This window comes from Streptodolium elevatio (assembly GCF_053592165.1).
The window spans coordinates 846,647-904,317 of record NZ_JBSFVE010000001.1; the positions used below are offsets into that span (position 1 = coordinate 846,647).

Genomic DNA, 57,671 nt, shown 5'->3' on the forward strand with positions numbered 1-57,671 from the left:
GGTTTATCCGCGCCACCGCCGGGGTTGGGCCCTTTATAAAAATTCCGTTCGTGGGGGGGGGGGCCCCCCATCAACACTCGGCGGGGGGGGGCCCCCGGGGGGGCCCCCCCCCCCCCGCCCGTTCCGTGACCCGGCGCACGGGGCGCCGGGTCACCGCACTTCTCTTTGTGCGCGCGGCAGTGTGCGCCGCGCCGTTCACGGCAGGGTTCGCCGTGGCGTCAGTCGCACCAGGCGCACTGCGCCTGGTGCGACTGCTACGCGTGCTTCGTCACCGCGAACGCCCGCCGCCCAAGGGCGGCACCGGCTGGTGCTCCCTGCATTCGCGGCGACCGACTAGCGCACCGCGACGAAGACGTGCGCGGCGATCTCCGGGGACAGTTCGGCGGCCTCGCCACCGCTGCCCGCCATGACCCCACCCGCCGACTCGTGCACGCTCACCACCGCGCCCGGGCGTACGCCCGCGCGCCGCAACGTGTACATGAGTTGGGCATCGGTCTGCAGCGGCTCGCCGATGCGGCGCACCACCACGTTCTTGCCCTCCGGTCCCGCGACGTCCAGCAGGGTGCCCAGGCCCTCCATGAAGTCGTCCGCGTGCAGGTCGCGGTCGAGTTCCTCGAGGCCGGGGATGGGATTGCCGTACGGCGACTCCTTCGGGTGGCGAAGCAGTTCGAGCAGACGGCGCTCGACCTGTTCGCTCATCACGTGCTCCCAGCGGCACGCCTCGGCGTGGACCTGCTCCCAGGGCAGCCCGATGACGTCCACGAGCAGGCACTCGGCGAGCCGGTGCTTGCGCATGACACGCGTGGCCAGGGACCGGCCCTCGTCGGTCAACTCCAGATGACGGTCGCCCTCGACCGTGAGCAGCCCGTCGCGCTCCATGCGCGCGACGGTCTGGCTGACGGTCGGTCCGCTCTGCCCGAGCCGTTCGGCGATGCGGGCGCGCAGCGGGACCACGCCCTCCTCTTCCAGCTCGAAAATGGTCCGGAGGTACATCTCCGTGGTGTCGATGAGTGCACTCACGACCGCCAGCTCCGTTTCTTCGTGGTCCTGCCTCCAATTCTGTCCCACCGACGGGGCGGCCGGGACCGCCCACGCCAACGGGTTCGACGCGTCGGGCGTAACGCTGCCGGATTCACTCCCGGCGCGTACGCCGCCCGCTCCGGCGCGCCGTACAGACACAACGTCCCGACATTGTGTCGTCATCCCAGGTGTTTGTGCGCCGTTCCCCGACGGACGGACCGTCGGCCTCGACGGTAAGCGCGTCGGGAGCGCCGCGTCTGTTGGACGTATCTCCAAGCACGGGCCGGGCACGGTCCTCGCCGGACCCCGACCGGCCCGCCGGTGACGGCCGGCGGACGCGGGTTGACAGGCGGCCCCCCGACCACGCACCGTGCGTGGTCTGTACCAAACGACCCCGCCCGGCGCAGTGTTCCCGCACGGTGCCGACGACCCGAAGGACTGCCCATGGGCGAGCTGGGAGCGCGCTACCTCGACGCCGCGATCGCGCTGCTCGAAAGACTGCGTGACAAGGAGCTTCCGGCCGTCGACGACGCCGCCGAGCGCATCGCGCTGTCGCTGGCCGCCGGCGGGCGCCTCTTCGTCTTCGGCGGCGGGCACTCCGCGCTCAACGCGTACGACGTGGTCTACCGCGCGGGCGGCCTCATCCTCGCCAACCCGCTCATCGCCCCCGGCAACGACCTGGGGGTGCGGCCGATCACCACCAGCAGCGCGGTGGAGAAGCTCCCCGAACTGGCCACCCCCGTCCTCGACGGCGCCGGCGTCCGCACCGGCGACGTCCTCGTCGTGATCTCCCTGTCGGGCCGCAACGGCCTGCCGGTGGAGATGGCCCGCCAGGGACGCGACCGCGGCGCCCTGGTCGTGGGCGTCACCTCGGTGGCCGCCAGCAACGCCGAGGCGCCCCGGCACCCTTCGGGCACGCGCCTCCTCGACAACTGCGACGTCGTGCTGGACGCGGGTGTGCCCGCCGGCGACGCGGCGCTCGACGTGGCGGGCGTCCCGCAGCGCGTCGGGCCCACCTCGGGGGTCGTCTGCTCGGCCGTCATGCAGACCCTGATGGTCACCGTCATCGGCCGCCTGGTCGCCCTCGGCGTCGAGCCGCCCGTCTTCATGTCCGCCAACATCGAAGGCGGCGCCGCCTGGAACGACCGCCTCCTCGCGGAAAACGCCGACCGCATCTTCTACCTGCGGTAGGCCCGCCCGCACCGGCCCCGCGTCGGCGCGTTCGCACCTGACTACACACACGCGGGGCGGACAACCGCCCCGCGTCGTCAGTCGCCGGTGTGCCGGGTCAGGCGCCACCTGAGGACCAGGACCGTGCCGACCACGGCGACCGCGCCCGCCCAGACGAGGGAGACCGTGGTCGGCGTCAGGTGCGAGGAAAAGCCGAGCGCCGCGACGGCGACCACCACGAGGACCACGATGGCGCCGTTCCGGTCGGCTTTGTGCCGACCGGTCTGCCTCCCACCGTGGCCATGCCCCGCCCGCCTTCCCGTCCGGTGAGCGCACCATGATCCACGGCACCGTCCCGCGTCCGGTGCGGGGGTGCGCGTCGGGGCGGGGCGGGCTGGGTACGGTGGTCGGCATGGCCGGTGTCGACGGTGGGTCCAGCAACCCTGACGTGCTCAATGACGTGAGCAGTGGTGCGAGCAGCGGCGTGAGCGACGGCGTGCTCAGCGTGGCCGCGCGGTTCAACGGGCCGCCGGGGTCGGGGAACGGGGGGTACGTCGCGGGACTCCTCTCGCAGCAGCTGTCCGGACGCGCTCCGGGCGTCGGCTGCGCCACCGTGACGCTGCGGCAACCGCCGCCGCTGGAGCGCTCGTTGAGGTTGGCCGGCGAGTCGGCCGGGGGCCTGGGGCTGTACGACGGCGACGCCTTGGTGGCCGAGGTCGCGGCGGCCGAAGAGGCACTGGTCGAGGCCTTCGAACCGGTCGACCCGGTGTCGTTCGAGCTGGCCGCGGAGTCGTCCGCGGCGTTCTTCCCGGGCCGCGGCGCGGAGCACCCGTACCCCACGTGCTTCGTGTGCGGCACGGAGCGGGCCGAGGGCGACGGGCTGCGGCTGTTCCCGGGGCTGCTGCCGCAGCGGCCCGGCACCACCGCGTGCGCGTGGGTGCCCGACGTGTCCCTGGCGGACGGCGAAAACACTTACGTACGGCCGGAGTTCGTGTGGGCCGCGCTTGACTGCCCCGGCGGCTGGACCGCGCTCGCCACCCGTGAGCCGGTGCTCCTGCTGGGGCGGATGACCGCGCGGATCGACGCACTGCCGTACGCCGGGGACCGATGTGTGGTCATGGGGCGCCTGCTCGGCCAGGAGGGCCGCAAGCTGCGGACCGCGACCACGCTGTACGACGGGGACGGCCGCGTCGCCGCCCACGCCGAAGCGGTCTGGATCGCGCCCCGCACCGGCTGAGCCGAGAGTTCGGGCGGGCGCGGGGGCGGCTGTGCCGGACCGCCCGCCTTAACCGGCGCCGATCCCTCCCCTAAGAGCCGCATAAGGATCGTCGTACGGCCTCTGATCAGGCATTTTCCCACTCTCCACGGCGCTAGCGTCCCTCGCGACGCAAGGTTTCCGGACAGTCGAGGATGTGCCGTCTGATGAAGATCCGCCGCTCCGCCGCCGTCGCCGCTCTCACCGCCTTCCCGCTCACACTCGGGGTGCTGGGCTCGGGCAACGCGTACGCGCACGGCACGTCGCAGAACCCGCCGAGCCGCATCCAGCTGTGCTCGACGCAGGGCGGCGAGAACCCGGAGAACTTCCGGCTCCCGGCATGCCGGGCCGCGAAGGCGGCGGTCGGCAACAACCCGGCGCCGTTCTACGACCCCAACGCGGTCAACATCGCGGCGGCGTCCGGGCGGCACCGCGAGCTCATCCCGGACGGCAAGCTGTGCAGCGCGGGCAACCCGCAGTACGCCGGGCTCGACCTGCCGCGCACGGACTGGCCGACGTCGAACCTGCCGTCGGGCGGCGCGTACACGTTCCTGTTCAAGGCCACCGCGCAGCACCGGGGCAAGTTCGAGTACTACATCACCAAGGAGGGCTTCGACGTCACGAAGCCGCTCAAGTGGTCGGACCTGGAAGCCACGCCGTTCGCCACGGCGGTCGACCCGGTGGTGGAGAACGGTGCCTACGTCATCAAGGGCAAGCTCCCCAAGCGGTCCGGCCGCCACCTCATCTACGTCGTGTGGCAGCGCTCGGACAGCCCGGAGGCCTTCTACTCCTGCTCGGACGTCGCCTTCGACGGCAGCGGCAGCGCCGCACCCCCGGCCGCGACTCCCGCGACCGGCAAGCCGAACGGCGGCGGCACCGCGGGCAACGCGGGCACCGCGACCAAGCCGGCGACCAAGCCCGCGACGGCGGGCACGGGAGGCGGCGAGGACCACAGCGGGCACGGCGCCCCGGCCGCCGGTTCCGCGGCAACCCCGACCGGACCGGCGAACTCCCCCGCCACGCCCGCAGGTTCCGCCGCCACCGCCACGTCCGCCGAAGCCGATCCGTCCGCCTCGGGCGACGGCGCGGTGGTGCCGGTGGCCGGGGAGGGCCCGGGCGAGTTGGCGCAGACCGGAGGCGGGTCGGAGGGCTCCGTACCGCTGCTGGCCGGCACCGCGGCGGCCGTGCTCGCCGTGGGCGCCGGTTCGCTCCTGTACGCCCGCCGCCGCGCCACGCGCTGACGGACTCCGTGGCACCTCGGTGCCTCCGTGCTGCGCTGCGTCGGCGCGCCGCAGCACGGAGGCGCCGTGCAGTCGGCCCTCGGGCCCACCGTGGAGAGGTGACGGCTCCTCGGCGGGTCCGCGGGTACATCGGGCGCGGCCGTCCCTCCCAGGCGGCCGCGCCCACATGCGCTCCCGATCCGATCCCCGCGTCCGGCGGAGCCAGGTCAGGGCACCGGGTTCCGCGCGTCGTAGCGCCAGAAGCCGCGGCACCGTGCGGTGAGCGCCAACACGACCACCACGCACGCCAGTCCGCCGCTCACCACGGAGATCCGCTCGGTGCTGGCCGCGGCGACGCTGCCCGACTCGAAGTCGCCGAGGCGCGGTCCGCCCGCCACCACGACGATGAAGACCCCCGCGAGCCGCCCGCGCAGTTCGTCCGGGGTGGCCACCTGGAGGATCGTGTTGCGGAAGACGCCGCTGACGGTGTCCGCACAGCCGCGACGGCGAGGAAGAACACGCCCAGCCACAGCCAGTTCGTCGCGCCGAACGCCGTGATCGCCAGGCCCCACGCGACGATCGACAGGATCACCGCGCGCCCCTGGTAGCGCACGCGGCCCAACCATCCCGAGAACAACGCTCCCGCGAACGCGCCGATCGCCGGCGCGGCGGTGAGCAGGCCGACGGTACGCGAACCGCCGCCGTACCAAGACGCCGCGATCGCCGGAAACAGCGCGCGGCATGCCGAAGACCATCGCGGCAATGTCGGCGAGGAAGGTCATGCCGTCAGGCCGAGGGGCCTCCCACGAGCTTGTCGAAGTCGGGGGCGTACACGGTCATCCAGTGCGGTCGCAGTCGGTAGAACACCACGTCTTCGTCCCAGTTGAAGCCGTCCGCCCCGTAGAACTCCTTGAAGTACGCGAGCAGTTCCGGCCAGTCCGCGGCCGGCTCGCCGCCGTGCGGGTTGAGGACCTCGGCCGTGCCGTGCGTGAACACCCCCAACTCCTCACCGCGCATATGCGCGGCGCTGATCGCGGGCCGCGCGCCGAGATGCCGCGCCTTGGCCGCGTCGCGCGCCGTACCGAAATGCCATTTGCCGTGCAGGAAGTGCCCGTCCGCACCGCTGATCCGCGGCTCGCCCTTCGCCGTCACGGTGGACACGGTGAGGACGCACATTCCGCGGAGAACCCGGCTCACCTGCTCCGCGGTGAGTGTCCGCTCGTCATTGATGATCGAACGCAGGTGCGATCCGGAACGGGAGAGCGAGGCGTCCAGGAGAGCCTGCAACTCTTGGAGGTCTTGGGGCGTTTCGCGCATGAAGGTCCTTTGTCTGTACGTGGACTCGGCCCCCGGCGCCATCGACGCCGGACCGACGACCTCATGCTCCGCGCAAAACCTGACACCTGGTGTCGGACTTTTCCGACGCACCTCCAAGACCACCCGAACGCCCTACCGAACCGCCGCCCCGCCCCGGCGCAGCTGGCGTCCCGAAGTCGCAAGCCCTCAAACGCCCGCTCGGCCTGCTCCTGTTCCCGTTCCGCGCATGAGATGTGCCACCCGAAAATTGCCTTGCGGCCCGCCCGAGGGCGATCTACCTTCTGCGGTACACGGGAAAGGAGGTGGTTCGATCTTGAGTACGTATCGGACGCGTGAGGTGGCTGCCCGCTAGCCGCCACTCCGGTCTCCCGACCGAAGTCTGGCCCGTCTCGACTGCAGCGTGACGGGGTGAACCAGGCGGTCGGCGAAAACCAGGCAGACACCCGACCCGCAGGCTCGCCGAGGACGTCCCCTCGGCACCTCCCACCAAGGGAGAAGGCCTGCGGGTCGCTGCGTTTCCCGGGCAAGGGCGCGGACGGGGACCGAGGTCGGCCCCTTGGCGCCACGCCAATCCGGCATCTTCGGCGTTGGAGCGGCTGCGGTGCCGCAGCTTGACGTACGGGTCGCGCTTGCGTTGGTTTGGGGGCGTGCTGTTTGCTCCAGCGCATGAACGACAAGGATCAGCGCGTCGCGGTCGTCACGGGTGCGAGCAGTGGCATCGGTGCCGCGAGCGCCCGTGGGTTGGCCGCCGCGGGGTATGCCGTCGTCCTGACCGCGCGCCGCGCCGAGCGGATCGAGGCCATCGCGAAGGAGCTGCGGGACGCGGGGCATGCGGCTTCGGCGCACCGGCTCGATGTCACCGACCGCGCGGCGGTGAACGCGTTCGCGGGGTCGCTGGCGCGGTGCGATGTGCTGGTGGCCAACGCGGGAGCGGCGCACGGCGCCGATCCGGTGGAGTCCGGAGATCCGGCGGACTGGCTCGCGATGTACCAGGTCAACGTGCTCGGCACGCTGCACACCACGCAGGCGCTGCTGCCCGCGCTGATCGCGTCGGGGGCGGGGACCGTTGTGGTCATGTCGTCGACGGCAGCCCATCAGGCGTACGAGGGCGGCGGCGGGTACGTCGCGGCCAAGCACGGCACCCATGCGATCGCGGCCACGCTGCGCCTGGAGCTGAACGGGCGTCCGGTCCGCGTCATCGAGCTGGCGCCCGGCATGGTCCGGACCGACGAGTTCGCGGTCAACCGCATGCGCGGCGACAGCGACCGGGCTGCGGCGGTGTACGCGGGGGTCGACGAGCCGCTGACCGCCGAGGACGTCGCCGACGCGGTGGTCTGGGCGGTCACCCGGCCCGCGCACGTCAACGTGGACCTGATGGTGCTCCGGCCGCTCGCGCAGGCCGCGCAGCACAAGGTGCACCGGAAGCACTGACTCAGGGGCTCAGGCGCTCGATCACCCAGGTGTCGGCCTCGCGGCGGTAGCGCAGGCGGTCGTGGAGCCGGTTCTCGCGGCCCTGCCAGAACTCGACGGCGTCCGGCACCACGCGGATGCCGCCCCAGAACGGCGGCACCGGAACGTCCGAGCCCTCCGGGTGGCGGGCCTCCAGCTCCGCGTACCGTTTCTCCAGGTCCTCGCGCGACGCGACGACGCTGGACTGCGCGCTCGCCCAGGCCCCGATGCGCGAGCCGTACGGCCGGGACCGGAAGTACGCCGCGGTCCGCTCCGCCGGCACCCGCTCCGCCGACCCCGTCACGATGACCTGCCGGTCCATCGCGTGCCACGGGAAGAGCAGGCTCACGTACGGGTTCGCGGTCAGTTCGCGGCCCTTGCGGGAGTCGTAGTTGGTGTAGAAGACGAAGCCGTCCTCGCCGTACTCCTTGAGCAGCACCGTCCGGGTGCTCGGTCGCCCGTCCGGCGACGCGGTCGCCACCACCATCGCGTTGGGCTCCGGCAGGTCGGCTGCCACGACCTCGGCGAGCCAGCGGGCGAACAGCGGCATGGGCGCGGGAGTCAGCGAGGCTTCGTCGATGCCTTCGTTGCGGTATTGGCGGCGCATCGCCATGAGGTCGTCGAGGTCCACGGTTCCTTGGTAGCACCCCGTGCCCGGGCACACCGAAACCACGGGGGTACAGGTCCGAACGAGTGACACCCATTCGTGCGAATCGGCACGTTGACGAGCGGTTGTGTGCCGGAGTTCACGTGGTCGTCGGCTGCCTTGTCTAGGTCATCTCGACATCAAGAGATATTGTTGCCTGTCGACAACCGTCGCCCACAACTTCACAGGCGAAGCCACAACACGCGCGCTTCGCCCAACCACCGATTCGCAGCCCTACGGGGATGTCCGCCAGCCCGCGCAGTAACGATCTTGCGCCGGGGTTCCGGGCCTTTCCGGGGGAAGACAGGTTGTGGTAACGCGGGGTATGAAAGACCCGGCCACAAGTCACCACAAGTCAGTCGAGATCGCATGAGGAGCCGCCTGATGTCCGACTTCGTACCCGGGCTCGAAGGAGTCATAGCGTTCGAAACGGAGATCGCCGAACCCGACAAGGAGGGCGGCGCGCTCCGCTACCGCGGCGTGGACATCGAAGATCTCGTCGGGCGCGTCTCCTTCGGCAACGTCTGGGGACTCCTCGTCGACGGCGCCTTCAACCCCGGCCTCCCGCCCGCGGAGTCGTTCCCGATCCCCATCCACTCCGGCGACATCCGCGTGGACGTGCAGAGCGCGCTGGCCATGCTCGCCCCGGTGTGGGGATTGAAACCGCTGCACGACATCGACGACATGCAGGCCCGCGACGACCTGGCCCGTGCCGCCGTCATGGCGCTGTCGTACGTCGCCCAGTCGGCCCGCGGCCTGGACAAGCCGATGGTCCCGCAGCGCGAGGTCGACAAGGCCGACACGATCGTCGAGCGGTTCATGATCCGCTGGCGCGGTGAGCCGGACCCGAAGCACGTCAAGGCCGTCGACGCCTACTGGACGTCGGCCGCCGAGCACGGCATGAACGCCTCCACGTTCACCGCCCGCGTCATCGCCGGAACCGGTGCCGACGTCGCGGCGTGCCTGTCGGGCGCGGTCGGCGCCATGTCGGGCCCGCTGCACGGCGGCGCGCCCTCGCGCGTGCTGGGCATGATCGAGGAGATCGAGCGCAGCGGCGACGCGACCCAGTACGTCAAGGGCGTGCTGGACCGCGGCGAACGCCTGATGGGCTTCGGCCACCGCGTGTACCGCGCGGAGGACCCGCGTGCGCGCGTGCTGCGGCGTACCGCCAAGGAGCTCGGCGCGCCGCGCTACGAGGTCGCCGCGGCGCTGGAGCAGGCCGCGCTGGACGAGCTGCACGCCCGTCGTCCGGACCGCGTCCTGGCCACCAACGTGGAGTTCTGGGCCGCGGTGGTTCTGGACTTCGCCGAGGTGCCGGCCAACATGTTCACCTCGATGTTCACCTGCGCCCGCACCGCCGGGTGGAGCGCGCACATCCTGGAGCACAAGCGCACGTCGCGCCTGGTGCGCCCGTCGGCCCGCTACATCGGCCCGGGTTCGCGCCCGATCACCGATGTCGCCGGGTACGACGACACGGTGCCGAACGTCAAGCAGTAGCAGGACCCGCAGGACCCGCACGACCGCAGGACCCGCAGCACCTGCCTGGTACGGATTCTCGACCCGTATCCGCGCATCGCACGGCCCGCCTCCCCACAAGGGAGGCGGGCCGTCGTCGTTGGTGCCGTTGCCGCGCCGTATCGCGCTGTGCCGTGTCGCGTTGCGTTGCGTCGCGCTGTGTCGTGTCGCGTTGGGTTGCGTCGCGTTGCGTCAGGCCGCGGGCCCTCCCGACGGCACCGCACGCGTCGGGTCACCGGGCGCGAGCGGCGGGGTGTCGCCCGCACGGTCGACGATGCCGCGATGCACGATCGCGGTGCTGTCCAGCACCTGTCCCTTCTTCACCGCGATCTCGTCGTTGTCGCGGGCCGCGACGTCGCGCCAGCCGAGCAGTTCCGCGGTGTCCGGGTCGAAGATCCACTCCTCGCGGGAGCCCTGCGCCGCCACCATGGCCACCGCGACACCCGGCCGCCCGAGGGCGTCGGTGGCGTTCGGGAGGATCGTGACGCCGGGCAGCTCGGCCGCCGCGCGGAACAGCGCCGCGGAGAACTCGGGCGGCATGACGCCGGCCCGCAGGATGTCGCCGATGAGCGTGAACACCCTTTGGTCGGGCGGGTTGTCGTTGGGTTGGGCGAGTTCGCGCAATTGCCCCAGCAAAGTGCCGGGGTCGGTCGACAGGGATTCCAGGAAGCGGTACCCGGGGTGGCCGGAGATCTTCTCCCCGGGTGCGGGCGCGGTCACCGAATCGCGGAACTCGCTGCCGTTCCCGGAGCGCATCAGCATCTCGCCGGTGCCGGTCACCGGACGCCACACCTCGTTCTTCGAGGGAGGCATCAGGGTCGTGCGGTACTTCCCGTCGACCATCTCGATCTTCGCGTTCGCGCCCCACGTCTCGATGTACTCGTACTGGTCGTCGCGCACCGGGACTTCGGCCTTCGCCCCGGCCACCAGCGCGGCCCGGGCCAGCAGGCCGGCGGCGGCGTCGCGGTCCGCCGCGGAGACCGCCGGCCGCGAGGACGGGCCCTCGATCACCGCGGCGCTGACGACCACGGCACCCGCGACGGCCGCGGCGACCGCCGGGGCGATCAGCGTCCAGCGGAGGCGTGCGCCGCCGGGGGGCCGCGAGGGATTCCGCGCCGGGGCCGGGACGGTCTCGCGTTCGATCTCGCTCATGAGGTGCTCCCTCAGCTGCTGGTGGCGGCCGAGGGGAAGGCCCGGTACGTCCGCTCCGGGTGTCAGCCGCGCCACGTCGCGCTCATCGGCGACCGTGCCCGCGTCGCTGCCCGTGCCCGTGTCCGGTGCTGCGCTGCTCCCGAACGCCCGTACGTCGTACGGCGGTTCCGGATTCATGGTGTCCTCCCCTGGGGCTGCGCCCCCGACCGGACCGCCGCGTGGCGGTCACCTGTCGCCTGTCCGCCGAGCCGACGGGGTTCCCGGTCCATTCGCCGTTGCCGGAGTTCTTCCTGCGCGAGTTCGCGCAGCCGCTTGCGGGCGCGCGAAAGGCGGGACTTCACGGTGCCGACCCGGACCCCGAGGGCCTCGGCGGCCTCCGCGTACCCGAGGCCGGACCACACGACGAGCGCGACGACTTCGCGCTCGTTGCGGCCGAGGCGGTCCAACGCCGAGCGGGCCGCGGCCAGTTGCTCGGCGAGGTCGGCGCGCTCGACCACGTCGTCCGCGAAGTCGGGTACGTCGCCGCGTGGCGGCAACCGGTCGAGTGCCGCGCGGTGCCGCCGGGCCGACCGGGCGGTGTTGCGCAGGACGTTGGTCGCGATGCCGAACAACCAGGAGCGCAACCCGTCGTACGCTTCGCCGCCCGGTGCGCCGGGCGGCCCGTCGCGGGTACGGCGTGCCGCCCGGTCGGCGTGCCCGCCCCTCCCGCCCGTACTGCCGGAACCGTCGCCGTGGGCCCTTGGCTCGTCGCCCTCGCGCTCGGCGTCCTCGTCGTCGCCCTCGCCCTCGTCGGGCCGCAACTTGGCACGCAGCCGCCAGGCCTCCAGGTAGGTGAGCGACACGACGTCCTCGGCAGTCGCCCAGTCGGCGGTGACGCGCAGGGCGTAGCGGTGGATCGCCCCCGCATAGCTGTCGAACAGGGTGGCGAACGCGGCTGGATCGCCCTCACGTGCCCTGGTCCGGAGAGATCGGTTCATGCCTCGACCTGTCCGCAGCGTGTCACGGGTTCCCGTGGCGCTCGTCACACTGCCCACCTCGGGTCAACTGGCCGACGCCACCCACGGGTTGCCGGCGCGGCCGGTTGTCGGCCACGGCCGCCGCGACCGCCGCAGTGGCCGCGACCGCCAGGGCCTCTTCCGCGTGTTCCCGCACGACCGCCCCTCGCGCCGACGCCCGACCACCACGGTGATGGGTCGAGAACAGTACGTCGACGCTGCCGTCCCGGGCGGGCCCCGTCCTCGAACCGGCCCACTTTCCGCCCCGCGTTCCGGCCCCTGCCCCGGTTCCCGCCCTGGTCCCGCCCTGCCCCTACGCGTCCCTGCCGCCTTGTCCCCGCCTCCCCGTCCCCGCCGGTCCCCACCCGGCGCGGATCCCGTCCCATGCCCGGATATCGTCGATGCGGACGGGACCGGAGAGCCTGCCGATCGTCCACGTCGGTCCGGGAAAGCCGACCGCCCTCCCCTGGCAGGTGGGAGGGCGGGTGCTGGTCAGTGCGGCAGGCCACGACCGGTTGAGCTATGAGCCGCCTGACGTTTCATCAGACTGCCCTTTGTTCCGCCTGACCGACCTGCACTTCCGTCCACGTGGCTCGTGGTTCGGTGGCGTCGGGCCGGTCCAGATCTACCCGGAAGAATACTCATCTGTCATGGGATGACCGGATAACCCCGGTTTCGTCGGCGAGTTCCCTTCCGAACTGACCGACAATGCCCCTTTCTTGGGTCTTGACAGACCCAGCGGCATCCGTTAACTACCCACTCAAATATCGGACATCTAGCACTATTACTGACAGATCCTTACCTATCAGTCAAGTTCGGTTCACCAGATCGCCGTACCCGGCCATGGATGCCCATCGGCCCCGACGGCAAACCGCGCCGTCGGGGCCGAAAGGTACGTCGCACGTCGTCGGCCGCCCGCCGGGCAACAGGGGCGCACAGGACGACAAATCAGATTGTCAGCGGAGATCCGCCAGGACCTCGTTCGCGGCCCGCTCGCCCTCGACCGCCCCGCCGTTCATGAAGCCCTGGAAGTCGTACGACGTGTGCTCGCCGCCGATGTGCACGTTGCCCTGCCGCGTGCCCTCGTAGCCCGCGTACCGGTGCAGGTAGGAGACCGGCCAGTACGAGTAAGCCCCCAGTGAGTAGGGGTTCTTGTGCCACGCCGACAGCTGCGCCTTGCCCGTCCAGGCCGCACGCGTGCCGGGGAAGACCGTGTCGATCTGGGCCAGGTACGCCGCCGCCGTCGACCGCACCACCGGGTCGCTGTCGGTGTTGAACGGGCCGCCGGGGTTGAGGCCGTGGGCAAGGCTGCCGCCGCCGTACTGGATCAGCACACCCCCGGCGCCGGGCTGCGCCTTCGTCGTGTCCCAGGTCTGCTGGAACGGCAGGTCGGTGAAGCAGTCGCCCGCCGCGACGCCCGGCCAGGCGCCCGTACCGCGCCACGGGCGGCCGGTGAACTTCATGTTCAGCTTGGTGACGTATCCCATGCGGGCGTCGCGCAGCAGGTTCGTCATCAGCGGGTCGAAGCCGGCACGCGACAGGTCAAGGCCCTGGAGGATCGGCAGCGGCACCGTGATGATCGTGTGATCGGCCGTGACCGTCCTGGTCGTTCCGCCGTTGTCGAAGGTCAGCGTCTGGGTGCCGTCCGCGTTCGCGCGGACCGCGACCAGCCGGTGGTCCATCCGGATCGCACCCGACGGCAGAGCAGCCGCCATGGCCTGGGTCACCTGGTCGTTGCCCCCGACGACGTGGTAGCGCTCGTTCGACCCGCCCCAGATGTTGAAGTGCCCGGGGTTGCTCTGCCAGCCGAGCATGCAGACCGCGGCGAACGCCGATTGGTCGACGGTGTCCGCGCCGTATTCGACGTTGTACGCGACATCGAGGAACTGCCCGAGCCGGGAAGCGTATCCGCCCGGCACGCGGGACTCGATCCACGCCCGCAGGTTCATGTTGGACAGCGCCACACCGGTAGGCGTCGCGTTGTTCCACATCACGTCCCCGGCTTGCTGGTAGTCGCGCCGGACCGCCTGGTACATCGCCTTGAAGTCCTCGTCGGCCTGCGAGCGCGCGTAGTAGCCGTTGTCGAACCACAGCGTCTCGACGGCCCCGGCCGGGCCGGCGGCGGCGAAGTCCACCGTGGACAGCCCGAACCGGCGGCACAGCTCCAGGATCTTCTTGTGGCCGGTGTCGATGAGTTCGCCGCCGATCTCCGACGTCTGCCCGCCGCCCCAGTAGGTCCGCTGGGTGTACATGCGCCCGCCGACCCGGGTCGGATTCGCCTCGTAGACCGTGGCCGCGACGCCGGAGTCGGCGAGCGTCAGGGCCGCCGTGAGACCGGATACGCCCGCCCCGATGATCGCGATGCGGGCGTCGGTGTCGATCGGCGGCGTCGGGGTGGCGGCGGTCGCGGGGCGCGCCACCGCGGCGGCCCCCAGGCCGATGCCGACCCCGACCGCGGCCGCGCGGCGTACGAGCGCGCGGCGGGTGGGGCCGCCCGGTTCGGCGGCGGCCTCGCTCCGCATGCCGCGGAACTCGTCGACCGGGATGCGGAGTCGGTCGGCCGAGGCGTGGTCGGCCATCATGCGGCGCAGGGCGTGCATCGGACCGGTGCGGGCCATGGAGGGGTCCTTTCGACGGTTCGGGTGGCGGTGCGGGAAGTGCAAAGGCCCCCGGGGCGTACGCGGTGCGGGGGTCCGCCGGATGGGATGCGGCGGTGCTGCGTACGGCCCGAGGGCCTTGGTGACCGCGTCACGCGTCGGCCTGACGTGCAGTCAAGGGCGCTGCGGACGGGGGTTGTTCGGCCAGGTCAGGGTCAGGGTCAGGGTCAGAGTCAGGATCAGGGTCAGGAGATGTCGGCTTTCGCGTTGCCGGTGGTCTGGGCGGGCACGTCGGGCCGTGCGTCGCGCTCCCCGGCGTCCTCGAGGATGATGCGGCCCATGCGTTCGTACGCCTCAGGGCGCGCGTTCTTCATGTACAGCGCCAACCCGATGCCGGCCACGAACAGGACGCCGACGATCCACGGGATGAGGTCGAACAGGAGGCTGGTCGACGCCGCGCCCGCCGCATCCTCCAGGTTCGACACCAGAAGGAACACCACGCCGATCATCGCGACCCCGGCCACGATCGGCGCGATCAGCGTCTTGACCGGGTGCTTGCTCTCGGGGTGCTTGCCCTGCACGTGGAAGTAGCCGACGGTCGCGAACGAGCACAGGGTCTGCACGATGAGGATGGCCATCGTGCCGAGCAGCGCGAGCAGTCCGTACATGTGCACGACCGGGTCCTGGTCGGCCAGCAGGAAGCCGCTGACGATCGCGATCGTCAGGCAGGTCTGCACGATCGAGGCGATGTGCGGGGAGCCGTACGACGGGTGCGTCCTGCCGAGGGCCTTGTGGATGAAGCCCTCGCGGCCGATCGCGTACAGGTAGCGCGACGCGCACTGGTGGAACGCCATGGCGCAGGCGAACGAGCCGGTGACGATGAGCCACTGGAAGACGTCCACGGCCCAGCCCCCGAAGTGGTCGCCGAGCGGGTTGTAGAACAGGCCGCTGCCGTCCTCGACGACGCCGCGTCCTTCGGCGGAGACCATCATCCAGGACACGAACACGTAGAACAGGCCGACGCCGACGACCGAGATGAGGGTCGCGCGCGGCACGACGCGCTTGGGGTCGCGGGACTCCTCGCCGTACATCGCGGTGGACTCGAAGCCGACCCAAGACCAGAAGGCGAAGAACAGGCCGAAGCCGGCCGCGGCCCCGATCGTGCCGTCGGCGCCCTTGATGCCGTTGAGCGGGTTGAGCGCGTCCCCCGCGAGGAAGCCGTCCGGGCCGCCGCCGGTGAACAGCACCGCGAGCGACACCGCGCTCAGCACGGCGATCTCCAGGACCAGCGCGACGCCGAGCACCTTGGCGGTGAGGTGGATGTCGAAGTAGCCGAGACAGCCGATGGCGGCGATGCCGAGGAACGCGAAGACGCCCCAGTGGACGTCGACGCCGAACTGCTCGTCGACCAGGCCGTGCAGGGCGTTCGCGAAGAAGCCCAGGATCGACGCCTCGAAGACGATGTACGCCATGACCGCGATCAGGCCCGCCGCCATGCCCGTCACGCGCCCGAGACCGTGCGAGATGAAGCCGTAGAACGCGCCGGCCGCGGTGATGTGCTTGGCCATCGTCACGTAGCCGACCGAGAAGACGGTCAGGACCAGCGTCGCGATGATGTACGCGGCGGGCGCGCCGAGGCCGTTGCCGCCCTTGCCCGCGATCACAGGCAGGTTGCCCGTCATCGCGGTGATCGGGGCCGCCGTGGCGACGGCCATGAAGACGACGCCGACGAGGCCGACCGAGTTCGCCTTCAGCCGGTTGACCTCGCCGGGGCCTTCGGCTCCGGGGGCTTCGGCGCCGGGGCCGTCGGCGCCGGGGCCGTCGGCGCCGGGGGTTCCGGGGCCGTCGGTGCTGCTGACCGTGGTCATGCCACCTCCTTCACAAGGGAGCGCGCCGGGGACGACGCAGGGATTGACGCGGACGGGGTGCGTGGCGGCACCGCGTACCGACGGGCCGTCAGCTTGGATGCGGAACGCGTTCTCCTACAACCGACAGCAGGTCAGGCGTTCCACGTGCCAGGGCGACGTAGTGTCGGGGCAAGGCGACGGTGTGCGGGGTCCGAAACGCTCCCGTGATCCACAAACCGCCGGCCGGCCGGTAGCGTGCCGCAAATGGACTCCAGCGGCAGGCTACTCAGCGTCGCCGGTACGACCGCCCCCGCAACAACGCCCGCGCCCGGGGCTGGTTCCGGACACGGGACCGGGCTCGGTTCCGGACATGCATCCGGGCTCGGTTCCGCACACGCGTCCGGGGCCGGGGCGGCCGCCGGATCGTCGTCCGTCGCCGGCATCACCGTGCGCCAGGCCCTCGAACTGCCGCCGCTGCGCCGGGGGCTGCCCGAGGTGGTCGCCGCGCCGGACGGCCTGGACCGGCCGATCCGCTGGGTGCACACCGGCGAGGTGCCCAACATCGCGTCGCTGCTGCGTGGGGCCGAACTACTGCTGACCACCGGCCTTGCGATCGGCCCCAAGCCCGCCGACCAGCGCCGTTTCGTCGCCCAGCTCGCCGACCGGGGCATCGCCGCGCTGGTGGTCGAACTCGGCCAGCGCTTCGACGTGCTGCCCGCGGCGATGGTCGAGGCGGCGCGTATTCGCGACCTCCCGCTGATCCAATTGCACCGTGAAGTCCCTTTTGTCGCAGTCACCGAGGCGATCCACACCGAGATCGTCAACGGCCACTACGCACTTCTGCGGCAAGGCGAGGAGGTGCACCGCCGATGCACCGAGATCCTGCTCGGCGGAGGCGGCGTACCCGAGGTGCTCGCGCTGCTCGCCGAGCGCGTCGGCAACCCCGTCTACCTGGAGGACGCCGACGGTCGGCTGCTGTACGCGCAGCGCGGCGCCGCGGCGGCGAGCGACACCGACCCCATCGACGCCTGGGCGGGACTGCGCGGCGGCCGTACGAACGGCGCCGCCGGTGCGTCGTCGGGCACCGCACTGATCGTCGACGTCCCGGCCGGCAGCCCGGCCCAGGGCGGATCCTCGGACCAGGCGGTACGCGGCCGTCTCGTCGTCCTGCCCGTCCACGGCCCGCTGCCCGCGGTCGGACGCATCGTCATGGACCACGCGGCGGGACTGCTCGCCGTCGCGTTGCGGCAGGCCCGCCACGAGGAGGAGTTGGCCGCGCGCGGACGCGGCGACTTCCTCAGCGACCTGGCCGAGGGCCGGATCGCCGAGGAGGACGCGGCGCGCCAGGCGCGCGTGCTGGGCTTCGGCCACGACACCGGTCCGCTGCTGCCGGTCGTCGTGCGGCTCGGGGCCGACAGCCGCGGTGAAGGAGGCGTCGGCGGGGTCGGCGGGGTGGGCGGTGTCGGGGCCATGGGCGGCGTCCGGGCCATGAGCGGCGTCCGGGGCGGGATCGGCGTCGTGGGCGGCGCGGACTGGGCCCCGATCGCCCGGGCGGTGCAGGAGGAACTCTCCGCGCTGGGACTGCCGGTGCTGCTCGGCGTACGCCCCGTCGAATGCCGCCTGGCACTGCTGCTCGGACTGCGTACGGCGGGCGAACGCGTGGCCGTGGCGGACCGCGTCGCGTCCGCGCTCCGCACGGGGCTCGGCCGCGCGGGGCTCGCCCCCGGTCCGCAGCCGCCCGTCGTGGTGGTCGGCGCGGCCGGGCCCTGGGCGGCCGCCGGACCGGGACTCCGGCACGCCGCCGAGGCGGCCTCCGCGGCGCGCGGGCTCGCCGAACAGCCGTGGTACGACGCGCGCCGGCTCGACATCGAGCTGCTGCTGTGGCGCATGCGCGAACACGCGGACCTCGCGGCGTTCGTCCGGCGTGCGGTCGGCCCGCTGCTCGAACACGACAGGACGGCCCGGCAGCCGCTGCTGCCGACGTTGGAGGCGTACCTCACGCACGCGGGCCGCAAGGCCGAGACGGCACGGGACCTGCACCTGAACCGCCAGACCCTGTACGACCGCATCGCCCGGATCGGGCAGTTGCTCGGCACGGACCTGGACGACCCGGAGACCGTGCTCAGCCTCCGCTTCGCCCTCCGGGCCCGACGCCACGTACCCGAAATGGCCTGACACGAGTCGGCCGGCTCCGCGCGGAAGCCACGCCTCTCTCGCGCGATCCGGCTGCGATGCCTCGTGATCGGGCGGCTCGACGGCCCGTGGACCGGAGCGAACCTACGATGGCGTGGGCTGCGCACGCGACGTGCGGCCCGCCGTGACTCCCGGGCCTTTCACGGGAGTTCGGGGTCTTCCTCAGCTGCGGCTCGACCTCGGTTCGCAGATGGCAGGGGAGAACGGGCATGCGGGAACCGTGGGAGCCGTACGAGGAGACCGGCGAGACCGTCGCGTTCGGGGAGCCCCGAGTGCCTGGGGAGTCCGGAAGGCCTGGGCGGTCCGGGGAGCCTGGTGAGCCTGGGGAACTCACGCTGCCCGGGGAGCCCGAGGAAGCGGTGGCGGGCCCCACGCCGTCCCGGCGCGCCGGCAGCCGGCGACGCGGCGGCGGTCGTGGCGGGTCCGGTCATGGCGGGTCCGGCAGCGGCGGTGGCGGGAATCGCCGGGCGCGCAAGGTCGGAGTCGCGGCAGCCGTGGCGTTGACCGTGGTGGTGGCCGTCGTCGCGGGGCTCGCGGTGGCGGGATCCGACGACGGTACGAAGCCGGTGTCCGCGGCAGGGGCATCCGGTTCCTCGTCTCCGGCCGCGACGTCACCCACAGATGCCGGCTCCGGGGATCCGGCCGCGACATCCACGGGCAGCCCCGCTCCGAATGCGTCCGCGACGCCCCCGGCCACACCCACGGCGACGACGACGACGGCGGCCGGCCGGACAACGGCGCCGGCGTCGGGAACGCCGTCCACGACGCCGCCCAAGGCCACGACAGCGGCATCGACGACCCCGCCGACGGCGCCCGCGCCTCCCGTGGACCCCGCACCGGCAACGCCCCAGGCGACCGTGCCGAACGTGGTCGGCCTCGCGTACGCCGACGCGGCGTCCCGGCTCGCCGCCCAGGGCTTCTCCGTGGCACGGACCGAAGAGGTCTCCGCCAAGGCGGCCGGCACGGTGCTGCGGGCCAATCCCGGGGCGGGTGCGCTCGCCCGGCGGGGCTCGCAGGTGACGGTGACGGTCGCGAAGGCCGACGACACCATGACGGTGGTCCCGAAGATCCGCGACCTATACGTGCGGGACGCGCGGGCGGCCGTACGGGCGGCGGGACTGGCCCTTGAGCCGATGTACAACGGTGCCGGGTACGACGAAGGCGGGACGTACAGTTACTGCCGCGTCTGGGAGTTCACTCCCGCCGAGGGCGCCCGGGTGAAGAAGGGCACCGTCATCGACATCACGCGCGTATTCGGCTGCGGCTGAACCGCCGGCGGTCGCGCCCGGCGGCCGGGCACCGCCGGGCCCGGGTGCTGGGGTAATCTTGGCCCGTCCGGAATCGACCGGGCGACGGCTTCGACCGAGGAGGTGAGACCCATTACCGCTTCAGCAGGCTGGGTGTCCTCACCTCACGGACGCACCATCGCTGCGTTCTGACGACGCGATCGCGAGGGCACCCTTCGGCATCCCGAAAGGCCCTCATGCCGGTTCCACCGCACGTTCGCCCCGTCCCCGCGCCGCCTCTCCCCGCCCCGCCCGCTACACCCGCCGCGCTGTCCGCCGTCGTGACCACGCTGCGGTCGGCCGGGTGTGTGTTCGCCGAGGACGAGGCCCAACTGCTCGTCTCCGCATCCCGCTCCGCCGACGAACTCGCCGCCCTGGTCGCCCGCCGGGTCGCCGGGCATCCGCTCGAACACGTCCTCGGCTGGGCGGAGTTCTGCGGCCTGCGCATCGCCGTCGAGCCGGGCGTGTTCGTACCGCGCCGCCGGACGGAGTTCCTGGTGCACATCGCGGCGGCGCTCACGCACGAGTCGGCGGACGCCGCCGACGCGTCCGGCGAGGCCGCGCGGCGCACGCGTACCGGCGGTGGCGGCACTGCGGTGCTCGCGTCCCCGCGTACGGTGGGCGTCGACCTCTGCTGCGGCTCGGGCGCGCTCGGCGCGGCGCTTGCCGCACTCGTCACCGGCGTCGACCTGCACGCGGCCGACATCGACCCGGCCGCGGTCCGCTGCGCCCGGCGCAACCTCGCGGCCGCGGGCGGCCAGGTCCACGAAGGGGACCTGTACGAGGCCCTTCCCGCCGACCTGCTGGGCCGCGTCGACATCCTGCTCGCCAACGCACCGTACGTCCCCACACACGCAATAGAGCTTCTGCCTCCCGAGGCCCGCGACCACGAGCCGCGCGCGGCACTCGACGGCGGCACGGACGGCCTCGACATCCAGCGCCGCGTGGCCGAGGCCGCGCCCGTTTGGCTGGCCCCCGGCGGACGCCTACTGGTCGAGACGAGCGAACGTCAAGCGCCTTATACGGCACGGGCGTTCGACGCCAACGGCCTCAACGTCGAAGTACTCGCCTGCGAAGACCTGGACGCAACAGTCGTCATCGGCACCAAGCCCAGCTGCCCCCAGAACCCGGCGTGAACGCAACAGCCCCTGTAGCATCACTGCGTTCACATTGGGGGGAACCATGTTGGACTTTCCAGTCGCGGGCGCGTGCCCGCGGACTGCCGCTGCCGCACGCCTCGAACCAGCGTGCGGACACGACCTACCAGGTGCCGGGCCGCCGACGCGCGTACCCCGGCGTCGCCGACGCGCGCGCTGCGCGCCGCCACCGGGCGGCCCGTGTGACTGACGCCGAGTCGGCCGCACACATCCCTTCCTAGGGAACCCTCATCCCGCCGCTAGTGCTGTGGCCGGGAAGGTTTGCCGGTTCCCGGTGTTCGGTGCCGTGCATCGCAAGGCGCAGGCCCGAAGCTCGTACTCGGTCGTACTCGCGAGGGTCTGCAACGCAGCGAGGCGGGGTGCCGGGCGCCGGGAACCGGTGAACCTTTCCGGTCACAGCACTAGGCGGCGTCACCTACCTGGCCGCGGACGTCCTCGACACCACCGCGGAAGAGCCGGCTCCGATCGCGGAATTCTGCGGCGAGCGCGAGAAGTTCGCCATCGTGACCACCGACTCCTCGCCCGGCCCGTCGCCGACTCCCAGCGGCTCCGCCGGCCCCCGGCCGACCGACACTCCCCAGCCCGTCCCCTCCGCTCCTTCCCCCGCCCCCGTACTTGCCGACACTGGCGGCGACGACAACAGCACGACTCTGATCGGCGCCGGTGCCGCGGCGCTGATCCTTGCGGGCGGCGGCGTCGCCTTCGCCGTCCACCGCCGCCGCGCCTGACCGCGCGCGGCACGACGGTCGTAGGCCGAAAAAAGCACCCCCGGGGCCCGTCGCGGCGCGCCCCGGGCGCACGACCTTGGCGACGAACTCGCGGGCATCAGCGTTGCGTTCGGCTTTCCGTGGCCCGGTCCCCGGCGGCCGGGAGTGCCTGGGCGAGGACTTCGGCGAGGTGGCGGGGCCTCAGGGCGGTGTGGCGGGCGATCTGGGTGCGGCAGCTGAAGCCGTCGGCGAGGGGCACGGCGTCGGGCGGCGCGGCGTGGAGGGCCGGGAGAAGGCGTTCCTCCGCGATGCGTGTGGCGACGGCGTCGTGGCCCGGTTCGTAGCCGAAGTTCCCGGCGAGTCCGCAGCAACCGTCCGCCAGAGCCCCGGTGAGTCCGGCCAGTTCGCGGAGGCGCCGGTCCGGGCCGTCGCCGAGGACCGCGTGCTGGTGGCAGTGGAGTTGGCCCGTGACAGGCCGGTCGATGCGAGGTGGCGACCAGTTCGGCGCCAGTTCCTCCAGGGCCTGGGCGAACGTCTTGACGGTCCCGGGCAACGCGGCGGCCTCCGCACCGAGGAGTTCGGGGACATCGGTACGAAGCGCCGCCGTGCAGGAGGGCTCCAGGCCGACGACGGGCAGGCCCGCGTCCAGGGCGGGGCGCAGGGTGACGAGCGTACGGCGCATGACGCCACGTGCGACGTCGAGTTGGCCCGTCGACACCCAGGTCAGGCCGCAGCACACGGACTTGGGTGGGACGAGCACGGTCAGTCCCGCGGACTCCAGGACGCGTACCGCCGACCAGGCGATCTGCGGAGCGAACCGGTTCGTGAAGGTGTCGGGCCAGAGCACCACGCGCGTTCCCCCGGCGGCGATTTCGGCCCGTCGGTCATCGGCTGGACGGCGTGCGCGCCATGCGCGGGTGAAGGAAGTGGCGGCGAACTCCGGCAGCGGGCGCTCGGGTTCCAAGCCCGCGAAGCGCAAAGCGGCGCGTTTGAGCGTCTGACGTGACCCGACCGCGTTCGCGAGCGCGGCAAGACCGGGAACGGAGGTCGCCACCGCCGACCACCACGGCAGGCCGCCCAGCGCGTAGTGGGCACGGGGACGCACGCGGCCCTCGTAGTGGTGGTGCAGGAACTCCGCCTTGTACGTGGCCATGTCGACGCCCACCGGGCAGTCGCTGCGGCAGCCCTTGCAGGACAGGCACAGGTCGAGAGCGTCGCGTACCTCCTCGGAACGCCAGCCGTCCCGCACCACGTCGCCGATGAGCATCTCGTGCAGCAGCCGGGCGCGGCCGCGCGTCGAGTCCTTCTCCTCGCCCGTCGCCCGGAACGACGGGCACATCACCCCGGCCGAGGAATTCGCCGTCGTCTCACGGCACTTGCCCACACCTACGCAACGGCGGACCGCCGCCGCGAAGTCTCCGTGGTCGTGCGGGTATCCGAAGGCGACCGGCACCGGCTGCCGGGGCATACCGGTGAAGCGGAGGTCGCCGTCGAGCGGACGGGGGCGGACCAGCATGCCGGGGTTCATCCGGCCGTGCGGATCCCATACGGCCTTGAAGCGGCCGAACAGGTCGACGAGTTCCGGGCCGTACATTCGGGGCAGCAGCTCGGCGCGGGCCTGGCCGTCGCCGTGCTCGCCGGACAACGACCCGCCGAACCCGGTGACAAGGTCCGCGAGTTCGATGGCGAACGAGCGGTACGCGGCGATGCCCTCGGTGCCCAGCAGGTCGAAGTCGAAGCGGATGTGCACGCACCCCTCGCCGAAGTGTCCGTACGGGAGCCCGCGCAAACCGAACTGCCCCATCAAGGCTTGTAGTTCCCGAAGGTATTCGGCGAGGCGCTCGGGCGGCACGGCGGTGTCCTCCCACCCCGGCCACGCCTCCGACCCGTCCGCCATGCGGGTCGCGGTCCCGGACGCCTCCTCGCGGATGCGCCACAGCGCGCGTTGCTCGGCAGGATCGGACACCACGCGGAACGCCTGTGGCGCCACCTCGGCGGCGACCGTACGCGCCCGTTCCACCGCCTCGTCCGCGGTGGCACCGCCGGTCTCGACGAACAGCCAGGCGGCGCCGTCCGGAAGGCGTACGCCACGCGAGGAGCGGGCGAGCCCGACGAGCGTGGCGCTGAGGCTCTCCACGGTGAGCGGCCCGTACGGCAGCAGCGCGGGCGCGGCTTCCGCCGCGGCGATGTCGTCGGCGAACCCCAGGACGGCGAGGGCCCGGAAGCGGGGCGCCTCGACAAGGCGTACGCCGGCCCGCAGCACGACGGCGCAGGTCCCTTCACTGCCGACCAGCGAGCGGGCCAGGTCGCGGCCGTTCTCGGGGAGGAGGCAGTCCAGCGCGTACCCGGACACGCGGCGCGGGAGCGGGGCGAACCCCCGGCGGATCAGCGCGAGATGGTCGTCGGCGAGGGCGTGGAGATCGGCGCGGATGCGTTCCGCGCCGACCTCGGAGCCCGGTTCGGGGAGGACGGCGTCGCCCGGTCCGACGCGCATGCGGACGCCGTCCGGGGTCAACACGTCGAGCCACGCGACATTGGCGGAGGTACGCCCCCACGCGACGGAGTGCGCCCCGCAGGCATCGTTGCCGATCATGCCGCCGAGCGTGCAGCGGCTGTGCGTCGAGGGGTCGGGGCCGAAGGTCAGCCCGAACGGTGCGGCCGCGGCCCTGAGGTCGTCGAGAACCACACCGGGCTGCACGACCGCGATGCGGGCATCCACGTCGAGGGACTCGATCGCGGTGAGGTGGCGCGAAGTGTCGAGGACGACACCGGTGCCGGTGGCCTGCCCGGCGATGCTGGTGCCGCCGCCGCGCAGGGTGACCGGGGCGCCACGTTCGTGGCAGACCGCGACGGCGGCGACCAGGTCCTCGGTGTCGGCCGGGGTGACCACGCCGGGCGGCACGTGGCGGTGGTTGGACGCGTCCATCGAGTGCAGCGCCCGCGCCTGTGCGTCGAAGCGGACACCGCCGCGCACGCGCGAGCGCAACTCGCGAGCGAGCACGTCACGCAGCCGCGCCGATTCGGCGCCGTGGTCAAGTTCAGACACACCCCCAAGTCTGACAACCCACCGGCACCCCTACGCCAATCCCCACCACCGACACGCCCCGCACCCGGGACCACATGCCACCGCTGTCGCTGCCGCCCAAACCCGACAACCCGCCGGCACCCCCACACCGAACCCCACCACCGACAGACCCTTGCGCGGCGGGACCCCCTCCCGCCGCTGTCGTTGATGAGTTACTGGGTGTGTGGGCGTTGGGTGTGGGAGTGACCGCGTCACGGCGTTCATCGGGTTGTGTGGCGTGATGCCGTCGCACGTCAGCGCTGTCGCCGTCGTCGAACGTGGCGTCGAACGCACTGCGCTCTACGTTGCTTCGGGTGGATCGAGGTCGACGTCGGCACCGTTGATCGGCCGCGAACGTTCCCGAGATATCGAAGGGTCAGGCGGGAGGAAAGGGCGGAAAGGGGAAGAGGTCGCGCCTATCTGCCCCTCCCTGGCTACTCCGCCCGGATTACTGTCGTCTCACCTACTGTCGTGATCACGACCGCATTGTGGTCCGGATCGTCTCACTTCGTGGATTTTGACGTTCTCGTGACCGACCCCGGGCTACCCTCGCCGGGTGGCCGAGATCCAGATTCCCGAAGAGCTCAAGCCCGTCGACGGCCGGTTCGGCGCGGGCCCGTCCAAGGTGCGCCCCGAGGCGCTGAGTGCCCTCGCGGCGACCGGCACGTCCCTGCTCGGCACCTCGCACCGGCAGGCACCCGTGAAGAACGTGGTGCGCCGGGTCCGCCAGGGTGTCCGTGACCTGTTCCGCCTGCCCGGCGACTACGAGGTGGTGCTCGGCAACGGCGGCTCCACCGCGTTCTGGGACATCGCCGCGTTCGGCCTGGTCGAACGCAAGTCGCAGCACCTGTCGTTCGGCGAGTTCTCCAGCAAGTTCGCGTCGTCCGTCAAGGCGGCGCCGTGGCTGGACGAGCCGAGCGTCGTCAAGTCCGAGCCCGGCACCCACCCGCTGCCCGTCGCCGAGGCGGGCGTGGACGTGTACGGCCTGACCCACAACGAGACCTCGACCGGCGTGGCGATGCCGATCAAGCGGGTCGAGGGCGCCGACGAGGGCTCCCTCGTGCTGGTCGACGCGACCTCGGGTGCGGGCGGCCTGCCGGTCGACGCTCGGGAGTTCGACGTCTACTACTTCGCCCCGCAGAAGTGCTTCGCGTCCGACGGCGGACTGTGGATCGCGGCCTTCTCCCCCGCCGCGCTCGACCGCGCGGCGCGGATCGCCGCGACCGACCGCTACATCCCGCCGTTCTTCAGCCTGCCGACGGCGATCGACAACTCGTCGAAGGACCAGACCTACAACACCCCCGCGCTCGCGACCCTTTTCCTGCTGGCCGACCAGCTGGAGTGGATCAACGGGCAGGGCGGCCTGGAGTGGTCGGTCGCGCGTACGGCCGACTCGTCGTCGCGCCTGTACACGTGGGCGGAGAAGTCGGCGTACGCGACGCCGTTCGTCACCGACCCCGCGCAGCGCTCGCAGGTCATCGGCACGATCGACTTCGCCGAGGGCATCGACGCCGCGGCGATCGCCAAGGTGCTGCGCGCCAACGGCATCGTCGACACCGAGCCGTACCGCAAGCTGGGCCGCAACCAGCTGCGCGTCGCGATGTTCCCGGCCGTCGACCCGGCCGACGTCGAGGCGCTGACCGCGTGCATCGACTACGTCGTGGAGAAGCTGGGCTGACCTGGCGACACCCGACGTGACCCAGCAAAACCCAGCAAAACCCGGCGACACCCGACGTCATCCAGCGACACCCGACGTCACCCAGCGAAACCCGGCGACAGCCGACGCAGGCCGACGCGCCAACCAACGCCATCCGGCGCGCCGGCCGACGACACGGAGCATGACGGAGCCCTCCCCGTGCGGGGAGGGCTCCGTCATCTGCGCCGAGTAACCTCATCGGGTGAATCCCCCCGAAACGGCCGCCTCGGCGACGCCGACCTCCCCTGCCGCGGGACCGGTCCGGCTCACCCGCGACCGTGCGACCTGGCTGCTCTACCTGCAGACCGCGGTCTTCGCGTACTTCCTTTACTGCTTCGGCCCTTCGGTCCCGCTGCTCGGCGACGACCTGGAGGTGAGCAAGGCGGTCGCGGGCCTGCACAGCACGGCGTACGCCGCCGGAGGCGCGATCGTCGGTGCGCTCGGCAGCCGCCCGGTGCTGTGGTGGGGCCGCGGTCCCGCGCTGTGGGGCGGATTCACGCTGCTCGCCGCAGGCGTGCTCATGTACGCGCTCAGCCCCTGGCTCGCCCTCACCCTGGCCGGCGCGCTGCTGTGCGGCCTCGGCGGGTTCGCGGTGGTGAACCTGGCCGCCGCGGCGATCGTGGACCACCACGGGGCGGTGGCGGGGCCGGGGGCGTTGAGCGAGGCGCACGGCATCGGGGCCGCCGTCGGCATGATCGCCCCGCTGGCGATCGGCGGCGCCCAGGCGTCGGGGCTCGGCTGGCGCTACGGCATGCTGGCCGCGCCGGTCCTGATCGCGACGCTGTACGCGGTGTTCCGGAGCACCCGAATACCGGGCCACTACCGCCACGACCCGGCGAAGTCGACGGCCCCGCCCACCACCGACACCCCGCCCACCGCCGACGCGCCACCCACCACCAAGACTCCGGCCAACACCGAGACGCAGCCCACCACCGAGACGCCACCCCCGGCGGACACGCCGCCCGCCACAGACTCCCTGCCTGCCGCTGACATTGCCCACACCGCTCAGAGCGCCCACACCGCCGATACCGCTGACGCCGCACCCGCGACACACACTCCGCGCACTCCGGCCACGCCGCGCATCCCGGCACAGCGGACCCGCCCAAGCCCCCGCGACGACCGCCTCCCCGCCCGTTACTGGTGGGCCTGGCTGCTGATCGTCTGCCTCGTCTCGGTCGAGTTCTCGCTGTCCCTGTGGGCATCCGACCTGCTGGAAGACCGGGCCGGTTTGTCCGAGGGCGCCGCCGCGACCGCGATGACCGCCGTCGTCGCGGGCCTGTGCCTCGGCCGGATAGTGGGCGGGCGGCTCGTCCTGCGCTTTCCCGTCGGCCGCCTCTACGCGGTCGCGCTCGCCGTCAACGCCGCGGGCTTCGCCGCGCTGTGGCTGAGCACCACCGCTTGGCTGTCCTTCACCGGGCTGTTCGTGGCGGGCCTCGGCATGTCGGTGCAGTTCCCCCTGGCCATGGCCCGTTCAATGGAGGCCGCCGAGGGCCGCACCGACCTGGCCGCGTCGCGGTCCGCGCTGGCCACCGCGCTCGCCGCGGGCGGCGCGCCGTTCCTGCTCGGGCTGCTCGCCGACACGTTGGACACGTGGAAGGCGTTCGCGATGATCCCGGTCTTCCTGCTGCTTGCCGTGCCCGCCCTGGTGCTGAGCGGACGGCCCACCGCGCGGGCGCGCCCGGTCACGACGAACCCGACCGTCGGCCACGCAGCTTGATGTAGCCGTAGACGGTGAGGACGATGAGCAGCACGGCCAGGAAGCCCGGCCCGTACGCCTCGTTCTTCTCCTTGCCCGCGTCCCCCTCCGGGTCGCCGCCGCCGAGAGGTGCCGCGTCGCCCTGCGCGCCCTGCGGCCCGCCCGGCTTCGTGTCGGCGGCCGCCGCGACCGACTCCGGCCGGTTGCGGCCGTCCAGTTCGACCCGGCTGATGGTGCTGTCCGCTCCCTCGTGGCCGAACAGGACCGCGCGCCCGTCGGCGGTGAAACTCGCGGACTCGCCCTGCAGGCCGCCCAGTTGCACCGGCACGTACACGCTGTCGAGTTCCTTGCCCGGCGCCGAGAACATCGTCGCGACCATGTAGCTGCGCAGCACGAAGCGGGTTCCGTCGGGTGCGAAGGCGCCGTCGGTGACCGTGGCAGGTGCGGACCCGACGCGGTTGAAGATGTTGACGGCGGTCGTCGACAAGGTGGCGGGCTGCTCGTACAGGCGGCCGTCGTTCTCCTTGCTGGCGATGAAGATCTTGTTGGTGCGCGGGTCGATCAGCAGTGCCTCGGCGTCGCGCGGGCCGTCCTCGTACGTCAGCCGGTACTTCACCGGCTTCACGGTGGCGTCCTTGAGCTCGGCCGGTTCGGGGATCCGGTAGATCCACACCTCGGACCACTTGCCCTTGAGGTTGTCGCCGATGTCGCCGATGAACAGCGCGGGCCGGCCGGCCTCGTCCTTGCCGATCGAGACGGCCTCCCAGTCGCGCGGCGTGACGCCCTGCAGCGTCAGCACGGCCTTGGTCGTGCCGTCCGCGCCGATCGCGAATACGCGCGGCTCGTCGCCACTGTCGTTGTGGGTCCAGTAGACGCCGGGGTGCTGCGTGCTCGCGATCAGGCCGCTGGATTCGGTGATGCGGTCGTCCCGGATCGTCACCACGTCGGGGTCCTGGGCGGCCGGCGCGGCGGACGCGGGAAGCGCGGCACCCGGCGTCAGCAGGGCAGCCGCCGCGACGAGCACGACCAGCGGTGGTACGCGGAACTTCATACCGGAAACAGTGCCAGGAGTCGGGGGTGTGCGGTGGAATTCGGTACGCCCGTGTCCGACCGCACCGGCCCGGACGACCGGCCCGGACAACCGAGCCGAACGACCACAGCAGGGCGCGCAATCCGGACACCAGGCCGGACAAGCAGGGCCTGGCACTCGAGCCGGATAATCAGGCCCGACACCAGGCCCGACAACCAGGCCGGACGACCAGACCCGACAACCGAATCAGACGGCAGGCGGGGCGCCCGACGCGCCGCCCGTCGGCTTCGGCGGCGGCGATCCCGAGGGAAAGGACGTGCTCGGTGCGGCGGTCGCGGTGGGCGAGCCGGTGCCCGGCACCCCGGTCGGCTCCGCCGGCTCGCCCGGCGTTCCGGACCGGGTCGGCCGGATGGTCGTCGGCGCCGCGGTCTCGGCCCGGCCGGTGGCCGACGGGGTGGTGGCCCGCGGCTCGTTCTTGCCGCGCGCGTCGGAGTCCGTCGTGGTGACGGGGCCCTTGCCGTACACGCCGATCACTTCGATGCGGTCGCCGAACCGGACCGAGTCGTAGAACTGCTTGGCCCGTTCCTCTCCGAACAGGCCGATCAGTCCCTGCCGGTTCTGGTCCGCGGGGCACTTGGCCGCGGTCGCCATGCAGACGGGCGGCGAACCGATGTAGACCTCGGTGCCGTCCGTGGCCGACGCGGTGACCACCCACGGCACCGCGACCGCGGTGTCCTTGCCCAGCTCCGCGCCGTAGCCGGCCAGGTCCAGCGTCCGGTACAGCCCGGTGATCTGGAGCGTCAGCGGGTTCTTGGCGAACTGGTCGAACGCCGTACCGCTGATGTACACGTCGAACCAGTAGCCCCGCAAGGCACCGTTCTCGGCGTGTGTGGTCAGGGTCATGCCGCCGATGTCGAGCGTCGCCACGGGCGGCGTGGCCGCCTTCAGCGTGGGGTCCCCGGTCGTCGTCTCAGGCGACGCGGGCGCCGTCTGCGGTGTTTGTGCCGCCGTCGGCGCCGGCGGGTCGGCGACCTGCTCCGGGGAGGCGGCCGCCGAAGTAGGGCCCCGGCCGCTGCGGTCCGGGGTCAGCGGCCCCATCACCAACGCGCCGACCAACGCCGCCGCGACCAGCCCGGAACCCGCCCACGCCGCGTGCCTGCGGGAGCGGCGGCGCGTCCCCTTGCGGCGCACCTCGTCCGCCGTCAGGGACGGTACGACGGGGCCCGGCAGGTCTAGGTCCCGCAGCGCACGTGCGAGCTGCGGATCCTGGAGGTGGTCGTCAGGCGTGGGCAAGGCGTACCACTCCTTCCGGTGCCGCGGGGGCGGGGCGGTATCGGCGGGCACCGCGGTGTCCGGCACGGAGGCCGTCACGAACGCGCACGATGCTCCTCCCCCTCGCCCTCGCGGTCACCGAGGATTTTTGCGAGTGCCGCCCGGCCGCGCGCGAGGCGGGCCTTGACGGTTCCGCTGGGCACGTCGGCCTCGGCGGCTATCTGATCGACCGTCATGTCGCACAGGTGGTGCAGCACGATGGCCTGCCGCTGCGCCTCGGGCAGCTTCCGGAGGGCGGCGACGAGAGCGGCGTGATTGGGGTCGGGTCCGGCGACCGGCTGCTCGACGTGGTTGCGGCGCAGGAGGTCCCAGCCGCGGCGAGCGCGGCGCCAGCGGCTGACCGCGAGCCGCCAGGCGACCGTGCGGATCCACGCCTCGGGCGCCTCGGCGGCGAAGAACTGCCCCCGGCGGTCCCACGCGCGGACGAACGCCTCCTGCACGACGTCCTGGGCCTCGGAGAAGTCCCCGGTCAGCGCGTAGAGCTGATGGACCAGGCGGGAGAACGACGCATGGTAGAACGCGTCGAACTCCTCCTCGGTCATCTCGGGTCCCTCGCTGTCGGGCGACCGGCCCGGGCCGAGGACCGTCTCGACGACGGTGTCGACATCCGACGCGAGGTGGCCGGCGTCGGAGGCGTCGGCCGGGTCGGCATCACGGGTCGGCCGAGCGGTCGGCCAAAGAACCGATGATCCCACAGCCTCGTCGGCCGCCGCCGAGCCCGGTACAGCCGTACGTGCCACCACCCGTGTCCACCTCCGTGCCGAGGCCGGGGACGCGGTGTCCCGGGCCGTCGTTCATCCACCCACCCGGTCTACCGACGGGCGGGGACGCACGGTTGCATCACGAACTGGTCAAGCCGGGCACAACGGCGGGACCGACTCGGCGGGACCCGCTCGGCCGGACACCAGGCATCGGACCCAGGCATTGAATCTCAGGCATCGAACCTCAGGCATCGAACCTCAGGCATCGGCCCCTTGGGCCCCGGAGCACCGGGGCACAGGCCGTCGGGCGTCAGCTCAGCGCGGCGCCGATCGCGACGGCGATCAGGAGGATGACGAGCGCCGCCGAGACGACGCGGGTACGGGTACGCGGGTTCACCCCACCAACCTAACCCGCCCCGGCCACCCTCCGGCCGCCGGGCGGCCGACTTCCTCGCACGGCGTCGGCCCACACACAGGCCCAGACACAGGCACAGGCCCCGACACAGTCACAAGCGCAGGCCCCGACGCAGACTCAGGCCCAGACCCCGAACCCAGGCCGCCCCGACCCCGGCGCCCGCCTCCGGCGTCAGACCATCGACAGCGCGAGGCGCCGGCGGAACGCCGCAAGCACGGTGGTGTCCCCGGTGCGCGAGACGACGGTCCCCGGGCGCCGCCCCCACAGGTACAGCAGCAGGTCGCCGGGTTCCCCGCGTACCGCGGCATCGGTGAAGCCCGGCGACCGGGACACCTCCACCGCGTCGCGGTGCAGCGTGAGCCGCCAGTTGTGGTGGTGGCAGTGCACGCCGACGGTACGGCCGACCGCGGCGTCGAACCCGCCCCCGTCGTACCGCAGCGGCAGCAGCACCCGCAGCGCCTCGTCGATGCCGTCGACCGCGAGTTCGAGGTCGATCGGCCCGGGGTCACCCACCGCCATCTCGATGTCGGTGCGGTGCATCGCCGCCTCGTGGGCGAGCCGCCGGTACCAAAAGCCCACCGCCCCGTCGCCGTCGTCCTCGAAGGCCGGACGGTCGGGGTCGCGGCGGGCGAGTTCGGCACGCAGCTCGGCCAGCGCCTCGCCGTACCAGGCGAGGACGTCGCCCTTCGGCGCGCTGTTGTCGGGGGCGTCCGGACGGTGGCCGATCCGCAGCCACTCGGCCGCCGTCAGGTACACCGTTCCGGTGTGCCCCACGACGTCGGCGACCGTCCATCCCGGGCAGGACGGGACCGGGATGTCCAGTCCCGCCGCAGCCGATTCCGCCAGGCGCAGCCCCTCCGCCTGGAAGAAATCCTGGAATCGCGCATAGTCCATGAATCAATCGTTCCAGCCGCGAACGACCGGTGTCGATGATTTCGGTCACTCGAACGGATTCCTGACGGCGAAAGATTTGCCTTTCCCTGTAACGATATTGACGACGTGTCAGTTCCTGATCGAAGGCGTCCGCATCAGGCCGCAACGGGATCGGGCCGCGGCGTGGGCGTGCGGTCGACGACGTGCACCGCCGGGTGGGGCCGGACCCGCAGGCGCAGCCGCTTGCCGGTGCGCCGCGCCAGGATCATGCCCACGGCGACCGCGGTCGACGCCGACACAAGGCCGCCGAAAAGCAGGGCGACGCGCGGTCCGTACGTTTCCGCGATCCAGCCGACGAGCGGGCCGCCGAGCGGTGTACCGCCCATGAACACCAGCATGTAGAGGCCCATGACCCGGCCACGCAGGGCGGCGTCGACGCTGAGCTGCACGGTGGAGTTCGCGGCCGTGTTGAAGGTGATTCCGGCGATGCCGATCGGCACCAGCGCGAGGGCGAAGCTCCAGTAGCCGGGCATGACCGCGGCCACCATGCTGAGCGCGCCGAACGCGAAGGCCGCGCCGATGAGCATGCCCATGCGCGAGCGGCCGCGGCGGGCGGCGAGCAGCGCGCCGCCCAGCGAGCCGAGCGCGAAGACGGTGTTGAGCAGGCCGAAGGCACCCGGGCCGGCGTGGAAGACCTGGTTCGCGAAGCCGCCGAGGGTGACGGCGAAGTTGAAGCCGAACGTGCCGACGAATCCGACCAGGGCGAAGACGGCGAGCAGGTCCGGGCGGGCCCGGACGTACCGCAGCGCCTCGCGCAGTTGCCCCGGCTCGCGCTTGACCGGTGCGGTCGGGGTCAGGTCGCGCGCCCGCATGGCGAGGAGGCCGAGGATGACGGCGATGTACGACAGCGCGTTCACGGCGAACACCCAGCCGGTGCCGATCGCGGCGATGAGCAGGCCCGCGACGGCCGGGCCGGTGATCCGGGCGAGCTGGAAGTTGGCCGAGTTCAGGCTGATCGCGTTGGGCAGGTCGCGGCGGCCGACCATCTCGACGACGAAGGTCTGCCGGGTCGGGTTGTCGATCGCGGTGGCGAAGCCGAGGCCGAGGGCCAGCAGCCAGACGTGCCACACGTCGACGACGCCGGCGAGGTCCAGGACGGCCAGGATCGCGGCGAGCAGACCCATCGCGGCCTGGGTCGCGATGAGCAGGCGCCGCTTGCCGTAGCGGTCGGCGACGGCGCCGCCCCACAGGCCGAAGAGCAGCATCGGGAGGAACTGCAGGCCGGTCGTGATGCCCAGCGCCATGGCGCTGCCGGTGAGCTTGAGGACCAGCCAGTCCTGCGCCAGGCGCTGCATCCAGGTACCGGTGTTGGACACCATCTGCCCCGCGGCGAACAGACGGTAGTTGCGGTTGTGCAGCGAGGAGAACATCGAGGTTCGGGCAGTGGCCGGGTGCGCGGTGGCCGTCAAGACGCCCCTTTCATCGAGCGGTCGGTCGGGTGTGCGGGAGCGCGAGCGTTCCCGCTTGTCCGTTGTCCGACCTCCGCCCGGGGGGCGTGTCAGAGTTGCGCGAGCCGTTCCAGTACCGGCACGGCGGCGCGCAACGCCGCCAACTCCTCCTCGGTCAGCGCCTCCAGGTGCGCGGCGAGCCACGCGTTCCCGAGCCGTCGGCTCTCGGCGACGACCTCGGCGGCCGGCTCCGTCGCGGTGACGGTGATCTGGCGCCGGTCCTCGGGGTGCGGGTCGCGGCGGACCAGCCCGCGTTCCTCGAGGCCGGCGATGACGCGGGTCATCGAGGGCGGCTGCACCTTTTCGTGCCGGGCGAGTTCACCCGGCGTCATGGCGCCACGTGCGACCAGGATGGTCAGCACCGACAGTTGCGTGGGGCTCAGGGTCTCGTCGGCACGCTGGTTGCGCAGGCGGCGGGAGAGTTTGAGCACGGACGCACGGAGCACGGCGACCGCGGCGCGGTCGGCATCGGACAAGGACACCTTCGTTAGCTTAGATCATTACTTTCGCTAACGGTAACGGTTTGCCCGGCGGCGCTTATTCCGCGCGTACCACGGGGGTCCGCGCCGGTCCGTGCGTCGCGCCGCCGGGCCGTCCCGGCTACTCCGGGCGCAGGCGCGGCAGCAGTTTCGGCCGGGCGGGCAGCGCGGCCTGGGCACGCCAGTACTCCGGGTCGCGGGGGCACGCGAGCCACGCGGGCAGGCGGCTCGCGGCGTGCTCGAACGCCTCTCCCAGCGGGAGGCCGTTGCGTACGTCGACCACCGTCTCGACCGGGTAGTGCGTGTTGTGGTCGATGTCGCACCAGCACGCCACGCTCACCGCCGCGAGCGCGGCCAGGCCGCCCGGGCGTATCCACGCGACGTCGAGTTCGAGTTCGAGCCAGTCCACGCCCGTCTCCTCGTGGACCAGAGCCACGGTCGTGGTCAGCACGAGCGGCGTGATGCCCTCCGGGAGGGGGTCGGGGCACGCCGCGTGGTCGCGGAACCACTCCCACTCGGGCGGCTCGGCCGCGAGGCGGAGCGTGTCGACGGCCGCGGCAACCCGGCGTACATGGTCCAGGTCGTGTGTCGGCGCGCCGGGGAACAGCGCCGCGAGGGGAACGTCGTCGATGGTTCCGCGCTCCATGCCCACGCGGCCGATCCTGGCGTCGGCGGCGCGACGACACAAGACCCGTGCACGATCCGACCGCACCGTTCGCTTGGGCGGCGGCCCCGCCCGCTCCCCGACCGTCCCCGGCCGCGCTTCACCCGCGCCCGCACGCCCGGCTATTCGACGCCGAGCACCTGCTCGACCGGGTCGATGCCGAAATGCACGAGGAAGAACGCGGCGACGACCCAGAGCAGCCAGGGCACTTCGCGGGCGCGGCCGGTGGCGGCCCGGATGACGACGTACGCGAGGAAACCGGCGCCGATGCCGTTGGTGATGCTGAAGGTGAACGGCATGAGCACGATCGTCAGGAACGCCGGCACGGCGAGCGGCCAGTCGGTCCAGTCGATGTCCTTGACCTGGGTCATCAGCAGGAAGCCCACGACGACGAGGGCCGGCGTCGCGGCCTGGTAGGGCACGACCGTGGCCAGCGGGGTGAGGAACAGCGCCCCGAGGAACAGCCCGCCGGTGACGAGGTTGGCGAAGCCGGTACGCGCCCCCTCGCCGACGCCCGCCGTCGACTCGACGAAGCACGTGTTGGACGAGCACGACGCCGCGCCGCCCGCGACCGCCGCGAAGCCGTCGACGAGCAGCACGCGGCCGATGCCGGGCAGCCTGCCGTCCGCGTCCAGCAGCCCGGCCTCGTTGGTGACGCCGATGATCGTGCCCATCGCGTCGAAGAAGTCCGAGAGCATCAGCGTGAAGACGAAGATCGCCGCGGTGAGCACGCCGGCCTCCGCGAAGGCGCCGAGCAGGCTGACGTCCCCGACGAGGCCGAAGTCCGGGGTGCCGACCACGCCGCCGGGCAGGTCCGGGCTGATCAGGCCCCACTGCTTGTCGGGGACGTCCGCCACCGCGTCGACCAGCATCGCGAGCACGGTCATCGACACGATGCCGATCAGGATCGCGCCGCGGACCCGGCGGACCAGCAGCACGAACGTCAGCAGCACCCCCGCGCAGAAGACCAGGGTGGGCCAGCCCTGCAGCTGCCCGTCGGGCCCGAGGGTCACCGGCACCGTCGACCCGGCGGAGTCCGGCGTACGGGTGACGAAGCCCGCGTCGACCAGGCCCAGGAACGCGATGAACAGGCCGATGCCGACGCCGATGGCCTGCTTGAGGGCCATCGGGATGGCGTCCATGATCATCTGGCGCAGGCCGGTCACGACCAGGACGACGATGGCGATGCCCGACCACACCACCAGGCCCATGGCGTCCGGCCAGGACATCTCGGGCGCGATCTGGAAGGCCACCACGCCGTTGAGGCCGAGCCCCGCGGCGATCGCGAGCGGGATGTTGCCGGCGACCCCCATGATCACCGTCATGACGCCGGCGACCAGGCAGGTCGCGGTGACGAGTTGGCCGTGCGACAGGTGCTGGCCGTACTTGTCGGTGGCTCCGCTCAGGACGATCGGATTCAGGACGACGATGTACGCCATCGTGAAAAAGGTGGCGACGCCGCCGCGGGTCTCCTGCACGAGCGACGACCCGCGTGCGGAGATCGCGAAGAAGCGGTCGAGCGCGCCCGCGAGTCCGCGACCGGGCGGCGTGGGCCCGCGGTGGGCGGCTGCGGGGGCGTCGGCGGTCATGGCGGCCCCTCGGGGGTACGGGCGGCGGACGTGGAACCGGGCGCGGTCCCGCTGATCACTCCCTACACCGCCCGGCGGCCCGGTTCGGGCCGAAACTCCCCGCACTGCCCGGAACTCACCCGAGAGGACGGGAGGGGCACGCAAGCCACGGGGCGAGGCGCGCCACAGGCGAGGTGCGCAACGAGGTGCGCGACAGGCCCTGCGGCGACGGGACCGGACGGGCCAGTAGCCTTGCCCTTTGTGAGCAGGCACGGGAAGCGGCGGCGTACGTCGCCCGAGGAGTCGTACGACATGGACTCGTACGACACCGCGGCATTCGCCGCCGACACCGGCGGCGAGCACGACGACCACGCAGGCGACGACCGCCGCGGCACCCCGGGCCCGCCGGACTCCGACCCGGCCGTCCCGGGCTCCGCTCCGGCCGCTCCGGCCGCCGAGACGTACTCCGACGCCGCGACGGTCCACGACGCCGACGCCGCGTCCGGCGACGCACCGCCGCCCGCGTCCGGCCGGATCCGCCGCCCCGACCCCGAGCCGCTGGAAGCCGACGACGTGAAGATCGTCGGCATCGGCACGCTCGTCTGGTTCGGCCTCTTCCTCCTCTGTCTGCCGTTCCGCGACACGCTGGAGCGCGACGGCCGCGAGTGGTGGCCGTGGTGCGCGCTCGCCGGCGCCGGCCTCGGCCTGCTCGGCCTCTGGTACGTCCGGCGCCGCCGCGACGCCATCCGCCGCCGCGCGGACCAGAGCCGCTGACCCCGCCACCGCACGTCGCCACCTGACGTCGCCGCCTCAACTCACCGCCCGAGGCCGACGCCGAGGCTGCCGAGGGCTGTCGACGTCGCCGCCAAGAGCCGCCGGCCCGGGTCACGCGGACGGCCGAGCCCACGCCAAAGCGCCACAGAATCTGACATCTCATGACGTAACGTCGGTTCATGATCGACGCCGAGGCTCCGCCGCCCGCCGAGACGTCCCCCGAGGGCCTCACCTCGGCCCAGGTCGCCGAACGTGTCGCGCGCGGCGAGGTGAACGACGTCCCGGCCCGCTCCAGCCGCAGCGCCCGCGACATCGTGCGGGCCAACGTCTTCACCCGCTTCAACGCGATCATCGGCACGCTGTTTGTCATCATCATGGTGTTCGGCGCACCACAGGACGGTCTGTTCGGCCTGGTCATCGTCGCCAACACGGCGATCGGCATCATCCAGGAGCTGCGCGCCAAGAAGACCCTGGACGCCCTCGCCATGGTCGGCGAGGCCAAGCCCCGGGTCCGCCGCGACGGCCGCACCACCGACGTCACGCCCCGCGAACTCGTGCTCGACGACGTCTGCGCCATCGGCGCGGGCGAGCAGATCGTGGTCGACGGCGTGGTCGTCGAGGCGGACGGGCTGGAACTGGACGAGTCGCTGCTGACCGGCGAGTCCGACCCGGTGCACAAGCACCCCGGCGACCCGGTGATGTCCGGCAGCTTCGTCGCGGCCGGCAACGGCGCCTTCCGCGCGACCAAGGTCGGCCGGGACGCCTACGCCGCCCGCCTCGCCGAGGAGGCCAGCCGCTTCACCCTCACCCGGTCCGAGCTGCGCTCCGGTCTCGACGTGATCCTCAAGTACGTCACCTGGCTCATGGTCCCGGTCGGGATCCTCCTGCTCGTCAGCCAACTGCGCAGCAACAAGGGCGACTTCTCCGGCGCGATGACCGGCATGGTGGCGGGCGTCGTCACCATGGTCCCCGAGGGTCTGATGCTGCTCACCTCGGTCGCGTTCGCGGTCGGCGTGGTGCGCCTGGGCCGCAAGCAGTGCCTCGTCCAGGAACTGCCCGCGATCGAGGGCCTGGCCCGGGTCGACGTCGTGTGCCTCGACAAGACGGGCACGCTGACCGAGGGCGGCATGGACGTCGGCGAGGTGCGTACGCTCGCCCCCGACCTGCCGGTCAAGGAGGCCCTGGGCGCACTCGGCACCTCCGACCCCCGGCCCAACGCGAGCCTCCAGGCGATCATCGACGCGCATCCGGCGCCCGAGGGCGACGGGTGGCGGGTCACCGGCGTCGAGCCGTTCTCGTCGGCCCGCAAGTGGAGCGGCGCGACGTTCGCGGGCGAGGGGTCGTGGCTGCTGGGCGCACCGGACGTCCTGCTGCCGCAGGGCGACCCGGTGCTGCGCGACGTCGACGAACTCGGCGCGCAGGGGTTGCGCGTACTGCTGCTCGCCAAGGCGGACGGCCCGCTGGGCGACCGGGCGGCCGAGCACGCGGCGCCCGCCGCCCTGGTGGTCCTGGAGCAGCGGCTACGCCCCGACGCGGCGGACACACTCCGGTATTTCGCGAGCCAGGCGGTCGCCGCGAAGGTCATCTCCGGTGACAATGCGCTGTCCGTGGGTGCGGTCGCCGGCAAGCTCGGACTGGCCGGCGCCGAACACCCGGTGGATGCCCGCACGCTGCCCGAGGACCGCGCCGAACTCGCCCAGGAGCTCGACGACAACACGGTCTTCGGCCGCGTGACGCCGCAGCAGAAGCGCGCGATGGTGGCGGCGCTCCAGTCCAAGGAGCACACGGTCGCGATGACCGGCGACGGCGTCAACGACGTACTCGCCCTCAAGGACGCCGACATCGGCGTGGCGATGGGTTCGGGCAGTGCGGCGAGCCGCTCGGTGGCGCAAATCGTGCTGCTGGACAACAAGTTCGCGACGCTGCCCGCCGTGGTGGCGGAAGGCCGCCGGGTCATCGGCAACATCGAGCGGGTCGCGAACCTGTTCCTGTCGAAGACCGTGTACGCCCTGCTGCTGTCGCTGCTCACCGGCGTGGCGAGCCTGCCGTTCCCGTTCCTGCCCCGGCACCTCACGCTCATCGGCACGCTGACGATCGGCACGCCGGCGTTCTTCCTCGCCCTCGGACCGAACACCGAGCGGGCCCGGCCGGGCTTCGTGCCGCGCGTGCTGCGCTTCGCGGTGCCGGCCGGAGTGGTGGCGGCGGGCACCACCTTCCTGACGTACTGGCTGGCCCGGCTCAACCACGGGTCGAGCCTGGAGCAGGACCGCACCGCGGCGACGATCACGCTGTTCATGGTCGCGATGTGGATCCTCGCGATCGTCGCCCGGCCGTACGCGTGGTGGAAGCTCGTCCTCATCGCCGCGATGGGCGGCGGCTACCTGCTCGCGATGTTCGTACCGTTCCTGTCCGACTTCTTCGCGCTCTACCCGGACGACCTGCCCAACTGGGGTATCGCGGTGGGCATCGGGCTCGCCGGGATGGGCGTCCTGGAGTTCGGCTGGCACCTGTCCGGGTGGGTCCGGCGCAGACACCCGGCGGCGGTCTCCTGGCAGGCGGGGGCCGACTCCGCGAAGACAGAGGCGAAGGAAAAGGCATAGGCGAAGGCGGCGAAGTCAGCCAGGTCGGCCACGTCGGCCGAAGCCCCGGACGACGGCCGAAGCCCCGGACGACTGAGCCGGGCCGCCGCCGCCTTCGCGGCCGTCACATCGGGTTGTCGAAGTCCCTTTCCGCGTCCAGGACATGGGCGAGCGACGGGTCGGCCAGCAGTTGCGCGACCTCGAAGCGGCGGTGCCACTCCCCCGCGGCCCAGGCGAGTCCGCGGGCCAGGCCCTCGAACGTGGTCGCGTGCACCTCGCCGTCGACGAACCGCCACTCCGCCTCGAGTTCGGCGCCGTCGGGACCCGCCACCAGGAGCTCGCCGTGCTCGACGTACTCGGTCGGTGCGCCCGCGAGGGCGGCGAGGACCGCCTCGGGAACGGGGTTGCGGGTGCCCTCGGAGAGCACCGTCCCGGGCACCACTTCGGAGACCAGGGGCAGTTGCAGCAGTTCGGCGAGCGCGGTCGCGCGGTCGGGGCGTACCGGGAGCAGCGCCCACGCGGGTGCCTCGGCCAGCAGCGCGGCCAGGTCCGGCGCGTCGGCGACTGCGGCCGAGCTGGCGTCCACGACGGTCAGGCGGCCGGCCACGACGGCGCGCACCTCGTGCGGGGCGTCGACCCGGTCCATGTCCACATCGGCCAACGCCGTGTAGAGAAGCCGGAGTTGATCGCGTCCGACGTCGTTGGAGCGCTTCGCGAGCCGGTCGAGCAACTCGTCCGGCCCGCCGGGCTCGGCGAGCAGCGCGGCGAGCGTGGTACGCACGCCCAGCGCGCGCAGGAACACGTCGTCGAGGTGCGAGTCGACCTCGTCGTACAGGCCGTGCAGCGCGGGATCGGCGCCCGTGGCCAGCAGGCCGGCGGGTGGACGGCCGTCGAGCACCGGGTGCCCGCGCAGCCACCACGCCGTGTACGACGGGATCTCGGCCCGGCCGCCGTCCGGCAGCAGTACGCGCGCGGGCTCGATCACCGCGGCCCGCAGCGGCGGGACGGCGAGCAGGTCGAGCGCGTCCTCCCACGCGTCGTCGGCCACCAGGTCGAGGTCGCGGACCGCGGTGAACGCGGGCAGCACCGGCGGCACTTCGGGGTCGGGGAGGTGGTCGAGGACGTCGTCGAGCCAGTCCTCCTCCAGGTCCAGGTCGTGGTCGCAGGCGTCGTGGTCGAGGACCACGTCCTCCTCGGCCACCAGGCCGAACGTGTCGAGCACGCCGACCGCGCGCAGTACGTCGGGCCCCCAGCGCTCGACCAGCTCCTGGTCCGCGACGCCGAGCGTGCCCGGTTCGACCAGGGCGGTCAACGCGCTTCCGGGCAGCATGAGTTCGCCGGCGGCGAGCAGGTCGCCCTGGTCGTCGGGCAGCGGCAGCTCGGCGAGCCACGGCTCCTCGCCCGGGGCCAGGTGTGCGGCGCGTACGAGTTCGAGGACGGCGTCGGTGAACGCGTCCGGGTCGTCGTGGTCGTCCGCGGCGGCTACGCCCGCCCGGACCGCGGGGTCGGCCAGGACGGTGCGCGGCGCGGCCGGGAGCGCGCCGAGGCGCTCCAGCAGCGGGTGCACCGCGTCCGGGTGCACGATGCGCAGGTCCAGCGGCTCCAGCACGGCGGGCTTGGGGGTGTCCGGCCCGGGGAGCAGGAGATGCCGGGGGCCGCGCACGAGGCGGCCGTCCACGAGCGGCACCGGCAAGGCGCCGAGCGCGTCGCGGTCGGCGGGGTCGAGGGCCGCGTACAGGCCGTGCCACCACTCGGGTTCGCGTTCCAGTGCGGCGAGTTGGTCGACGACCTCGGCGAGCGGGAGGCGGCGTACGGTCAGCGCACGCAGCGCCGGCGACTTGTCCAGACCGGCCGGGATCAGCCCGGGCAGGACGGGGGCCAGCGCGGCGACCAGCCCCGGGGAGGCACCGTCCAGGACGACCGCGTCCCGCGGGCGTACCCGGCGCGGCGCGGCCTCCTCGCCGGCACCGGCGTCGGAACCGGCGTAGGGACCGGGGTCGGAACCGGCGTGCGAACCGAGGGCGGAACTCAGGCCGGACCCGAGGCCGGAACTCAGGTCGGAACTCAGGTCGGAACCGGCATCGGACCTGCCGGACGCGGCCGCGTCCGAGCCGTCCGCACCCGCGAACGCGGTGGGCAGGAAAGGCGTCTCGGCGAGCCGGGCGAGGACGGACCGGCGCAGCAACGCGTCCAGCTCACCCTCGGGCGCGGTGCCGGGCACCAGGCTCAGCAGGGCGCGCGTGAACGGAGTCGGCCAGTCACGCACCATCTCGGCGTAGCTGTCTGCGGCCCGCGCCACGAGGAAGTCGCGGAGCGGGCCCGGCGCGACGTGCCGCCGGGTGCTGTCGAGCGGGAACGAGGCGATGAGCAGCGCGGGCAGGCCCAGCGGTTCGTCCGAGGGCGTGGGCGCGTGCACGACGGGGCGTACCGGCACGGAACCGCGCGGCGTGCCGTCTTCGTTCGCCGTGTCGAGGCTCAACGGCGTCCCTCCGGCCCGCCATTCGGCACCTCCGCCGTGCAGCGGCAGCGGGGCGCCCGCGGCGTCGACCGGCACGGCCCACAGCACCGACCAGGTGCCGCGCAGGCGTTCCTCGGTGGGGCGGTCCGCGAGCAGGCCCGCGTCCAGCGCGCCGGCCGCGGAGCTGACGCGCCACCGCGTCTGGTGGTCCTGGTCGGCGACCACGACCGTGCCCTGGTCGTCGCGCCGAGAGAGCGTGCGGACGCCGCGGTCCGTCTCGACGACGATCTCGCCGAGTCCGGACAGGGTCAGCAGCAGCGCGTCGTCGATCTCGGCGAGCAGGCGCGCGGCCAGGTCGGTCGCGGCACCGTCGCGCAGCGGCAGCACGACCGCCGTGTCGTAGCCGTCGGGCGGCGTGCCCTCGGCCGGCATCGGCAGGCGGAGTATCGGGACGGCGCCGTCGCGCCGTACGACCTCGTCGGCGATCCCCGGGACGCCCGCGGCCAACTCCCGTGCCTCGCGGAGGGACCACCGGACGCCGCCGGTGCCGGAGACGACCGACGGCTCGTCGGACACCGCCAGGACGGCGGCGAAGCCGACCCCGAAGCGGCCGACGGTGCCGGGGCCTTCGTCCCGCTTCGCGGAGGCCCGCAGCGTGGACAGCGCGAGAACGCCGTCCGCGTGCAGCGGCTCGCCGGTGTTCGCCGCGGTGAGGACGCCGTCCCGCAGCGTCAGCCGCAGCCGTCCGGGCCGTCCGGTACGCGCCGCCGCGTCGGCGGCGTTCTGCGCCAGCTCCACGACCAGGCGGTCGCGGTACCCGCCGAGGGCAAGCTCTTCCTCGGCGTTGGCGTCCTCCCGGAACCGTGCCGGTTGTGCGGCCCACGCGTCCAGAACCGCCTGCCGCAGCCCAGCCGTCGCGAAGATGTCCTCGGTGCCCATGGCCACAACTCTCTCCGCAACCCCACCCCGCTTGGCAAATCCTGCCCCCCGCTTCGGCGGCGAACCCCCCTACACCCGACAAAACGCAGCCGAGTTCAAGCCGGGGCGCCGAGGTGCCCAGGCGTCGGGCCCGGGGCGTTCAGGCCTTGGTTCGGGCAGGTGCAGGCGGATGCGAACGAATGCACACGGATGCGGGCGGGGGTTCGGTGGGGTTCGGGCCCGAACCCCACCGCCTCACGAATGGCCCAGGTCCTCCCCCGGTTCCGCGTCGTCGACCGAGCCCGCGTCGTGGTGGACGCGTACCGGCTCGACGTCGTAGTCGTCGACCACGGGGTCGGCGACCTGGGGGACGGCGGGCATGACGGCGGCCTCGGAGTGGCCTCCACAGCCAAAGCCGAGGGAGACCATGTGGCCGTCGGCGGGTGCGTACTCGTTCGCGCACACGCCGAAGGCCTGGCCGAGCGGACCGCCGATCTTGACCAGGAACCCGCACGACACGCAGTGGGCGGGCGCGGCCTGGGCCATCGGCGTGCGTACGCCGAAGTGTTCCTCCCAGCGGTCCGCGGCCAGGCCGAGGCCGAGCGGCGAGAGCACACGGGCACGGCCGAGGCCGAGCTCGTACGCCACCGCCGCCGGACCGAAGCCGACCGGCTCCTCCGCGGACACCGGGTCGACGTCCGCGTATCCGGGTTCGAGGCGCTCGTCGTCCTCCTTGGTCGGCAGCAGGTCGCCGACGCCGAGGTCGCCTGGGCGCAGGCGGTCGCTCCACGGCACCCACTCGGGGGCCAGCAGGGCATCAGGGCCGGGCACGAGCACCGTCTCGTCGACGGTGACCAGCTTGGCGCGTGGGGCTCGGGCGACGGTGACAGCCCACCGCCAGCCCTGGTACGCGTCCTCTCGGCACGCGAAGAGATGGGTGACGACGCGATCGCCGTCAACCGCCACTCCAAGATGCTCGCCGACCCTGCCCGGGCCAGCGACATCCTCGGCGGCGGCAAGGGCAAGTTCGACCGCCTCCGCACACAGGCGATCGGGGATTCGACTACGGATCGGGGCACTCACGAGAGTGATTCTCTCTCAACCACCGGGCGTGATGGCGAGGGCTACCCTCAAGAGGCACGGAATCCTGTACGGAGCGCGCAACCGGCGCGCCCCTTCGGCGTGTCACCAATACACGTATCCCCGGCGAAGAAGGGCAGGATTCAAGGGGTGGGAGCCTTGCGGACACGAAGTGAAATCAGAACCGGCACGGTACGGGTACGCGGCAGCAGCGCGACCGGCACCGGCCGGTTCCGCCGCGGCGTGTCCTGGTTCGGCGGGCTGCCGAAGTCGGTCGGCGGGCGGTTCCGGCGCGCGGCGGACTCGAAGGGCGCCAAGGAGAGCGGCCTCGGCAAGCTGATCGAGCTGCACGCGATCAACAACGCGGGTGACGCCCTCGTCACCATCGCGCTGGCGACCACGGTCTTCTTCTCGGTGCCGACCGGCGAGGCGCGCGACCGGGTGGCCCTCTACCTCCTGATCACGATGGCGCCGTTCGCACTGATGGCCCCGGTGATCGGCCCGCTGCTGGACCGGCTGCGGCGCGGTCGGCGGGTCGCGATGGCCGTGACCATGCTCGTACGCGCGGTTCTGGCGTTCATGATGGCCGGGGCGGTGGAGAACGGCGGCCTGGAGCTGTACCCGGAGGCGTTCGCGGTCCTGATGACCTCGAAGGCGTACGGCGTGTCGCGCAGCGCGGTGGTGCCCCGGCTCCAGCCGCGCTCGATGTCGCTGGTGAAGGTGAACTCGCGGATCACGATGTTCGGCCTGGCCGGCACCTTGATCGCGGCCCCAGTCGCGGGGCTCCTCAAGGTGACCGCCGGCACCCCGTGGATCATGTACGCGGCGGTCGCCGTCTTCGTCTTCGGCGCCGGGCTGTCCTTCGCGCTGCCCGCCAAGGTCGACTCCCCCGAGGGCGAGGACAAGGCGACGTTCACGCGTGAGGCGCCGGGGGCCGACCACGAGAGCCACTTCCCGCACCCGCGCCGGGCCAGGAACGCCGCCAAGGCGGCGGAGGCCGAACCCGGGTCCACATATGCCTCCACAGCCGCGGCCCGAGCGGAGGCCAAGGCCGAAGCCAAGGCCGAGGCCAAGGCGGAAGCCAAAGCCGAGGCCGACTCCAAGGCCGCCGCGAAGACGGCGGCGAAAGCCACCGCGAAGACGACCCGGCGACTGCGCAGCGTGGGTCCGTCCGTCGTCCTGGCCCTGTGGGCGAACGCGTCGCTGCGCTGGTTCTCCGGCTTCCTGGTGATGTTCCTGGGCTTCCTGCTGCGCGAGGAACCGGTCGCGGGGCTCGACAACAAGCAGGCCCTCGGCGCGGTCGTGGTCGCGGCGGCGGTCGGCAACGCGATCGGCACGGGGCTCGGCGCGTGGTTCAAGTCGAAAGCGCCCGAGGCGATCATCGTCGGCGTGGTGCTGACCGCGGCGGGTTCCGCGGTGGCGGCGGCGACGTTCTACGGGCTGACCACGGTGCTCGCGGTCGCGGCCGTCGCGGGGCTCGCGCAGGCGCTCGGCAAGCTGTCCCTCGACGCGATGATCCAGCGCGACATCCCCGAGGAAGTGCGTACGTCCGCCTTCGCGCGCAGCGAGACCGCACTGCAACTGGCGTGGGTGGTCGGCGGCGGTGTCGGCATCGTGCTGCCGCTGAACGGCACGCTCGGCATGGGCATCGCGGCGGGCGTGCTGGTCCTGGCGCTGGTGCTGACCGGACGCAGGCTCACGACGCGCCGATCGCGCCCGGCACGGTCCCCCGGCTTCCGGCTGCGCGGCGCCCGGTAACCTTCGGATCATGATGATCCGCCGCCATGCCGCCGTCGCGGGCGCAGTTGTCCTCGGGGCCTTCGCCCTGACGGGCTGTGAGAAGCCGACTCCCATCGTGACCCTGGTCAACGGCAGCGACTCCGTGGCCATCGAGGAGAGCTGCTCGAAGTCCGACCTGGCCGACGAAGCGAAGACCAGGGAGTGCAGCAAGGACAGCAAGGTCCTCAAGGTGACCACGGGCACCACGCTGCGCGTCGGCGTCGACAAGGAACTCGCGGACTCCGGCTGGAAGCTGCAGATCGGCGAGCGCGAGAGCGACGTCATCAAGGACAAGACGTTCCAGAACATGTACACCGTCCCCGAGGACGCGTTCGAGGACGAAAAGCAGATCCAGGTCGCGGTCGTCAAGGTCAACAAGGCGGGCGACTCGGTCGGCGCCTGGACCTTCGTGCTCGAGAAGAAGTAAGCCCCTCCCGGTGCGGATCCTCGTCGTCACCGCCGTCCCCGCCGAGCGCGACGCCGTGCTCGGCGGCGGCGCGGCGCCCGGTGTCGATGCCGTGGCCGCCGGGGTCGGTCCCGCCGCCGCGGCCGCGGGTACGGCTGCCGCGCTCGCGCGTACCGCCTACGACCTCGTCGTCAGCGCCGGCGTCGGCGGCGGCTTCGCCGGGGCCGCGCCCGTCGGGTCGCTGGTCGTCGCGGACCGGATCCTCGCGGCCGACCTCGGCGCGGAGACCGCGGACGGGTTCCTGCCGATCGACGAACTCGGTTTCGGCACCGGTGTGTTCGACGTCGACTCCGACCTGGTCGAGCGCATCGCGAAGGCCGCACGGGGCACTGTCCTCGACGTCGCCGTCGGCGCCGTCCTGACCGTCTCGACGGTCACCGGCTCGGCCGCCCGTGCCGCCGAGCTGACCCGCCGTCACCCGCGGGCCGCCGCGGAGGCGATGGAAGGCTTCGGCGTCGCCACCGCCGCGCACGCGGCCGGCGTGCCCTTCTGCGAACTGCGCACGATCTCCAACCCGGTGGGTCCCCGCGACCGCGACGCGTGGCGCATCCCCGACGCCCTGCGCGCGCTGGGCGTCGCGGCGGCCGCGATCCTGCCCGAACTGCGCGAGGAGCGAGCATGACAGCGACAACCCTGTCCATGGCGTACTCGCCGTGCCCCAACGACACGTTCACGTTCCACGCGTGGGCGCACGGGCTGGTGCCGGACGCGCCCGAGGTCGATGTCACGTACGCGGACATCGACATCACCAACGACCTTGCCCGGCGCGGCGGTCTGGACATCCTGAAGATCTCGTACGCCGCCCTGCCCTGGGTCCTCGACGAGTACGCCCTGCTGCCCTGCGGCGGCGCGCTCGGCCGCGGCTGCGGGCCGCTGGTGCTGGCCCGCGAGGCGCACGCGCCCGCCGACCTGGCGGGCCGCGTCGTGGCGGTGCCGAGCGAACGGTCCACCGCCTACCTGCTGTTCCGCCTGTGGGCGGCGCGGGCGATCCCGGGCGGGGCCGGCGAGATCCGGGTCATGCCGTTCCACGAGATCATGCCCGCGGTGCGCGACGGGGTGGTGGACGCGGGGCTGGTGATCCACGAGGCGCGGTTCACGTACCAGCAGTACGGGCTCGCCTGCCTCGCCGACATGGGTGAGGAGTGGGAGGCCGACACGGGTCTGGCGATCCCGCTGGGGGCGATCGTCGCCCGGCGCTCGCTGGACCTGCCGGCCCTGGCGGCCGCGGCGCGGGCGTCGGTGGAGCACGCGTGGGCGGACCCGGCGGCGTCGCGCGCGTACGTCCAGGAGCACGCGCAGGAGATGAGCCCGTCCGTGCAGGAGCGCCATATCGACCTGTACGTCAACGAGTTCACCCGCGACCTCGGCGACGAGGGCTACGCGGCGGTGCACGGCCTGCTGGGGCGCGCGGCGGACGCGGGGCTGGTCCCGGCCGTCCCCGCCCATCTGCTGGCGTTCCCGGGGCACTGAGGCCCGCGCTGCGGCCCCCGGCCCGGTTCGCGGGTCCGGGCGGCCGCGGGGCGGGCCTCGGCTCTTCGTCCTCGGGTCTCAGCTCTCTATCTGGTCCGCCACGGCGCGCAGCAGTTCGGCGACCTTGTGCGCGGTCGTCTTGTCCGGGTAGCGGCCCCGGCGCAGGGTGTTGGACACGCCGTCGAGCACCTTGATGACGTCCTCGACTATGACCGTCATCTCGTCGGGCTTCTTGCGCGTCGCGGCGACCACCGACGGACGCGGGTCCAGGACGCGTACGGACAGCGCCTGTTCACCCCGGCGGCCTTCGACGATGCCGAACTCGACCCGCATGCCGGGCTTGAGCGAGTCGACACCCTGCGGCAGCGCGGAGGAGTGGACGAAGACGTCGCCGCCGTCGTCGCGGGAGAGGAAGCCGAAGCCCTTCTCGGTGTCGAACCACTTGACCTTGCCGGTGGGCACGGAGGACCTCGCCTGTGTCGGGACGTCGCCATCTGGACGGTCGGGACCGGAGCAGAACAGGGTGATGCCGCGACGGGTAAGCGCATGACGCCCCCGTTCACCCACCCAGGCTAACGGTCGCGACCGACGCGGCACACGGGGATACCCGCGCGGGAACAGCCGCACGGGCCAAGTACCGTGGGGTGGTGAGCACCATCGATTCCTCCCGCACGGCGCCCCGCGAGGCGGGCCGCGCCGACACCGCGGTCCGCGTCGGCACGATCGTGTTCGCCGTCGGCGCCGTGGCCACCCTGGCGACCCTGACACCGTTCCTGATCGGCGCCGACGCGCTGCCCCGAGCGGTCTACCTGCTGAGCGTGCTGATGCCGCTCGGACTCGCGGTCCTGATCGGCGGTGTCGTCGCGACGGCGCGCGGGCAGCGACGCAGCGTGCCCGACTGATCCGGCACGAGCCTCTGCGCGGTGCCGCGCGGTGCGACCCGGCGTGTCGTTTGCCGCGCGGGTGACTTGTACGCTGGGCGCGCGCCTCCGGGAACCCTCGCACGCCTCTTGTGCCTTCCCCGATCGACCCTCGCTCGGGGCTGTGACTTTGCGTAACGAATTAGGTTACCCTAACCTAATCTCGTGGCAGCCTTGAATCCTCCGGTGAGTCCGACCGCGCCCGCACGCGGCTCCGACCGATGCGCGGTGGTCGCCCGCGCGCTGGGCGAGTCGGTGCTCGGCAGCGCCCCCGAGACCTGCGACGCCTGGCTGCTGATCGAGCACCCCGGCCCGTGGCCCGCGTACGACGCACCCCCCGGGCTGTCCCCCGAGGTCGTCGAGTTCCTCGACCGTCTCCCGGCGTACCGCATCCGCCCGCAGCTCATCCGACGCCCCGGCGCCCGCCGCCCGGTGCCGCCGCACCAGGTGTACGTCTCGTTCTCCGGCGGCTCGGTCGGCGGCGAGCCGTGGACCGAGCAGCGCGAAGTGGCGGACCTGCGCGAGTTGTTCACCCTCGACCTGGGTGCGGTCTCGCGTGGCGAGCGGCCCGGCTGGGGCACCCCGCACGAGGAACCGGTGCTCCTGGTGTGCACGCACGGCAAGCGCGAGCCGTGCTGCGCGCAGTTCGGGCGGCCGACCGTGCGGGCGCTGCACGCGGCGTACGGCGACCCGGTGTGGGAGACCACCCACGTCGGCGGGGACCGCTACGCGGCCAACCTCGTCGCGCTGCCGCACGGCACGTACCACGGGCTCGTCACCGAGCCGGTCGCCGCCGAGGTCGGCGCGGCCTGCCTGCGCGGCGAGATCGACCTCGCGCACTACCGGGGCCGCATGGGCGTGCCCGCCGCCGTCCAGGCCGCGGAGTGGTTCGCCCGCAGCCACACCGGCGTCGTCGCGATCGGTGCGGTACGCCCGCTCGCGCACGTCGACCACGCCGACGGCGGTGCCACCGTCGACATCGACGCCGACGGGCGACTGCTCCAGATCACGGTGCGCACCGCACGCAGCGGCTGCTCGCGGCTCACCTCGTGCTCCCAGGGCACGGTCTCCGACCCGGACGAGTTCGTACTCGCGGAGCTACGCGAACTGACCGACTGAGCCCCGCAGTCCGGCGGGGGGCGCCGACCCCCGGCTACTCGCCCGACTCCGCCTGCTTCCGCAGCAGCACCACCAGCAGGTACACCGCCGCGGCGGCGCCGAAGACGCGCGGCATCGTCGGGAGCAAGTCCTCGAAACGGTCCCATGCCTGACTGCGCGTCAGGTCCGTCCCGGCGCGATCGGTCGCCCGCAGCCACATCGCCGTGGCGAACCCCGCGACGGTCACGATCGGGATCGTGAAGCCCGCCATGCGCTTCTCGCCCAGCGTCCACAGGGCGGAGGTGAACGCGACCAGCAGCCCTATCACCACGACGACGGCCGACCCGACCATCGCCCCCACCACCAGCAGCACGATCGTGACCAGTTCGCGCACCGACGCGCGCAACGGCACGCGCTGCACCGGCTCGGGCCCGACGATCTCCTCGACGCCCTCCCACTGCGAGGCGCCGCCCGGGGCGATCCCGATCGGGTACGCCGGCCACCCGATCAGCCCGTCGCCCACCGGCATGATCGGCGTCGCGCTCATCGCCTGCTCCTCGGAGCCGTCGCGCTGCGACGGCACGGGGCTGGCGTCGGGCCGGAACCCGATCTGCGCGGCGATGGTCGCGGTCCGCGAACCGCGCACGGCGGCCCCGCCGGACGCGTCCATCCCGGCACCCGCCTGCGCGGCGTGGCCCGAATACTCCGGAACGCGGAAGACCTCGTTGGCGACCACCGCATCGGGCGTGCCGAGCCGCGTCAGGATGCCCTTGACCGCCGCCGGGGTGTTGGCGTTGCCCCGCTCGCGCTCCTGGTCGATCTCACCGCGCAGCCTTTCGACCAGGCGTGCCCGGTCGGCGGGCCGCAGCTTGCGCTGTGCGGCGTCGCCGACTTCGCCCAGGTACTGGAGGACCAGACGGTCGCACTCGAAATCCATGCCCGGCCTTTCGCCCCCACGACATGCCTGATTCATCCTGATGGACCAGCACTCCAGCTTAGAACCGCGTCCCGGTCCGAGGGATCCTTTCCCCCGATCGGGGGAACCGGAACACCACGACGCAGGAACACCACGACTCGGGAACGCCTGTTCGCCGACGAGCCGACGTCGCGTCGACCCGTCGACCCGTCCGACCCGTCGACCACGCGACGGCCCGTTCGCCCCGCAGCCCGCGGCGGTGGTGCCGCTCCGCAGGTCGGTGCGGCAGGGTGAGCGGCTAACGTTGTCGGGATGACCATGTCGACCCACAGACCCCCGGACAGACCCGCCGGTACGCCCGGCGGGAGCGCGCCGCCGCGCACGCTCGCCGAGGATCTGCGCGGGCGCGGCGACGACGAGATCGCGCTGCTGCTCCGCGCGCGGCCCGATCTGACCACGCCGGTGCCGGTCGACCTGACGCAGTTGGCGACCCGGGCGACCACGCGCGCATCGGTCGCGCGCGTTCTGGAGCGGTTGGACAGGTTCACCCTCCAGGTTGTAGACGCCGCGGTCGTGCTGCCGGACGGGTTCGCGTACGAGGCGCTGTGCGAGCTGGTCGGCGACGTGCCGCAGCTCGCGGCCGCGGTCGAGACCTTGCGCGTACGCGCCCTCCTGTGGGGGCCCGCGTCGTCGCTGCGCGTCGTGCGCACCGTGCGCGACCTCGCCGGCACCGCACCGGCCGGGCTCGGCCCGCCGCTGGCCGTGGCGCTCGGCGCGACCGGTCCTTCGCGGTTGCAGGAGGTACTGGCCGACCTCGGTCTGCCGCCCACCGCCGACGCGGTGGGCGCGATCGCCGCGATGGCCGGCATGTTCGGCGACCACAAAGCGGTCGCCGCCCTGCTGACCCAGGCGCCGCCCGCCGCGCTCGAAGTGCTCGACAAGCTGGTGTGGGGACCGCCCACCGGCAGCGTGCGCGGCGCCGACCGGCCGGTGCGCGCCGACGAGGCCAACAGCCCGGTCGAGTGGCTGCTCGCCCGGGGGCTGCTCGTGCCCGCGGGCCCGCAGACCGTCGTCCTGCCGCGCGAACTCGCCCTCGTGCTGCGCGGCGGGCGCGTACACCGGGCCTTGGAGCCGACGCCGCCGGACATCGCGACGACGCCACGTGATCCGCAGGCTGTGGACGCCGCGGCCGCGGGCGCCGCGTTCACCGCCGTGCGGCAGGTCGAGAAGCTGCTCGAACTGTGGAGCGCCGGCGGGCCCCCCGTGCTGCGCGCCGGGGGCCTGGGCGTACGCGACCTCAAGCGCGTCGCCGCGGCCCTCGACGTCCCCGAGGCCGAGGCCGCGGTGTGGCTGGAGTTGGCGTACGCGGCCGGTCTGGTCGCGGGCGACGGCGAACCCGACGAGCAGTGGCTGCCGACTCCCGCCTACGACGTGTGGCGGGCCCGGCCAGTGGCGGAGCGCTGGGCGGCCCTGGCCGGAGTCTGGCTGGAGACCACGCGCGTGCCGGGCCTGGTCGGCACGCGCGACGACAAGGACAGGCCGGTCAACGCCCTGGGTCCGGGCATCGACCGCACCACCGCCCCCGAGGTACGCCACGCGCTGCTCGGCCGTCTGGCCGACCTGCCGCCCGGCACCTCCGCACCGGCCGCCGACCTGCTCGCCGACCTGGCCTGGCACCGCCCGGTCCGTACCGCGCGGCTGCGCTCCGAACTCGCCGACCGCACGCTGGTCGAGGCCGAGTTGCTGGGGGTCACCGGGCGCGGCGCCATCGGCGGCGCGGGCCGCGCCCTGCTGAACGGCGAGCTGAACACCGCGGCCGAGGCGCTCGCGCCGCTGCTCCCGGTTCCGCTGGACCACGTGCTGCTCCAGGCCGACCTGACCGCCGTCGCACCCGGCCCGCTCGTGGTCGAACTCGCCCAGGAACTGCACATGGCAGCCGACATCGAGTCGACCGGCGGCGCCACCGTGTACCGGTTCAGCGAGCCGTCCATCCGCCGCGCGCTCGACTCCGGGCGGACCGCCGCCGACCTGCACCGGTTGTTCGCGACGCATTCGCGTACGCCGGTGCCGCAGCCACTCACCTACCTCGTGGACGACATCGCGCGGCGGCACGGACGCCTGCGGGTGGGTGCCGCATCGGCGTACCTGCGCTGCGACGACGAGTCGGTGCTGAGCGAACTGCTCGCCGACCGCCGCGCCACCGGGCTGCGCATGCGGCGTCTCGCCCCGACCGTGCTGGCCGCCGAGGGCGCTCCCGACGCGGTCCTGTCGGCCCTGCGCACCCTCGGGTACGCGCCGATGGCCGAGTCCGCGACCGGCGACGTCGTGGTCACGCGGCCCGACGCCCGGCGTACGCCGCCCAGGTCGCTGCCGCCGCGCGTGACCGGCGAGCCGCCCGCCCCGAGTGCGAGCCTGATCTCCGCCGCGGTGAGCACGATCCGGGCCGGGGACCGCGCGGCGGTCAGCCGCCCGCGAGGCCTCGGCAACGGCGAGGCGCCCGCCGAACTGCCGCGCACCTCCGCCGCCGAGACGCTGCTCGCGCTGCAGTCGGCGCTGGCGGACCGGCGGCCGGTGTGGATCGGCTACGTCACGCGCGAAGGCCGGGCCACGCAGCGCATCATCGTGCCGCTCGGCCTTGAGGGCGGGTACGTCACGGCGCAGGAGCACACCGCCGGGGAACTGCACACCTACCCGCTGCACCGCATCACCGGCGTCGAAGCCGTCGACGTCGCGGATGCCGCCGCCGACACGGAAACCGGCGCGGGCACCGCCAAGTAGTCACCGCGACGCCGCCACCGGTGAGCGGCAATCGCGGCGCCGCCGCCGCTGAGCGTGAGTCGCCACGCCGTCACCGCCGAACGACAACCGTCGACCGGCGCCCCCACAACCACGTGCCGGGCGGTCCGCCCGGCACGCACGTCACATCTCGCGGCGGCCGACCCGCCACACCGCCAGGGACAGCATTGTCAGCGTGACCAGCACCGCCACGATCGCCGGCCGTACGAACTCGCCCGGCGAGGCGTTCTCCAGGAGTTCGACCCCCGCGCCGCCCAGCGACGACGGCTCCCAGTCGCGCATCGGCTTCCACAGCCGCGGCAGGGGCGACAGCACGAGTGCCACGAGCGCGGCGCCGAACAGCGCCACGGGCCGCCGCAGGAACGCCGAGGCGCCCGCGACCAGGCCCAGCGCCATGAGCAGGTAGAGCGTGTTGAACAACGCGCCGTACAGGATCCGGTCGGTCGGCACCGGCCCCCAGAGCCAGCGCAGTTCGGCCCACACGATGCCCGTGGCCACCGTGTTCGCGATGCAGACGGCCGCCGCGCACACCGTCCAGCGCGGCACGACCAGGTCCCACGCCTGGCGGGTTCGGGTGCGGTAGAACGCGGCGAGTCCGGGGCGGTGGTCGACGGCGAGCGCCGCCGCGGCGATGCCGAGCGCGACGAACAGGCCGATCTGCCCGGACGCCGAGACGTACGCGGCCATGCCCTCGGGCGCGCCCATGTCGTCCGGCGGGTTGGCCCCGTCCGCGCCCAGTACTTCCAGGATGCGGTTCAGGTGCCGCACCACGAGCGGCCCCGCCGCGCCGAGCAGCGGGAAGGCGATGAGCAGGAGCAGCCAGCGGCGGGTGCGCGTGACGCGGAGGACTTCGAGGCGCCACAGGCCCAGCGGCCGACGTACGCGCGGCATCGCGGCCTCTGCCGTACGTGCGGGTCCGCGCGTCTGCTCGGCGACCGCCTTGGCCGCGGCTCTGGTCCCGGCGCGTCCGGCCGCGCTCAGCCGGCTCACGCTGCGTTCGCTCATCGGGCCGCACCGGTGATCGACAGGAAGGCGCTCTCCAGGTCCGACTCCTCGGGCCCGACCGAGATGACGCGCGCGGCGCTGCGGTCCAGCACGCCGAGGATGTTGCGCTCGCCCTCGTCGACCGTGCGGGCCTGCACGCGGACCAGACCGGGGCGTACCGACGACACCCGCACGACCCAGTCCTCGGCCGCGAACGTGCGGCACAGCGCGGCGCCGTCGTCGCGCAGCCGGATCAGCCACGTCGGCCGCATGTGCTCGGCGACCAGCTCGGCCACCGGGCCCTGGTAGATGAGGCGGCCCGCGCGCAGCACGCCGACCTGGTCGCACACGCGCTGCACGTCGGCCAGGATGTGGCTGGAGAAGACGACGGTGGTCCGGCCGCGCATGCCGGCGACCAGGTCCAGGACCTCGGCACGGCCGCGCGGGTCGAGGGCCGACGTCGGCTCGTCGAGGATCATCAGGTCCGGCTCGGCGACCAGCGCGGCGGCCAGGCCGAGGCGCTGCGTCATGCCGCGCGAGAACGACCCGGCCTTGCGGTCCGCGGCCTCGACGAGCCCCGTGCGGTGCAGCGCGGTCTTGACGCACTCCAGGCGCAGGTCCGGGTTGACCAGCCGTCCGGCCAGTTCGACCACTTCGGCGGCGCTCAGCCAGGGTTCGAACTCGGGGACGTCGGTGCACACCGCCACCCGGTCCTGCGGGACCCCGAAGTCCACCTCGCCCGCGTCCGCCCGCCGCATGCCGCTGATGAGCGAGAGCAGCGTCGTCTTCCCCGCGCCGTTCGGCCCGACCAGGCCGTAGACGCTCCCCCGGGGCACGGCGAGGCCGACACCGAACACGCCGGTGCCGCGACCGTAGTCGCGCGTCAGCCCGTGCGTACGCAGCGCAGGGCCGGACTCGGAAGCCGCGGGGGCACCGGGGACACCCGGCAGCGGCGGAAAAATGGCCATTGAATATCAGGGTAGGAGCGCCGGACCGAACCGTGGTTCCTCCTCAAGGAGGGGTCTTGCGCTCATCCCTGCGCAGTACGGTTCCGTAGGGCTGCTTCCCCGGGTGAATATCGGCGATGCGGAGCGGTTTTCGGCCGGTTGGTCCGGGCGGGCGCAGCCGACCGGAACACAGTGGTCCCCGGGGTGGTTCACACTGGGAGTCCCCCATTCGCCGTAAGAGAGGCCCCGCGTGGCAGAGCCGACAACCGGCCCGCTCATCGTGCAGTCCGACAAGACGCTCCTGTTGGAGATCGACCACGAGGCCGCGGCCGACTGCCGCCGGGCCATCGCGCCGTTCGCCGAACTGGAGCGCGCGCCGGAGCACGTGCACACGTACCGCCTCACGCCGCTGGGGCTGTGGAACGCCCGCGCGGCCGGGCACGACGCCGAGCAGGTCGTCGACGTGCTGCTGCGCTACTCGCGCTACCCGGTGCCGCACGCGCTGCTGGTCGACGTCGCCGAGACCATGGGCAGGTACGGCCGCCTCACCCTCGCCAAGCACCCCGTGCACGGCCTGGTGCTGACCACGACCGACCGGGCGGTGCTCGAAGAGGTCCTGCGCAGCAAGAAGATGGCCCCGCTGGTCGGGAACCGGGTCGACGCGGACAGCGTCGCGGTACACCCGTCCGAGCGCGGGCAGATCAAGCAGGTGCTGCTCAAGCTGGGCTGGCCCGCCGAGGACCTGGCCGGGTACGTCGACGGCGAGGCGCACCCGATCGAGCTCGCCGAGGACGGCTGGACGCTGCGGCCGTACCAGAAGGAGGCCGTCGAGGGCTTCTGGCACGGCGGCTCCGGCGTGGTCGTGCTGCCCTGCGGCGCCGGCAAGACGCTGGTCGGCGCGGCGGCGATGGCCACCGCGAAGGCGACCACGCTGATCCTGGTGACCAACACGGTCTCGGCGCGGCAGTGGAAGTCCGAGCTGGTCAAGCGCACCTCGCTGACCGAGGACGAGATCGGCGAGTACAGCGGCACGCGCAAGGAGATCCGGCCGGTCACGATCGCGACGTACCAGGTGGTCACGACGCGGCGGAAGGGCGTCTACCCGCACCTGGAGCTGTTCGACTCCCGCGACTGGGGCCTCATCGTGTACGACGAGGTACACCTGCTGCCGGCCCCCATCTTCCGCTTCACCGCGGACCTCCAGGCGCGCCGCCGGCTCGGCCTGACCGCGACGCTCGTACGCGAGGACGGCCGTGAGGGCGACGTGTTCTCGCTCATCGGCCCCAAGCGCTACGACGCGCCGTGGAAGGAGATCGAGAACCAGGGCTACATCGCCCCGGCGGACTGCGTCGAGGTGCGGGTCACGCTGACGGACGCCGAGCGGCTCGCGTACGCGACGGCCGAACCGGAGGAGCGCTACCGCTTCTGCGCGACGACCGAGACCAAGACGCGGGTCACCAGCGAGCTGGTGGCCCGGCACGCGGGCGAGCAGACGCTCGTGATCGGCCAGTACATCGACCAGCTCGACGAGCTGGGCGAGCGGCTGGACGCGCCGGTGATCAAGGGCGAGACGCGCAACACCGAGCGGGAGCGGCTGTTCGAGGCGTTCCGGCAGGGCGAGGTCTCGGTCCTGGTGGTCAGCAAGGTCGCGAACTTCTCGATCGACCTGCCGGAGGCGGCGGTGGCGATCCAGGTGTCCGGGTCGTTCGGGTCGCGGCAGGAGGAGGCCCAGCGCCTCGGCCGGGTGCTGCGGCCCAAGGCGGACGGCCGGGCGGCGCGGTTCTACTCGGTGGTGGCGCGCGACACGATCGACCAGGAGTTCGCGGCGCACCGGCAGCGGTTCCTGGCGGAGCAGGGGTACGCGTACCAGATCGTCGACGCGGACGACCTGCGGTCGTAGTGCTCGCCGGCGGTTCCCCGCTCAGGCCGGGCGG

46 protein-coding genes and 1 pseudogene (1 of these 47 cut by a window edge) are annotated in these 57,671 nt (G+C 72.8%); 21 read left to right on the plus strand and 26 right to left on the minus strand.

The features are described from left to right. Window positions 1-333: 333 nt before the first annotated feature. Entirely contained in the window at window positions 334-1,020 is a 687-nt protein-coding gene (locus ACWD12_RS03720; RefSeq protein WP_358352983.1) for a metal-dependent transcriptional regulator, read from the minus strand. A 444-nt stretch (window positions 1,021-1,464) separates the two neighbouring features. Between ACWD12_RS03720 and ACWD12_RS03725 the strand changes: the two genes are divergently transcribed. Next, entirely contained in the window at window positions 1,465-2,211 is a 747-nt protein-coding gene (locus ACWD12_RS03725) for a sugar isomerase domain-containing protein (RefSeq protein WP_450098135.1), read from the plus strand. Between the two features lie 77 nt (window positions 2,212-2,288). Here ACWD12_RS03725 and ACWD12_RS03730 read toward each other — a convergent pair whose 3' ends face one another. Next, on the minus strand, window positions 2,289-2,429 hold the full coding sequence (locus ACWD12_RS03730; RefSeq protein ID WP_450098136.1) for a hypothetical protein: 141 nt from the start codon (window positions 2,427-2,429) through the stop codon (window positions 2,289-2,291). 173 nt (window positions 2,430-2,602) lie between these two features. Here ACWD12_RS03730 and ACWD12_RS03735 point away from each other — a divergent pair, with 173 nt between their 5' ends. Both ACWD12_RS03735 and ACWD12_RS03740 read left to right on the plus strand, forming a co-directional pair. Further along, complete coding sequence (locus ACWD12_RS03735; RefSeq protein WP_450098137.1) at window positions 2,603-3,427, plus strand: hypothetical protein; 825 nt, start codon at window positions 2,603-2,605, stop codon at window positions 3,425-3,427. 185 nt (window positions 3,428-3,612) lie between these two features. Next, window positions 3,613-4,686 carry a lytic polysaccharide monooxygenase auxiliary activity family 9 protein gene (locus ACWD12_RS03740; protein ID WP_450098138.1) on the plus strand — a complete coding sequence of 358 codons (1,074 nt, stop codon included), beginning with the start codon at window positions 3,613-3,615 and terminating at the stop codon, window positions 4,684-4,686. A 206-nt stretch (window positions 4,687-4,892) separates the two neighbouring features. On the opposite strand, the pseudogene ACWD12_RS03745 reads toward ACWD12_RS03740, so the two are convergent. Both ACWD12_RS03745 and ACWD12_RS03750 read right to left on the minus strand, forming a co-directional pair. Beyond that, window positions 4,893-5,447, minus strand: a pseudogene (locus ACWD12_RS03745) (MFS transporter); the annotation flags it as partial. Window positions 5,448-5,451: 4 nt separating this feature from the next. Next, on the minus strand, window positions 5,452-5,982 hold the full coding sequence (locus ACWD12_RS03750; protein WP_450098139.1) for a pyridoxamine 5'-phosphate oxidase family protein: 531 nt from the start codon (window positions 5,980-5,982) through the stop codon (window positions 5,452-5,454). Between the two features lie 666 nt (window positions 5,983-6,648). Here ACWD12_RS03750 and ACWD12_RS03755 point away from each other — a divergent pair. Next, a complete protein-coding gene (locus ACWD12_RS03755) occupies window positions 6,649-7,413 on the plus strand; it encodes an SDR family NAD(P)-dependent oxidoreductase (RefSeq protein ID WP_450098140.1) in 765 nt (254 codons plus the stop codon). A 1-nt stretch (window position 7,414) separates the two neighbouring features. Here the strand turns inward: ACWD12_RS03755 and pdxH are convergent, their stop codons facing one another. Continuing rightward, window positions 7,415-8,044: a pyridoxamine 5'-phosphate oxidase gene (gene pdxH, locus ACWD12_RS03760; RefSeq protein ID WP_358353093.1), complete on the minus strand. Its 630-nt coding sequence runs from the start codon at window positions 8,042-8,044 to the stop codon at window positions 7,415-7,417. 417 nt (window positions 8,045-8,461) lie between these two features. Between pdxH and ACWD12_RS03765 the strand changes: the two genes are divergently transcribed. Continuing rightward, window positions 8,462-9,574 (plus strand): citrate synthase 2, encoded by a 1,113-nt coding sequence (locus ACWD12_RS03765; protein WP_358352998.1) that lies wholly within the window; start codon window positions 8,462-8,464, stop codon window positions 9,572-9,574. 210 nt (window positions 9,575-9,784) lie between these two features. Here ACWD12_RS03765 and ACWD12_RS03770 read toward each other — a convergent pair whose 3' ends face one another. From ACWD12_RS03770 to ACWD12_RS03785, 4 genes are all read right to left on the minus strand, one after another. After that, window positions 9,785-10,921, minus strand: coding sequence for a CU044_5270 family protein (locus tag ACWD12_RS03770; protein ID WP_450098141.1), 1,137 nt, complete (start codon window positions 10,919-10,921; stop codon window positions 9,785-9,787). Further along, a complete protein-coding gene (locus tag ACWD12_RS03775; protein WP_450098142.1) occupies window positions 10,918-11,721 on the minus strand; it encodes an RNA polymerase sigma factor in 804 nt (267 codons plus the stop codon). The genes ACWD12_RS03770 and ACWD12_RS03775 overlap by 4 nt, the downstream gene beginning before the upstream one ends. Window positions 11,722-12,695: 974 nt before the next feature. After that, window positions 12,696-14,357 (minus strand): flavin monoamine oxidase family protein, encoded by a 1,662-nt coding sequence (locus tag ACWD12_RS03780; protein WP_450098143.1) that lies wholly within the window; start codon window positions 14,355-14,357, stop codon window positions 12,696-12,698. Window positions 14,358-14,581: 224 nt separating this feature from the next. Further along, window positions 14,582-16,204, minus strand: coding sequence for an APC family permease (locus ACWD12_RS03785; RefSeq protein WP_450098144.1), 1,623 nt, complete (start codon window positions 16,202-16,204; stop codon window positions 14,582-14,584). Window positions 16,205-16,447: 243 nt separating this feature from the next. On the opposite strand from ACWD12_RS03785, the gene ACWD12_RS03790 reads away from it, so the two are divergent. After that, a complete protein-coding gene (locus ACWD12_RS03790) occupies window positions 16,448-18,358 on the plus strand; it encodes a PucR family transcriptional regulator (protein WP_450098145.1) in 1,911 nt (636 codons plus the stop codon). A gap of 445 nt (window positions 18,359-18,803) precedes the next feature. On the opposite strand, the gene ACWD12_RS03795 is transcribed toward ACWD12_RS03790, so the two are convergent. Beyond that, entirely contained in the window at window positions 18,804-19,157 is a 354-nt protein-coding gene (locus tag ACWD12_RS03795; RefSeq protein WP_450098146.1) for a hypothetical protein, read from the minus strand. 43 nt (window positions 19,158-19,200) lie between these two features. Between ACWD12_RS03795 and ACWD12_RS03800 the strand changes: the two genes are divergently transcribed. From ACWD12_RS03800 to ACWD12_RS03810, 3 genes are all read left to right on the plus strand, one after another. Next, window positions 19,201-19,644 carry a PASTA domain-containing protein gene (locus ACWD12_RS03800; protein ID WP_450098147.1) on the plus strand — a complete coding sequence of 148 codons (444 nt, stop codon included), beginning with the start codon at window positions 19,201-19,203 and terminating at the stop codon, window positions 19,642-19,644. A gap of 215 nt (window positions 19,645-19,859) precedes the next feature. Continuing rightward, entirely contained in the window at window positions 19,860-20,798 is a 939-nt protein-coding gene (locus tag ACWD12_RS03805; RefSeq protein ID WP_450098148.1) for a putative protein N(5)-glutamine methyltransferase, read from the plus strand. Between the two features lie 524 nt (window positions 20,799-21,322). After that, entirely contained in the window at window positions 21,323-21,547 is a 225-nt protein-coding gene (locus ACWD12_RS03810; RefSeq protein ID WP_450098149.1) for an LAETG motif-containing sortase-dependent surface protein, read from the plus strand. Window positions 21,548-21,644: 97 nt separating this feature from the next. Here ACWD12_RS03810 and ACWD12_RS03815 read toward each other — a convergent pair whose 3' ends face one another. After that, complete coding sequence (locus ACWD12_RS03815) at window positions 21,645-24,572, minus strand: FAD-binding and (Fe-S)-binding domain-containing protein (RefSeq protein WP_450098150.1); 2,928 nt, start codon at window positions 24,570-24,572, stop codon at window positions 21,645-21,647. A 574-nt stretch (window positions 24,573-25,146) separates the two neighbouring features. Here ACWD12_RS03815 and serC point away from each other — a divergent pair. Both serC and ACWD12_RS03825 read left to right on the plus strand, forming a co-directional pair. Then, the gene (serC, locus tag ACWD12_RS03820; RefSeq protein WP_450098151.1) at window positions 25,147-26,268 is read left to right on the plus strand and encodes a phosphoserine transaminase; all 1,122 of its coding nucleotides are present in this window, start codon (window positions 25,147-25,149) and stop codon (window positions 26,266-26,268) included. A gap of 220 nt (window positions 26,269-26,488) precedes the next feature. Further along, window positions 26,489-28,003, plus strand: coding sequence for an MFS transporter (locus ACWD12_RS03825; RefSeq protein WP_450098152.1), 1,515 nt, complete (start codon window positions 26,489-26,491; stop codon window positions 28,001-28,003). Here the strand turns inward: ACWD12_RS03825 and ACWD12_RS03830 are convergent. The 8 genes from ACWD12_RS03830 to ACWD12_RS03865 all read right to left on the minus strand — a co-directional run bounded on the left by ACWD12_RS03830 (window position 27,969) and on the right by ACWD12_RS03865 (window position 36,573). Further along, window positions 27,969-29,033, minus strand: a complete 1,065-nt coding sequence (locus ACWD12_RS03830; protein WP_450098153.1) for a hypothetical protein — start codon at window positions 29,031-29,033, stop codon at window positions 27,969-27,971. The two genes, ACWD12_RS03825 and ACWD12_RS03830, sit on opposite strands and share 35 nt — an antisense overlap. Before the next feature lie 225 nt (window positions 29,034-29,258). After that, window positions 29,259-30,305: a hypothetical protein gene (locus ACWD12_RS03835; protein WP_450098154.1), complete on the minus strand. Its 1,047-nt coding sequence runs from the start codon at window positions 30,303-30,305 to the stop codon at window positions 29,259-29,261. Window positions 30,306-30,379: 74 nt separating this feature from the next. Then, on the minus strand, window positions 30,380-30,886 hold the full coding sequence (locus ACWD12_RS03840) for a SigE family RNA polymerase sigma factor (protein WP_358353097.1): 507 nt from the start codon (window positions 30,884-30,886) through the stop codon (window positions 30,380-30,382). A gap of 745 nt (window positions 30,887-31,631) precedes the next feature. Then, window positions 31,632-32,354 carry a maleylpyruvate isomerase family mycothiol-dependent enzyme gene (locus ACWD12_RS03845; protein WP_450098155.1) on the minus strand — a complete coding sequence of 241 codons (723 nt, stop codon included), beginning with the start codon at window positions 32,352-32,354 and terminating at the stop codon, window positions 31,632-31,634. A 134-nt stretch (window positions 32,355-32,488) separates the two neighbouring features. Further along, window positions 32,489-33,802, minus strand: coding sequence for an MFS transporter (locus tag ACWD12_RS03850; protein WP_450098156.1), 1,314 nt, complete (start codon window positions 33,800-33,802; stop codon window positions 32,489-32,491). An 89-nt stretch (window positions 33,803-33,891) separates the two neighbouring features. Then, window positions 33,892-34,323 (minus strand): MarR family transcriptional regulator, encoded by a 432-nt coding sequence (locus ACWD12_RS03855; protein WP_358353021.1) that lies wholly within the window; start codon window positions 34,321-34,323, stop codon window positions 33,892-33,894. Between the two features lie 118 nt (window positions 34,324-34,441). Continuing rightward, window positions 34,442-34,972, minus strand: a complete 531-nt coding sequence (locus ACWD12_RS03860; RefSeq protein WP_358353023.1) for a hypothetical protein — start codon at window positions 34,970-34,972, stop codon at window positions 34,442-34,444. 134 nt (window positions 34,973-35,106) lie between these two features. Continuing rightward, window positions 35,107-36,573 carry an NCS2 family permease gene (locus ACWD12_RS03865; RefSeq protein WP_450098157.1) on the minus strand — a complete coding sequence of 489 codons (1,467 nt, stop codon included), beginning with the start codon at window positions 36,571-36,573 and terminating at the stop codon, window positions 35,107-35,109. Between the two features lie 240 nt (window positions 36,574-36,813). On the opposite strand from ACWD12_RS03865, the gene ACWD12_RS03870 reads away from it, so the two are divergent. Together ACWD12_RS03870 and ACWD12_RS03875 are read left to right on the plus strand one after the other, a co-directional pair. After that, the gene (locus tag ACWD12_RS03870; protein ID WP_450098158.1) at window positions 36,814-37,326 is read left to right on the plus strand and encodes a hypothetical protein; all 513 of its coding nucleotides are present in this window, start codon (window positions 36,814-36,816) and stop codon (window positions 37,324-37,326) included. A 179-nt stretch (window positions 37,327-37,505) separates the two neighbouring features. Further along, window positions 37,506-39,926 (plus strand): cation-translocating P-type ATPase, encoded by a 2,421-nt coding sequence (locus ACWD12_RS03875; protein WP_450098159.1) that lies wholly within the window; start codon window positions 37,506-37,508, stop codon window positions 39,924-39,926. Between the two features lie 103 nt (window positions 39,927-40,029). On the opposite strand, the gene ACWD12_RS03880 is transcribed toward ACWD12_RS03875, so the two are convergent. Further along, window positions 40,030-43,302 carry a sacsin N-terminal ATP-binding-like domain-containing protein gene (locus ACWD12_RS03880; RefSeq protein WP_450098160.1) on the minus strand — a complete coding sequence of 1,091 codons (3,273 nt, stop codon included), beginning with the start codon at window positions 43,300-43,302 and terminating at the stop codon, window positions 40,030-40,032. A gap of 234 nt (window positions 43,303-43,536) precedes the next feature. After that, entirely contained in the window at window positions 43,537-44,352 is an 816-nt protein-coding gene (locus tag ACWD12_RS03885) for a DUF3027 domain-containing protein (protein ID WP_358353100.1), read from the minus strand. A gap of 159 nt (window positions 44,353-44,511) precedes the next feature. On the opposite strand from ACWD12_RS03885, the gene ACWD12_RS03890 reads away from it, so the two are divergent. Genes ACWD12_RS03890 through ACWD12_RS03905 form a run of 4 tightly spaced genes read left to right on the plus strand, consistent with a single transcriptional unit; the run spans window position 44,512 to window position 48,076 of the window. Further along, window positions 44,512-46,119 carry an MFS transporter gene (locus ACWD12_RS03890; protein ID WP_450098161.1) on the plus strand — a complete coding sequence of 536 codons (1,608 nt, stop codon included), beginning with the start codon at window positions 44,512-44,514 and terminating at the stop codon, window positions 46,117-46,119. A 10-nt stretch (window positions 46,120-46,129) separates the two neighbouring features. After that, on the plus strand, window positions 46,130-46,567 hold the full coding sequence (locus tag ACWD12_RS03895; protein ID WP_358353033.1) for a hypothetical protein: 438 nt from the start codon (window positions 46,130-46,132) through the stop codon (window positions 46,565-46,567). Between the two features lie 10 nt (window positions 46,568-46,577). After that, window positions 46,578-47,228 (plus strand): futalosine hydrolase, encoded by a 651-nt coding sequence (locus ACWD12_RS03900; protein WP_450098162.1) that lies wholly within the window; start codon window positions 46,578-46,580, stop codon window positions 47,226-47,228. Beyond that, the gene (locus ACWD12_RS03905; protein ID WP_358353037.1) at window positions 47,225-48,076 is read left to right on the plus strand and encodes a 1,4-dihydroxy-6-naphthoate synthase; all 852 of its coding nucleotides are present in this window, start codon (window positions 47,225-47,227) and stop codon (window positions 48,074-48,076) included. Before ACWD12_RS03900 ends, ACWD12_RS03905 begins: the two co-directional genes overlap by 4 nt. A 78-nt stretch (window positions 48,077-48,154) precedes the next feature. On the opposite strand, the gene ACWD12_RS03910 is transcribed toward ACWD12_RS03905, so the two are convergent. Then, complete coding sequence (locus ACWD12_RS03910; RefSeq protein ID WP_281475853.1) at window positions 48,155-48,538, minus strand: cold-shock protein; 384 nt, start codon at window positions 48,536-48,538, stop codon at window positions 48,155-48,157. Window positions 48,539-48,723: 185 nt separating this feature from the next. On the opposite strand from ACWD12_RS03910, the gene ACWD12_RS03915 reads away from it, so the two are divergent. After that, window positions 48,724-48,978, plus strand: coding sequence for a hypothetical protein (locus ACWD12_RS03915; protein WP_358353040.1), 255 nt, complete (start codon window positions 48,724-48,726; stop codon window positions 48,976-48,978). Window positions 48,979-49,161: 183 nt separating this feature from the next. After that, window positions 49,162-50,115, plus strand: coding sequence for a sucrase ferredoxin (locus ACWD12_RS03920; RefSeq protein ID WP_450098163.1), 954 nt, complete (start codon window positions 49,162-49,164; stop codon window positions 50,113-50,115). Window positions 50,116-50,149: 34 nt separating this feature from the next. Here the strand turns inward: ACWD12_RS03920 and ACWD12_RS03925 are convergent, their stop codons facing one another. Then, the gene (locus ACWD12_RS03925) at window positions 50,150-51,031 is read right to left on the minus strand and encodes a hypothetical protein (RefSeq protein ID WP_450098164.1); all 882 of its coding nucleotides are present in this window, start codon (window positions 51,029-51,031) and stop codon (window positions 50,150-50,152) included. Between the two features lie 297 nt (window positions 51,032-51,328). Between ACWD12_RS03925 and ACWD12_RS03930 the strand changes: the two genes are divergently transcribed. After that, window positions 51,329-53,788, plus strand: coding sequence for a helicase C-terminal domain-containing protein (locus ACWD12_RS03930; protein WP_450098210.1), 2,460 nt, complete (start codon window positions 51,329-51,331; stop codon window positions 53,786-53,788). A 141-nt stretch (window positions 53,789-53,929) separates the two neighbouring features. Here the strand turns inward: ACWD12_RS03930 and ACWD12_RS03935 are convergent, their stop codons facing one another. Then, window positions 53,930-54,811, minus strand: coding sequence for a hypothetical protein (locus ACWD12_RS03935; protein ID WP_450098165.1), 882 nt, complete (start codon window positions 54,809-54,811; stop codon window positions 53,930-53,932). After that, on the minus strand, window positions 54,808-55,758 hold the full coding sequence (locus tag ACWD12_RS03940) for an ABC transporter ATP-binding protein (protein WP_450098166.1): 951 nt from the start codon (window positions 55,756-55,758) through the stop codon (window positions 54,808-54,810). The genes ACWD12_RS03935 and ACWD12_RS03940 overlap by 4 nt, the downstream gene beginning before the upstream one ends. Window positions 55,759-55,987: 229 nt before the next feature. On the opposite strand from ACWD12_RS03940, the gene ACWD12_RS03945 reads away from it, so the two are divergent. Continuing rightward, complete coding sequence (locus ACWD12_RS03945; protein WP_358353049.1) at window positions 55,988-57,637, plus strand: DNA repair helicase XPB; 1,650 nt, start codon at window positions 55,988-55,990, stop codon at window positions 57,635-57,637. A 21-nt stretch (window positions 57,638-57,658) separates the two neighbouring features. On the opposite strand, the gene ACWD12_RS03950 is transcribed toward ACWD12_RS03945, so the two are convergent. Next, window positions 57,659-57,671: the end of a winged helix-turn-helix transcriptional regulator gene (locus ACWD12_RS03950; RefSeq protein ID WP_450098167.1), read on the minus strand. 683 nt of this gene lie beyond the right edge of the window; only the last 13 of its 696 coding nucleotides appear in the window; the start codon falls outside the window, past its right edge; it ends in the stop codon at window positions 57,659-57,661.

Coding starts and splice junctions, on each gene's coding strand:
- ACWD12_RS03775 (WP_450098142.1), bottom strand. CDS start 11,721: ATGAACCGATCTCTCCGGACCAGGGCACGTGAGGGCGATCCAGCCGCG.
- ACWD12_RS03770 (WP_450098141.1), bottom strand. CDS start 10,921: ATGAATCCGGAACCGCCGTACGACGTACGGGCGTTCGGGAGCAGCGCA.
- ACWD12_RS03725 (WP_450098135.1), top strand. CDS start 1,465: ATGGGCGAGCTGGGAGCGCGCTACCTCGACGCCGCGATCGCGCTGCTC.
- ACWD12_RS03940 (WP_450098166.1), bottom strand. CDS start 55,758: ATGGCCATTTTTCCGCCGCTGCCGGGTGTCCCCGGTGCCCCCGCGGCT.
- ACWD12_RS03805 (WP_450098148.1), top strand. CDS start 19,860: ATGCCGGTTCCACCGCACGTTCGCCCCGTCCCCGCGCCGCCTCTCCCC.
- ACWD12_RS03785 (WP_450098144.1), bottom strand. CDS start 16,204: ATGACCACGGTCAGCAGCACCGACGGCCCCGGAACCCCCGGCGCCGAC.
- ACWD12_RS03735 (WP_450098137.1), top strand. CDS start 2,603: ATGGCCGGTGTCGACGGTGGGTCCAGCAACCCTGACGTGCTCAATGAC.
- ACWD12_RS03925 (WP_450098164.1), bottom strand. CDS start 51,031: ATGGATTTCGAGTGCGACCGTCTGGTCCTCCAGTACCTGGGCGAAGTC.
- ACWD12_RS03740 (WP_450098138.1), top strand. CDS start 3,613: ATGAAGATCCGCCGCTCCGCCGCCGTCGCCGCTCTCACCGCCTTCCCG.
- ACWD12_RS03765 (WP_358352998.1), top strand. CDS start 8,462: ATGTCCGACTTCGTACCCGGGCTCGAAGGAGTCATAGCGTTCGAAACG.
- ACWD12_RS03780 (WP_450098143.1), bottom strand. CDS start 14,357: ATGGCCCGCACCGGTCCGATGCACGCCCTGCGCCGCATGATGGCCGAC.
- ACWD12_RS03865 (WP_450098157.1), bottom strand. CDS start 36,573: ATGACCGCCGACGCCCCCGCAGCCGCCCACCGCGGGCCCACGCCGCCC.
- ACWD12_RS03905 (WP_358353037.1), top strand. CDS start 47,225: ATGACAGCGACAACCCTGTCCATGGCGTACTCGCCGTGCCCCAACGAC.
- ACWD12_RS03935 (WP_450098165.1), bottom strand. CDS start 54,811: ATGAGCGAACGCAGCGTGAGCCGGCTGAGCGCGGCCGGACGCGCCGGG.
- ACWD12_RS03875 (WP_450098159.1), top strand. CDS start 37,506: ATGATCGACGCCGAGGCTCCGCCGCCCGCCGAGACGTCCCCCGAGGGC.
- ACWD12_RS03840 (WP_358353097.1), bottom strand. CDS start 30,886: ATGACCGAGGAGGAGTTCGACGCGTTCTACCATGCGTCGTTCTCCCGC.
- ACWD12_RS03790 (WP_450098145.1), top strand. CDS start 16,448: ATGGACTCCAGCGGCAGGCTACTCAGCGTCGCCGGTACGACCGCCCCC.
- ACWD12_RS03880 (WP_450098160.1), bottom strand. CDS start 43,302: ATGGGCACCGAGGACATCTTCGCGACGGCTGGGCTGCGGCAGGCGGTT.
- ACWD12_RS03895 (WP_358353033.1), top strand. CDS start 46,130: ATGATGATCCGCCGCCATGCCGCCGTCGCGGGCGCAGTTGTCCTCGGG.
- ACWD12_RS03830 (WP_450098153.1), bottom strand. CDS start 29,033: ATGAAGTTCCGCGTACCACCGCTGGTCGTGCTCGTCGCGGCGGCTGCC.
- pdxH (WP_358353093.1), bottom strand. CDS start 8,044: ATGGCGATGCGCCGCCAATACCGCAACGAAGGCATCGACGAAGCCTCG.
- ACWD12_RS03930 (WP_450098210.1), top strand. CDS start 51,329: ATGTCGACCCACAGACCCCCGGACAGACCCGCCGGTACGCCCGGCGGG.
- ACWD12_RS03755 (WP_450098140.1), top strand. CDS start 6,649: ATGAACGACAAGGATCAGCGCGTCGCGGTCGTCACGGGTGCGAGCAGT.
- ACWD12_RS03845 (WP_450098155.1), bottom strand. CDS start 32,354: ATGGACTATGCGCGATTCCAGGATTTCTTCCAGGCGGAGGGGCTGCGC.
- ACWD12_RS03750 (WP_450098139.1), bottom strand. CDS start 5,982: ATGCGCGAAACGCCCCAAGACCTCCAAGAGTTGCAGGCTCTCCTGGAC.